The sequence below is a fragment of the Saccharopolyspora endophytica genome, from assembly GCF_018070075.1.
In the GTDB taxonomy this organism is placed as follows: domain Bacteria; phylum Actinomycetota; class Actinomycetes; order Mycobacteriales; family Pseudonocardiaceae; genus Saccharopolyspora; species Saccharopolyspora endophytica.
Window position 1 is genome coordinate 1 of sequence record NZ_JAGPXE010000011.1, and the last position, 57,671, is coordinate 57,671.

The 57,671-nt window shown below is 69.5% G+C and carries 47 protein-coding genes and 2 pseudogenes (1 of these 49 running past the window's edge); 17 read left to right on the forward strand and 32 right to left on the reverse strand.

Annotated features, from left to right (window positions below):
• Positions 1-245: 245 nt before the first annotated feature.
• Positions 246-1,841, reverse strand: coding sequence for an alkaline phosphatase D family protein (locus KBO27_RS23470; protein WP_210972057.1), 1,596 nt, complete (start codon positions 1,839-1,841; stop codon positions 246-248).
• A gap of 284 nt (positions 1,842-2,125) precedes the next feature.
• On the opposite strand from KBO27_RS23470, the gene KBO27_RS23475 reads away from it, so the two are divergent.
• From KBO27_RS23475 to KBO27_RS23485, 3 genes are all read left to right on the forward strand, one after another.
• A complete protein-coding gene (locus tag KBO27_RS23475; protein WP_210972058.1) occupies positions 2,126-2,791 on the forward strand; it encodes a GntR family transcriptional regulator in 666 nt (221 codons plus the stop codon).
• Positions 2,788-3,951 (forward strand): MFS transporter, encoded by a 1,164-nt coding sequence (locus KBO27_RS23480; RefSeq protein WP_210972059.1) that lies wholly within the window; start codon positions 2,788-2,790, stop codon positions 3,949-3,951. Before KBO27_RS23475 ends, KBO27_RS23480 begins: the two co-directional genes overlap by 4 nt.
• 125 nt (positions 3,952-4,076) lie before the next feature.
• Complete coding sequence (locus KBO27_RS23485) at positions 4,077-5,339, forward strand: phosphodiester glycosidase family protein (protein ID WP_210972060.1); 1,263 nt, start codon at positions 4,077-4,079, stop codon at positions 5,337-5,339.
• 71 nt (positions 5,340-5,410) lie between these two features.
• Here the strand turns inward: KBO27_RS23485 and dnaE are convergent, their stop codons facing one another.
• From dnaE to KBO27_RS23500, 3 genes are all read right to left on the reverse strand, one after another.
• On the reverse strand, positions 5,411-9,001 hold the full coding sequence (gene dnaE, locus KBO27_RS23490; RefSeq protein WP_210972061.1) for a DNA polymerase III subunit alpha: 3,591 nt from the start codon (positions 8,999-9,001) through the stop codon (positions 5,411-5,413).
• Positions 9,002-9,174: 173 nt separating this feature from the next.
• Complete coding sequence (locus tag KBO27_RS23495) at positions 9,175-9,648, reverse strand: STAS domain-containing protein (protein ID WP_210972062.1); 474 nt, start codon at positions 9,646-9,648, stop codon at positions 9,175-9,177.
• 143 nt (positions 9,649-9,791) lie between these two features.
• The gene (locus KBO27_RS23500; protein ID WP_210972063.1) at positions 9,792-10,364 is read right to left on the reverse strand and encodes a GNAT family N-acetyltransferase; all 573 of its coding nucleotides are present in this window, start codon (positions 10,362-10,364) and stop codon (positions 9,792-9,794) included.
• Positions 10,365-10,561: 197 nt separating this feature from the next.
• On the opposite strand from KBO27_RS23500, the gene KBO27_RS23505 reads away from it, so the two are divergent.
• The 6 genes from KBO27_RS23505 (at position 10,562) to KBO27_RS23530 (ending at position 16,954) form a co-directional block, all read left to right on the forward strand.
• Entirely contained in the window at positions 10,562-11,044 is a 483-nt protein-coding gene (locus KBO27_RS23505) for a DUF5994 family protein (protein ID WP_210972064.1), read from the forward strand.
• 165 nt (positions 11,045-11,209) lie between these two features.
• Positions 11,210-12,403 carry a DUF418 domain-containing protein gene (locus tag KBO27_RS23510; protein WP_307870571.1) on the forward strand — a complete coding sequence of 398 codons (1,194 nt, stop codon included), beginning with the start codon at positions 11,210-11,212 and terminating at the stop codon, positions 12,401-12,403.
• Between the two features lie 188 nt (positions 12,404-12,591).
• Positions 12,592-13,923 carry an aminotransferase class I/II-fold pyridoxal phosphate-dependent enzyme gene (locus tag KBO27_RS23515; protein WP_210972065.1) on the forward strand — a complete coding sequence of 444 codons (1,332 nt, stop codon included), beginning with the start codon at positions 12,592-12,594 and terminating at the stop codon, positions 13,921-13,923.
• Between the two features lie 50 nt (positions 13,924-13,973).
• Entirely contained in the window at positions 13,974-14,861 is an 888-nt protein-coding gene (locus tag KBO27_RS23520) for a dihydrodipicolinate synthase family protein (protein WP_210972066.1), read from the forward strand.
• Between the two features lie 17 nt (positions 14,862-14,878).
• Positions 14,879-16,069, forward strand: a complete 1,191-nt coding sequence (locus KBO27_RS23525; protein WP_210972067.1) for an MFS transporter — start codon at positions 14,879-14,881, stop codon at positions 16,067-16,069.
• A gap of 87 nt (positions 16,070-16,156) precedes the next feature.
• Positions 16,157-16,954 carry an SAM-dependent methyltransferase gene (locus KBO27_RS23530; RefSeq protein ID WP_210972068.1) on the forward strand — a complete coding sequence of 266 codons (798 nt, stop codon included), beginning with the start codon at positions 16,157-16,159 and terminating at the stop codon, positions 16,952-16,954.
• 69 nt (positions 16,955-17,023) lie between these two features.
• On the opposite strand, the gene KBO27_RS23535 is transcribed toward KBO27_RS23530, so the two are convergent.
• The 6 genes from KBO27_RS23535 to KBO27_RS23560 all read right to left on the reverse strand — a co-directional run bounded on the left by KBO27_RS23535 (position 17,024) and on the right by KBO27_RS23560 (position 25,158).
• A complete protein-coding gene (locus tag KBO27_RS23535) occupies positions 17,024-18,286 on the reverse strand; it encodes an MFS transporter (RefSeq protein ID WP_210972069.1) in 1,263 nt (420 codons plus the stop codon).
• 40 nt (positions 18,287-18,326) lie between these two features.
• Positions 18,327-18,911 (reverse strand): DUF5825 family protein, encoded by a 585-nt coding sequence (locus KBO27_RS23540; protein ID WP_210972070.1) that lies wholly within the window; start codon positions 18,909-18,911, stop codon positions 18,327-18,329.
• A gap of 4 nt (positions 18,912-18,915) precedes the next feature.
• Positions 18,916-20,733, reverse strand: a complete 1,818-nt coding sequence (locus KBO27_RS23545; RefSeq protein WP_210972071.1) for a RiPP maturation radical SAM C-methyltransferase — start codon at positions 20,731-20,733, stop codon at positions 18,916-18,918.
• A 569-nt stretch (positions 20,734-21,302) separates the two neighbouring features.
• Entirely contained in the window at positions 21,303-22,220 is a 918-nt protein-coding gene (locus KBO27_RS23550; RefSeq protein ID WP_210972072.1) for an alpha/beta hydrolase, read from the reverse strand.
• Between the two features lie 77 nt (positions 22,221-22,297).
• Positions 22,298-24,220 carry an FAD-dependent monooxygenase gene (locus KBO27_RS23555; RefSeq protein WP_210972073.1) on the reverse strand — a complete coding sequence of 641 codons (1,923 nt, stop codon included), beginning with the start codon at positions 24,218-24,220 and terminating at the stop codon, positions 22,298-22,300.
• A gap of 176 nt (positions 24,221-24,396) precedes the next feature.
• Positions 24,397-25,158 carry an IclR family transcriptional regulator gene (locus KBO27_RS23560; RefSeq protein ID WP_246537892.1) on the reverse strand — a complete coding sequence of 254 codons (762 nt, stop codon included), beginning with the start codon at positions 25,156-25,158 and terminating at the stop codon, positions 24,397-24,399.
• 257 nt (positions 25,159-25,415) lie between these two features.
• On the opposite strand from KBO27_RS23560, the gene KBO27_RS23565 reads away from it, so the two are divergent.
• Genes KBO27_RS23565 through KBO27_RS23575 form a run of 3 tightly spaced genes read left to right on the forward strand, consistent with a single transcriptional unit; the run spans position 25,416 to position 29,740 of the window.
• On the forward strand, positions 25,416-26,228 hold the full coding sequence (locus KBO27_RS23565; protein WP_210972074.1) for an SDR family NAD(P)-dependent oxidoreductase: 813 nt from the start codon (positions 25,416-25,418) through the stop codon (positions 26,226-26,228).
• Between the two features lie 46 nt (positions 26,229-26,274).
• Entirely contained in the window at positions 26,275-27,483 is a 1,209-nt protein-coding gene (locus tag KBO27_RS23570; RefSeq protein ID WP_210972075.1) for a serine hydrolase domain-containing protein, read from the forward strand.
• Positions 27,484-27,490: 7 nt separating this feature from the next.
• Positions 27,491-29,740, forward strand: a complete 2,250-nt coding sequence (locus KBO27_RS23575; RefSeq protein WP_210972076.1) for a cytochrome P450 — start codon at positions 27,491-27,493, stop codon at positions 29,738-29,740.
• 27 nt (positions 29,741-29,767) lie between these two features.
• On the opposite strand, the gene KBO27_RS23580 is transcribed toward KBO27_RS23575, so the two are convergent.
• Positions 29,768-30,349: a TetR/AcrR family transcriptional regulator gene (locus KBO27_RS23580; RefSeq protein ID WP_210972077.1), complete on the reverse strand. Its 582-nt coding sequence runs from the start codon at positions 30,347-30,349 to the stop codon at positions 29,768-29,770.
• Positions 30,350-30,576: 227 nt separating this feature from the next.
• On the opposite strand from KBO27_RS23580, the gene KBO27_RS23585 reads away from it, so the two are divergent.
• Both KBO27_RS23585 and KBO27_RS23590 read left to right on the forward strand, forming a co-directional pair.
• On the forward strand, positions 30,577-31,302 hold the full coding sequence (locus KBO27_RS23585) for an NmrA family NAD(P)-binding protein (RefSeq protein WP_210972078.1): 726 nt from the start codon (positions 30,577-30,579) through the stop codon (positions 31,300-31,302).
• Between the two features lie 11 nt (positions 31,303-31,313).
• Positions 31,314-31,916, forward strand: a complete 603-nt coding sequence (locus KBO27_RS23590) for a nuclear transport factor 2 family protein (RefSeq protein ID WP_210972079.1) — start codon at positions 31,314-31,316, stop codon at positions 31,914-31,916.
• On the opposite strand, the gene KBO27_RS34945 is transcribed toward KBO27_RS23590, so the two are convergent.
• From KBO27_RS34945 to KBO27_RS23620, 8 genes and pseudogenes are all read right to left on the reverse strand, one after another.
• Positions 31,913-32,086 (reverse strand): DUF8730 family Cys-rich protein, encoded by a 174-nt coding sequence (locus KBO27_RS34945; protein ID WP_503454126.1) that lies wholly within the window; start codon positions 32,084-32,086, stop codon positions 31,913-31,915. The two genes, KBO27_RS23590 and KBO27_RS34945, sit on opposite strands and share 4 nt — an antisense overlap.
• Positions 32,087-32,131: 45 nt before the next feature.
• Complete coding sequence (locus KBO27_RS23595; protein ID WP_210972239.1) at positions 32,132-32,914, reverse strand: sulfite exporter TauE/SafE family protein; 783 nt, start codon at positions 32,912-32,914, stop codon at positions 32,132-32,134.
• Positions 32,915-32,985: 71 nt separating this feature from the next.
• A complete protein-coding gene (locus KBO27_RS34825) occupies positions 32,986-33,240 on the reverse strand; it encodes a YgaP family membrane protein (protein WP_372448874.1) in 255 nt (84 codons plus the stop codon).
• 99 nt (positions 33,241-33,339) lie between these two features.
• Positions 33,340-33,575: pseudogene (locus KBO27_RS34830) on the reverse strand (rhodanese-like domain-containing protein); the annotation flags it as partial.
• A gap of 37 nt (positions 33,576-33,612) precedes the next feature.
• A complete protein-coding gene (locus KBO27_RS23605) occupies positions 33,613-35,040 on the reverse strand; it encodes an MBL fold metallo-hydrolase (protein ID WP_307870573.1) in 1,428 nt (475 codons plus the stop codon).
• A 131-nt stretch (positions 35,041-35,171) separates the two neighbouring features.
• Complete coding sequence (locus KBO27_RS23610; protein ID WP_443706189.1) at positions 35,172-35,441, reverse strand: metal-sensitive transcriptional regulator; 270 nt, start codon at positions 35,439-35,441, stop codon at positions 35,172-35,174.
• Between the two features lie 113 nt (positions 35,442-35,554).
• The gene (locus KBO27_RS23615; RefSeq protein ID WP_210972081.1) at positions 35,555-36,622 is read right to left on the reverse strand and encodes an LLM class flavin-dependent oxidoreductase; all 1,068 of its coding nucleotides are present in this window, start codon (positions 36,620-36,622) and stop codon (positions 35,555-35,557) included.
• A 98-nt stretch (positions 36,623-36,720) separates the two neighbouring features.
• Positions 36,721-37,359 carry an isochorismatase family protein gene (locus KBO27_RS23620; RefSeq protein ID WP_210972082.1) on the reverse strand — a complete coding sequence of 213 codons (639 nt, stop codon included), beginning with the start codon at positions 37,357-37,359 and terminating at the stop codon, positions 36,721-36,723.
• 132 nt (positions 37,360-37,491) lie between these two features.
• Between KBO27_RS23620 and KBO27_RS23625 the strand changes: the two genes are divergently transcribed.
• Positions 37,492-38,442: a GlxA family transcriptional regulator gene (locus KBO27_RS23625; RefSeq protein WP_210972083.1), complete on the forward strand. Its 951-nt coding sequence runs from the start codon at positions 37,492-37,494 to the stop codon at positions 38,440-38,442.
• A gap of 45 nt (positions 38,443-38,487) precedes the next feature.
• Here the strand turns inward: KBO27_RS23625 and KBO27_RS23630 are convergent, their stop codons facing one another.
• Positions 38,488-38,667: a hypothetical protein gene (locus KBO27_RS23630; protein WP_210972084.1), complete on the reverse strand. Its 180-nt coding sequence runs from the start codon at positions 38,665-38,667 to the stop codon at positions 38,488-38,490.
• Positions 38,668-38,683: 16 nt separating this feature from the next.
• Between KBO27_RS23630 and KBO27_RS23635 the strand changes: the two genes are divergently transcribed.
• On the forward strand, positions 38,684-38,857 hold the full coding sequence (locus KBO27_RS23635; RefSeq protein ID WP_210972085.1) for a hypothetical protein: 174 nt from the start codon (positions 38,684-38,686) through the stop codon (positions 38,855-38,857).
• A gap of 11 nt (positions 38,858-38,868) precedes the next feature.
• Here the strand turns inward: KBO27_RS23635 and KBO27_RS23640 are convergent.
• Positions 38,869-39,159 (reverse strand): annotated as a pseudogene (locus tag KBO27_RS23640) (VOC family protein); the annotation flags it as partial.
• A 291-nt stretch (positions 39,160-39,450) separates the two neighbouring features.
• Between KBO27_RS23640 and dctA the strand changes: the two are divergent.
• Positions 39,451-40,824 carry a C4-dicarboxylate transporter DctA gene (dctA, locus tag KBO27_RS23645; RefSeq protein WP_307870574.1) on the forward strand — a complete coding sequence of 458 codons (1,374 nt, stop codon included), beginning with the start codon at positions 39,451-39,453 and terminating at the stop codon, positions 40,822-40,824.
• Between the two features lie 86 nt (positions 40,825-40,910).
• Here dctA and KBO27_RS23650 read toward each other — a convergent pair whose 3' ends face one another.
• The 11 genes from KBO27_RS23650 to KBO27_RS23695 all read right to left on the reverse strand — a co-directional run.
• Positions 40,911-42,692, reverse strand: a complete 1,782-nt coding sequence (locus tag KBO27_RS23650) for a CocE/NonD family hydrolase (RefSeq protein ID WP_210972087.1) — start codon at positions 42,690-42,692, stop codon at positions 40,911-40,913.
• Positions 42,693-42,910: 218 nt separating this feature from the next.
• The gene (locus KBO27_RS23655) at positions 42,911-43,186 is read right to left on the reverse strand and encodes a YggT family protein (protein ID WP_132678301.1); all 276 of its coding nucleotides are present in this window, start codon (positions 43,184-43,186) and stop codon (positions 42,911-42,913) included.
• A 114-nt stretch (positions 43,187-43,300) separates the two neighbouring features.
• Entirely contained in the window at positions 43,301-44,764 is a 1,464-nt protein-coding gene (locus KBO27_RS23660) for a bifunctional metallophosphatase/5'-nucleotidase (RefSeq protein ID WP_210972088.1), read from the reverse strand.
• Between the two features lie 180 nt (positions 44,765-44,944).
• Positions 44,945-46,390: a sodium:solute symporter family protein gene (locus KBO27_RS23665; RefSeq protein WP_246537897.1), complete on the reverse strand. Its 1,446-nt coding sequence runs from the start codon at positions 46,388-46,390 to the stop codon at positions 44,945-44,947.
• A gap of 351 nt (positions 46,391-46,741) precedes the next feature.
• Positions 46,742-48,829, reverse strand: a complete 2,088-nt coding sequence (locus KBO27_RS23670) for a glycoside hydrolase family 3 protein (protein WP_210972090.1) — start codon at positions 48,827-48,829, stop codon at positions 46,742-46,744.
• A gap of 270 nt (positions 48,830-49,099) precedes the next feature.
• Complete coding sequence (locus KBO27_RS34835; protein ID WP_372448872.1) at positions 49,100-49,996, reverse strand: SLC13 family permease; 897 nt, start codon at positions 49,994-49,996, stop codon at positions 49,100-49,102.
• A complete protein-coding gene (locus KBO27_RS34840; protein ID WP_372448873.1) occupies positions 49,987-50,685 on the reverse strand; it encodes an SLC13 family permease in 699 nt (232 codons plus the stop codon). The genes KBO27_RS34835 and KBO27_RS34840 overlap by 10 nt, the downstream gene beginning before the upstream one ends.
• Positions 50,686-51,025: 340 nt before the next feature.
• Positions 51,026-54,247 carry an acetyl-CoA carboxylase family protein gene (locus KBO27_RS23680; RefSeq protein WP_210972241.1) on the reverse strand — a complete coding sequence of 1,074 codons (3,222 nt, stop codon included), beginning with the start codon at positions 54,245-54,247 and terminating at the stop codon, positions 51,026-51,028.
• Between the two features lie 18 nt (positions 54,248-54,265).
• Positions 54,266-55,966, reverse strand: coding sequence for an AMP-binding protein (locus tag KBO27_RS23685; RefSeq protein WP_210972091.1), 1,701 nt, complete (start codon positions 55,964-55,966; stop codon positions 54,266-54,268).
• Between the two features lie 9 nt (positions 55,967-55,975).
• Positions 55,976-56,614, reverse strand: a complete 639-nt coding sequence (locus tag KBO27_RS23690; protein WP_307870575.1) for a TetR/AcrR family transcriptional regulator — start codon at positions 56,612-56,614, stop codon at positions 55,976-55,978.
• A 219-nt stretch (positions 56,615-56,833) separates the two neighbouring features.
• On the reverse strand, positions 56,834-57,671 hold the 3' portion of the coding sequence (locus KBO27_RS23695) for an NAD(P)/FAD-dependent oxidoreductase (protein ID WP_210972093.1). The gene runs 308 nt beyond the window's last position; the window shows 838 of its 1,146 coding nt (coding positions 309-1,146); its start codon lies off the right edge, out of view; its stop codon occupies positions 56,834-56,836.

A 57,671-nucleotide genomic window follows, 5' to 3' on the forward strand; every position in this document is an offset into this window, starting at 1 on the left:
AACCCCGGCAGATCATGGTCGTGCCCGAACTCCCCAAGACCCGCTCCGGCAAGATCATGCGCCGCCTCCTGCGCGACGTCGCCGAAAACCGCGAAGTCGGCGACGTCTCCACACTCGCCGACTCCTCCGTCATGGACCTCATCTCCAAGAACCTCCACACCGGAGACTGACCCCGCCACAGCGAAACCCCGCCGGTGGACCGCGTTCTCAGCGCGTCCCACCGGCGGGGTTCGGCTCCAGGAGCGTCAGCCCTTCTGCACGCCGGGCTTCTCGTTCTCCACGACGTAGGTGGCGCGGGTTTCGATCGGCGCGCCCTCCTCCGTCACGTACGGGACGACGCGGAAGTCGCTGCGCCACTGGTGCTGGTCGACGCTGACCCGGACGTAGCCGCGCTGCGAGTTGATGAACTTCATGTGCGGGTTGGCGGCGAGGAGCCGCTCGGTCTCCTCGGTCGTGTCCCCGCCGTCGCCGCCGCTGGAGATCGAGGTGCCGACGAACTCGCCGGCCACCACGGGCGAGTCCGGGTCGGTGAAGTCGCGCTTGAGGTCCCACGCGTAGTTCTGGTGCCGGTCGCCGGTGATGACCACGAGGTTGCGCACCCCGCGGTCCTGGGCGGCGGCCAGCAGCCGGTCGCGCTCGGCGACGTAGCCGTCCCAGGGGTCCATGAACACGTCGACCGCTTCGCCCGCGTCGCGGTCGGTCTGTCCCATCGGTGCCTGGTTGCCCAGCACCTGCCACTGGGCCTTCGAGCCGGAGAACCCGTCGAGCACCCAATCCCGCTGCGCCGTGCCGAGGATCGTGCGGTCCGGGTTGAAGCGGTCGTCGCAGGAGGCCGACGAACCGTCGCCGCAGGGCTGGTCGTCGCGGTACTGCCGGGTGTCGATCATGGTGAAGTCGGCGAGGGTGCCGTAGGACAGGCGGCGGTGCAGCCGCAGGTCCGGGCCGTCGGGCGTCTGGGCCTGCCGCAGCGGCATGTTCTCGTACATGGCCTGGAACGCGGCGGCCCTGCGCTTCCGGAACACCGCCGGGTCCTGGTCCGGCTCGTCGTCGACCTGCGAGAGGTCACCCGCCCAGTTGTTCTCGACCTCGTGGTCGTCCATCGTCATGATCCACGGGAAGCGCGCGTGCGCCCGCTGCAGCGGCGCCTCGGCCTTGTAGAGCCCGTACTGCAGGCGGTAGCGGGCGAGGTCGAAGGTCTCGGAGTGGAACTTCGGGTCGGTGGTGACGCCGCGCTTGTTGTCCTCCACGCCGTACTCGTAGATGTAGTCGCCGAGGTGGACCACGAGGTCGAGGTCCTCCTCCGCCATGTGGTCGTAGGCGGTGAAGTAGCCGTCCTGCCACGCCTGGCACGAGGCGAACGCGAAGTTCAGCGCGCTCGGCGCAGCCGTGAGCGCCGGTGTTGTCCTGGTCCGGCCCGCCATCGAGATCTCGCCACCGGCGCGGAAGCGGTAGAAGTACTCCCGGTCGGGTTCGAGCCCGGTGATCTCGGGGTGCACCGAGTGCCCGAGCTCGGGGCTCGCCACGACGCTGTCCCGGCGGACGACCTCGGCGAACTTCTCGTCGGTGGCGACCTCGTACTCCACCCGGACCGGCTCCGGCGCCATGCCGCCGCTGCCGTCCTCGGCGAACGGGTCGGTGGCCAGTCGCGTCCACAGCACCACCCCGTCCGGCAGCGGGTCGCCCGAGGCCACCCCCAGCGTGAACGGGTTCCCCGCGCGCAGCGGGGACGCGAACGAGCTCGCCGTGCTCCACGTCCCGGTGCCGAGGAGCACGGCCGCGGCCCCGGCCGTGCCGTAGCCGAGGAAACGACGTCGGGAAACGTTCCGCGCACGCGAGCCCATGAGATCTCCACAGGTAGACGACCGACCAACGGTGAGATCGTTGAGCGTAAACATGTCCGCAGCCAATCGTGTGGGTTTCTCACGAATTAACACCCGCCGAGATCAGGACCCCGTCCGCGCTGATCGTTATAACCTCTCTCCTCCTGGAGACGTCTTGTTGATCGCGATCAGACCGCGATCCGGCCCTCCGACCGCGTCTTCGCTTGTGAAATAGCCCATCCCGCTGACGACGAGAATCCGCACGGCCGACTTGTAGGCTATAAGCGAGCCAGGAGGTCACCGAGATGTCAGAACCCGCAGCGCCGCTGACGACCAAGAGCGACGTCGCCTACGACAAGGTGCGGGAGAAGATACTCTCCGGCGACCTCCCACCCGGATCGGTGATCAACCAGGCCACGCTCGCGCGCGCCATCGGCATCAGCACCACCCCGCTCCGCGAAGCGCTGCGCCGGCTCAAGGCCGAAGGCCTGGTCGAGCTCGGCGCGCACCGCGACGCCAAGGTCACCGAGCTCAGGGCCGAGGAGAACCGCGATCTGCTGGAGATGCGCCACTCCCTCGACCCCCTGGCCGCCTCGCTGGCCGCGCAGCGGCGCACCAAGGACGACATCGCCGCGATCCGCGCGTCCCTGGACGGGTTGCGCGCGATGCCCTCGAACCCGGACTGCGAACAGCTGCTGCACCACCGCCGCTACCACCGCGCGCTCTACCGCGCCTCGCACAACGAGCTGCTCATCGACGCGCTGGAAGGCCTGTGGGACAAGGCGGACCGCTACCGCAGGTTCGCCCTGGAGGTCGACCGCGGGCCGGAGGCGCGCGCCAAGAAGGACGAGGAGCACCGGATGCTGGCCGAGACCATCATCGCCGGTGACTCCGAGGCAGCCGCAGCCGTGATGACCGAGCACATCGACACCAGCCTCGCGGCCCGAGCGAGCCACCGCCTGCACCGATGATCAACGCGAACCGCCAGGTCTGGGCGCTGCTCGGCCACGCCACGCTCACCCAGCTCATCACCTTCGTCCTGCGTCCCGCCACCACCTACCGAGCGCTCGAACTCGGCGTTCCGGCGTCGTGGCTCGGCGTGCTCTCCGGCAGCTTCGCCCTCGTCCCGCTCGTGCTGGCGCTGCCGGCCGGGCACATCGTCGACCGGCTCGGCGAACGACGGGTGATGTTCGCCGGCAGCCTGCTGATGTGCGCCGCGGGCACCGTGCTGCTCGCGCTCGGCCACACCGTGCCCGGCCTCGTCGCCGGCAGCGTCGTGCTCGGCACCGCGCACCTGGGAGCGATCGTCGGTCAGCAGGCGCTGGTGGCCAACAGCACGACGACGAGCCGGATGGACTCCGCGTTCGGCTACTACACCTTCGCCGCCTCGCTCGGCCAGGCCGCCGGACCGCTGATGATCGTGGCTTTCGGTGGGACGCAGGCCATCCCGGACACCACACCGATCTTCCAGGCCGGCATCGTCGTCGCGATCGCGCTGTTCGCCCTGACCTTCGCCATCGAGAGCACCAGAACCGAACGCGGCCCGGCCACCACCGAGAACGTCGGCGTGCGCCAACTGCTCCGGCTGCCGGGACTGGCCGGAGCGCTGCTGACGGCGTGCGCGGTGCTCGCCGCGGTCGACATCTCCCTGGTCTACCTGCCCGCGCTCGGAGCCGAACGCGGGATCGCCTCGTCGCTGATCGGCACGCTGCTGGTGCTGCGCGCCGCCTCGTCGATGGCCTCGCGGTTCTTCCTCGGACGGCTCTCGGAGGCGATCGGGCGCCGCCGCCTGCTGATCCTGAGCATCTTCGGCGCCGCCGCCGGCATCACCGTCGCCGCCGCCCCCGTGCCGGTGTGGCTGCTGCTGCTCGCGGTCACCGTCGCCGGTTTCGGGCTCGGCGTCGGACAGCCGCTGACGATGTCCTGGCTCGCCGAATCCGCCCCACCGGGCGCTCGCGGCCGCGCGATGTCGTTGCGGCTCACCGGAAACCGCGCGGGCCAGGTCATCATCCCCGGAGCCATCGGGATGGTCGCGGCCGGACTCGGAGCCGCAGGTGTTCTCTGGGTGACCGCCGCCGGACTCGCCCTCACCGGCGTCCTCGCCCGAAACCTCCCGGTCAACCGCCCCTGAACAGCCGCCGGCTCGGTCTGATCCGCAGCGGCGGAACGCGGTGCCACGCCCGCGTCATGAACACTTCACCGGCTGGTCAACCGCAGGAACCCGAGAACGTTCCGCGCGCCGTCGAGCCTGGGCCCATGACCCCGACAACGCGACGCACGCGCCGATCGCCCGCTCTCGCGGCGGGACTCGCGATCGCGGCCGTCCTCCCCTTCCTCCCGACGAGCAGCGCCGACGCCGAGGGCGACCGGCTCCCGCTCGGCGACCCCGACCTGGCGGAGACGCGGTCGACGCATGCGCTCGCCGAGGGCGTCGAGCTGACGCGGATCGTCCGAGGAACCGAGCCCGCCCCGCCCGACCAGATCAACACCACCACCCGCGGTCCCTGGGTGGTCAACGTGCTCGCCATCGATCCCGCCCAGGCCAAGGGCCACGTCGAAGCGACCTACGGCCCCGATCTCGCACCGGTCGAGAAGACCACCGACCTGGTGCGCCACTCGGGCGCCTTGGCCGGGGTCAACGCCTCCTTCTTCACCTTCTCCGCGAATCCGCAGTACCCCGGTGACCCGGTCGGCCTGGGCGTCTACGGCGGCAAGCTGCTCAGCGAACCGACCACCACCGAGGCCGAAGCCGACCTCATCGTCGACAGCAACAGCGACGAGGTCCTCATGGGCCGCACCACCTGGTCCGGGTCGGTGCGCAACCGCCAGACCGAGGCCACCACGCCGCTCGAACACCTCAACCACCCGCCGGTGATCCCGGCCGAGTGCGCCGAGCTGCCCGACCAGACGCAGTGCGCGCAGCCGGGCGACGTGGTCCTGTTCAACCCCGAGTTCGGCCCCACCCCGTCCGGGCACGGCACCGAAGTGGTGCTGGACCAGCGCGGATGCGTCGTGCGCACCTCCCCGGCACGCGGCACGACCCTCGCACCCGACCAGACCTCGCTGCAGGCGACCGGGCGGGACGCGGCAGCGCTGCTGGCCCTCACCGCGCGGGGTTGCCTCGACACGTCCTCGACCTTGACCGACGAGAACGGCGACCAAATCGACCTGCGACCGGGCCTGTTCGGCGTCAACGGCCGCTACCGGCTGATGACCGGCGGCGAGGTGGTCGTGCCGCCGGGCTCCGGTGACTTCTTCGCGCGCAACCCGCGCACCATCGCCGGAACCACCCCGGACGGCACGATCCTGCTGGCCACCATCGACGGGAGGCAGACCACCAGCGTCGGCACCACGATGGACGAGACCGCCGCCGTCGCCCAGGCGCTGGGCCTGACCGACGCGGTCAACCTCGACGGCGGTGGCTCCACCACCATGTCGGTCGACGGCACCCTCACCAACAAGCCCAGCGGCAGCGAGGAGCGCGCCGTCGGCGACGCACTCGTCTACGTCGAGGACTAGGACGCCGAGAGGAGTTGCCCGTCGGGACGGGCAACTCCTCTCGGCACGTCCTCAGCGGCCGGAACAGCCGGTCAGCGCCCGGCGCGCTCCACCGCGATGCCGCGCACGGACTTGAGCTCCGAGACCAGCTCGGTGCACACGTTGACCGGCCACTCCGGCAGCTCCAGCCGCGTCTTGCCGAGGTGCACGTGCACGGGCGTGGTCCCCTTGTGCGCGGTCAACGTCTGCTTGAGCTCGCTGATCACCTCGGCGTTGAGCTTGCGGGAGTCCGCCTTGAGCACCAGGGGCGGTTCGCTGCCCGGATCGGTCTCGGCCGCGGTGATGTCGATCGGGACCGCGTCGGAGGCGAACACGCTGATCTCTCCCTCGCGCTCGTTGACCCGGCCCTTGACCGCCAGCGCGTTGTCCTCGACCAGGCAGTCGGCGAACATCTCGTAGGACTTCGGGAAGAACAGCACCTCGATGCTGGCTTCGAAGTCCTCCAGCGTGACGATGGCCCAGGGCTGACCGTTCTTGTTCAGCCGCCGCTGGATGCCGGAGATCATGCCGGCGATCTTGGGCTGCTGCTCCTTGCTGCCGTACCCGCTGGGTTCGCGCTCGCCGCCGACGAGCTCGGCGATGCTGGTGTCCTGGTACGGCGCCAGCAGCCGCTCGGCACCGTCGAGCGGGTGCGCGGAGACGTACAGCCCCAGCATCTCGCGCTCGTAGGCCAGCAGCTGCTTGCGCGGCCACTCCTCGTCGGTGAACTGCAGGTGCGCCAACGGCGAGGTGTCCTCGCTGGGACCGGAGTCATCGCCCCCGAACAGGTCGAACTGGCCCATCGCCTGCTGGCGCTTGAGCCCGATCACCGCATCGACCCCGGCCTCGTGGTGGGCGTTGAGCGACATCCGCGTGTGCTGGAGCGAGTCGAACGCACCGGCCTTGATCAGCGACTCGATGACCCGCTTGTTGCACGCGGTGATCTCGATCTTGTCGAGGAAGTCCGAGAACGACGAGAACTTCCCCTTCTCCTCGCGGGAGGCGATGACCGACTCGACCACGTTGGCGCCGACGTTGCGGATCGCGCCCATGCCGAAGCGGATGCGCCCCTCGACCGCGGTGTGCTCGGTCATGGACTCGTTCACGTCCGGCGGCAGCACCTGGATGCTCATGCGCCGGCACTCCGACAGGTAGACGGCCGTCTTGTCCTTGTTGTTGCTGTTGGCGGTCAGCAACGCGGCCATGTACTCGGCCGGGTAGTGGGCCTTGAGGTAGGCGGTCCAGTAGGTCACCAGCCCGTAGGCGGCGGCGTGGGACTTGTTGAACGCGTACCCGGCGAAGGGGAGGACGGTCGCCCACAGCTGGTCGATCGCGGCCTTGGAGTAGCCGCGCTCCTTCATACCGGCCTCGAACCGGGCGAACTGCTCGTCCATCACCTCCTTCTTCTTCTTGCCCATCGCGCGTCGGAGCAGGTCGGCTTGTCCGAGCGTGTACCCGGCGACCTTCTGGGCGATCGCCATGATCTGCTCCTGGTAGACGATCAGACCGTAGGTCTCGCCCAGGATGTCCTTCAGCGGTTCGTCGAGCTCCGGGTGGATCGGCTCGACCGGCTTCTTGCCGTTCTTGCGGTCGGCGTAGTCCAGGTGCGCGTTGACGTCCATCGGACCCGGCCGGTACAGCGCCACGCACGCGACGATGTCGCCGAACCGGGTCGGCTGCATGCGCTTGAGCAGCGACTGCATGCCGCCACCTTCGAGCTGGAACACTCCCAGGCTCTCGCCCCGCCCCAGCATCTCGTAGGTCGCGTCGTCGTCCAGCGGGATGTCGAGGGGTTCGACCTCGGTGGCGTGGTTGGTCTTCACCATCCGCACGGTGTCGTCGATCGTGGTCATGTTGACCAGGCCCAGGATGTCGATCTTGAGCAGGCCGACGTCCTCGCACTGCGGACCGTCCCAGCCGGTGATGATCTCGCCGTCGTCGCGCTTCCACAGCGGCAGCACGTCGAGCAGCGGCTCGCGCGAGATGATGTGCGCGCAGGCGTGCACGCCCGCGTTGCGGATCAGGCCCTCCAGCCCGCGCGCGGTGTCGAAGATCTTGCCGATCTGCGGATCGGTCTCGATCAGGGAGCGGACCTCGGCGGCTTCCGGGTAGCGCTCGTGGTCGGGGTCGACGATCCCCGACAGCGGGATGTCCTTGGCCGCGATCGGCGCGGGCAGCGCCTTGGAGAACTGGTCGGCCAGCTGGAAACCCGCCTGCCCCATGTGCACCCGAGCGGCGTCCTTGAACGCGGCCTTGGTCTTAATCGTGCCGTAGGTGATGACCTTGGCGAAGAACTCCTCGCCGTACTTCTCCTTGGCGTACTGGATGACCCGCTCGCGCTGGCGCTCGTCGAAGTCGATGTCGATGTCGGGCGGCGAGTCGCGCTCGGGGTTGAGGAACCGCTCGAACAGCAGCCCGTGCTGGAGCGGATCGATGTCGATGATGTGCAGCACGTACGACAGCAGCGCGCCCGCCGCCGAACCACGGCCCGGCCCCACCCGGATGCCGTTGTTCTTGGCCCACCGGATCATGTCGCCGACCACCAGGAAGTACGAGCTGTACCCCTTCTCGGTGATGACCTTGAGCTCCCACTCGAGCTGGTCGCGGTACTCCTGGGTGAACGCGCCGTCCTTGAAACGACTCGGGATGAACGACTCGACCTCGTCGCGCAGCATCTCCACGTCGGTGCGGCCGGCCTCGACCTTCGCCTGCGGCATCCGGTTGTGCGCGGCGAACGCCTCCTCGTAGCCCTCCACCATCTCGGTGATCAGCAGCGTGCTGTCGGCAGCGCCCGGGACCTCGGTGTCCCAGTACTCGCGCATCTCCTCCGAGCTCTTGATGTGGTAGCCGTCGCCGTTGAACTTGAACCGGTCGGTGTCGGCGATCATGGAGCGCGTCTGCAGGCACAGCAGCGCGTCGTGGTGCCCGGCCTGGTCGTTGGTCACGTAGTGGCTGTCGTTGGTCGCCACGGTCCGCAGGTCCAGCTGCTGGGCGATGTCGAGCAGCTCACCGCGGATGTTGCGCTCCATCTGGATGCCGTGGTCCATGACCTCGATGAAGAACCGGTCGGCCCCGAAGATGTCCTTGTAGTCCGAGGCGGCCTGCAGCGCCTCCTGCTTCTGGCCCAGCCGCAGCCGGGTCAGGATCTCCCCCGCCAGGCACCCGGAGGTGGCGATGATGCCCTCGGCGTGCTCGGCGATCAGCTCCTTGTCCATCCGCGGCTTGCGGAAGAACCCCTCCATGCTGGCCAGCGACGACAGCCGGAACAGGTTGCGCAGGCCGGTGGAGTTCTGGGCGAGCATCGTCATGTGCGTGTAGGCACCGGCGCCGGAGACGTCGCCGCTCTCGCCGTACTCGTCGACCTCCTTCTTCCCGGTTCGCGCCCGCGCGCCCCAGAACACCGGCTTCTTGTGGAACCGGCTCTCCGGAGCGATGTAGGCCTCGATGCCGATGATCGGCGTCACCCCGGCCTTGACGGCCTTCTTGTAGAAGGAGTGAGCGCCGTACATGTTGCCGTGGTCGGTCATCGCCACCGCGGGCTGTTCGAGCCGAGCGACCTCGGCGAACAGCGCATCGTGCTTGGCAGCACCGTCGAGCATCGAGAACTCGGTGTGCACGTGCAGGTGAACGAACTGATCAGACACGCGGGCGTCTCCGGCTGTGAATCGAGGGCTGGACGGAGAAGAACTCTATCCGCCCGACGCGACTCGCCCTCACATCACCACACCTCGTGTTGCCATCCAGGCACGATGCTCCTGACCAGGCCGTTCACGCATTTCCCCACGTCCGCGCGTGTTGCGCGAGTCACCGGATCCAGTTACGCGGTGAGCATCCGGGCGGGCTCGCGCTCACGCACGGCGGCCGTGATCGTCGTGCAGGAAGCCAGCTGAGGTGCACGGTGCAGCGCCACATCCGGGCTGCCGGCGCGCACGGCCCGCTCGACGGCCGGTTGACCGGCGATCAGGACGATCCGCAGCCCTCGATGGGGCGCGTAGGTGTTCGCCGCGGAGAGCAGCTCCAGCCCGGCGACGCCGAGGAAGGTGACCGCCGTGAAGTCGAGGACGATCGACGAGTGTTCGCCCTGCAGCGCGGGCCAGAGCAGACCCGCCAGCTCGGCGGCGTTGCTGGAATCGATGTCACCCGCTGCGGTCCGCACCGTCAGATCCGCGCGCGGGCGGGTCAGCTGCAGGCGCAAGCCGGGCGTCCGGGACATCTCGGCGGTAGGAACGGTGCCTCGTTCGTCGAAGGTGACCAGCGCCGCGTCCTGGACGCGGGTTCGTGCTGCGGTCATGTGCTGCTCCCGAAGGTCGAGGAACCGGCCGGGCAGGCGTGGTCGTGGGGCGAATCGACGAGGGGAGTAACCGCGAAACTCCGACGCTGCGTCGCCTGAACCGTGATTCCTCTGCTCAACCGGCAAGTCCCATGATACGCCGCTCATTCGGGTTCGAAGCCCGGCGGAAGTGCGCCCGGTCGCGCCTGATCGAGGTCCGCGGGCCGGAGGCGGTACAGCTGCATGGGCTGCCCGAAGTACTTGGCGGTTTCGCCCACCCACTCCATGCCGTTGCGTCGGATCGCCGACACCGCGCGCGCGTTCTCCGGCCGGACGACGGCGTAGAGCTCATCGGCGTCGTGGCTGAAGGCCCACCGCGCCATCGCGTAGGTCGCCTCGCTGGCGTAGCCCTGCTTCCACGCCGCGGGGTGCAGCTGCCACCCCAGTTCGAGGTCCTCGCCGCCCGGAGGCAGCGGCAGCAGCGTCCCACCACCGATCACCGCGGCGTCCTCGCGTCGCTCGACGCACCACCGGCCGGTGGGAGGTTCCGCGCGCAGGTCCTCGACGATCCACTGCCGCAGCAGCACCCGCATCGCCGCCAGGTCCGGAACTCGGTCCATGATCGGGCTCAACCAGCGGGCGACCTCGGCGTGCCCGAAGACCTCGAAGGCCGCGGGCACGTCCTCCAACTCCCAGCTCCGCAGGACCAACCGGTCCGTGACCAGGCGTTCAGCCATGTCGCCAGCCTACGCCGCACCTGTCGACCGGCAGGCTTGGCGAACCCGCCGGAACCGGTGCCTTGATCAGGCGAAAACCCTGATCAAGGATATCCGGCGTAGGCTGGGATCAACGAGGTTCTCGGCAACGTGAGCGGTCCAGCGCGCAGTCCCGGGGGTCAGAACCGGTCGTTCACCGACCGGAAAGGAGTTCCACCATGGGACCCGACCTACACCCGGGAAGCGCAACGCGCCTCACCCTCAAGCCCGCAACCGGCTCGCGGGGGTTCGTCGACGGCGCCTGGTGGCCGCGTTCGACGAACCCGACGACGGAGTTCACGTCGCTGCTCACCGCGCTCATGGCCACCTCGGGGCCGATGACCCGGCTCGCCTACAACCTGACCGCGTGGGACCCGGCCCCCAGGAAGCTCCGCGTCCAGGGGCACCAGGTGCGCCTCGAAGGCTTCCGCACGCTCGACCGGCGCACGATCGGCCTGACGGATTCGAGCGGGCACCACGTGGTGCTTCTGCTCATCCCCGCCGACACGACCGAACTTCGCGGGAACGCGGCGCTGGCGAGGGCGGCCGAGCGCCACAACGTCGCCTCCCCCACCGAGCTGCTGGCCGACGACCCGATGCCGATCGAGGAGTCATCCGAAGCCCGTTGGGAGACCGAAGGCGGTCACCTCCTCCCGGCCTGACGGATCAACGCACTCCCGGATGTCCGTCCACATGAGACGCCGTGGGCGGAGTTCCTGCGGCGCCGGGTCGTCCAGGAGTAGTAGGGCGGAACTGTCCCAAAGTGCTAGCTGATCCGGCCTCGCGGTCGATCCGCAGCACCGGCGGCGAGTGCGACGGTCGTGCACGTGAATTCGACGACGCAGATCATCACCAGCCAACAAGACCCTCCGAAGCGGGCGAACCAGGTCAGGCTGGTGGGCCTGGACGTGGCGCGGGGGCTCGCGGTGTTCGGCATGTTCGCCGCGCACGTCATGCCACCCACCGCCTGGCCGTCCGCACTCGCGGCCGGCCGCGCGGCGGCGCTGTTCGCGGTGCTCGCCGGGGTGTCGATCGCGCTGCTCAGCGGCGGATCTCAGCCCTTCGACGGGACTCGGATGCGCAGCTCCCGGGTGCGCATCGCCCTCCGCGCGGTCCTGCTGTTCCTGCTCGGCACGGCTCTGACCACGCTTCAGGTGCCCGCGATGGTGATCCTGGCGTTCTACGGGGTGCTGTTCCTGCTCTCGATCCCGCTGCTGCGGCTGCGCGCGGGTGCGCTGGCGATCCTGGCCGCGGTGCTCGCGATCGGCGCACCGCTGCTGTCGTTCGCGCTGCGCAGCGGCATGGAGATCAACCAGCTCGGATACGCACCGAACTTCGGCGACTTCGGTTCGGCGGACGGGCTGTGGACCGTCTTCCACGGTCTGCTGCTCACCGGCGCGTACCCGGTGCTGACCTGGCTGCCGTTCCTGCTCATCGGCATGGCGCTGGGCAGGCTCGACCTGCTCGCGGTGCGCGGCGAGCTGATCGCCTCGGGCGTGGGACTGGGAATCCTCGGCTACGGCGGCTCGTGGGTCGCGATGAACGTCCTCGGCGGCGAGGAGAGCCTGCTCTCGACGCTGCCGGACGGGCTCCCGCCGGAGATCCTCGACGCGGTCCTGTCGTCCAGCCTGGGGACGGCACCGACCACCTCCGCGGCCTGGCTGCTCACCGCCTCCGCGCACAGCGGCACCCCGTTCGAGATCATCGGTGCCGGCGGGGTCGCCATCGCGGTGATCGGGCTGTGCCTGTTCGGTCAGCGACTGCGCCGGCTGCTGCTGCCGATCTCGTCGGTCGGGGCGCTCGCACTGACCTCCTACGCCGGCCACCTGCTCGTCCTGAAGGCCTTCGGACCCGAGCAGCTGGGACGGATGAGCGCCGAGAACCCCTACCTCCCCTGGCTGGTCCTGATCGCCGCGACGATGCTGATCACGACCGCCTGGCGAGTGCTGCTGCACCGCGGCCCGCTGGAATGGGCGCTCCACCACGCCTCCACGGCCCCCACCCGCCTGCTCACGCGCTGAACGCCACCACGAACACCGGCCGGGGCCGCGGGATTCACCTCCCAGACCCCGGCCTGGTCGCGTGTTCGGCGGATTGATTTCATTCTTCACTGAAGCAATAGCTGCGGCGGATGGGGTCATTCCGACGATCCAGTGAGGCGGGCCACTCGTGTTGGCTTTTATGTCCTAGGACATTTACCGTCGGCGGGGTGGCGCGACGAGGACATCCCGAGGCGATCTCCGGATCCAGTGCTGCGGAGATCGTCGAGTCGATCCGCAGGTTGATCGACTCCGGTGGTCTGGCGCAGGGTGCTGCCCTGCCGCCGATCCGCGGGCTCGCCACCGAGTTGGGGGTCAACCGCAACACGGTCGCGTCCGCCTACGCGCAGTTGGCCGCGGCGGGGCTGGTCGAGACGCGGCGTCGCGGTGGAACCGTCGTGCTCGGGGTTCCCGCGCTGGACGGCGAGGGGCGCAGCGCCTCCCGCGAGCTGATCAACCTCTCCGACGGCAATCCGGCGGTCGAGTTCCTGCCCGACCCGCGGACGGCCTTCGGAGCCGGGTACGAGCCCGCGCTGTACGGGCATCCGCCGATCAACGAGCGCCTGGCGGCGTGGGTCGATTCGGAGATGGCTCCCGACGTCGGGTCCGTTCCACGCGGGCTCGTGCTCACCCACGGCGCGGCCGACGCGGTGGAGCGCCTGCTCGGCGCGCACCTCACCCGCGGTGATGCGGTGGCCGTCGAAGATCCGTGCTTCCTGTCGAGCATCGGCACGATGCGGCTCAACGGCTACCGGAGCATCCCGGTACCCGTGGACGCGGACGGGATGACGCCGGACGGGCTGTCCCGGGCGTTGGAAGCCGGTGTTCGGGCCGTCGTGTGCACGCCGCGGGCGCACAACCCGACCGGCGCGAGCCTCACCGGCGCACGCGCCGAGGAGTTGCGGGAACTGCTGGCCCGGTACCCCGAGGTGCTGGTCATCGAGGACGACCACTTCTCCGCGATCTCGGCCCGGCCCTACCACCGCATCACCCCGGCGAGCGCGCCGCGCTGGGCGCTGGTGCGGTCGATGTCGAAGTTCCTCGGACCGGACCTGCGGCTGGCGTTCGTGCTGTCCGATGAGGACAGTGCTGCGCAGTTGAGCGCGCGGCTGAGCTCGACGGCGGGCTGGATCAGCCACGCCCTGCAGCACATCGTGGCAACGATGCTGCACGACGAGGGAACCGCCCGGCTGCTGCGGCGCGCCCGCGACTCCTACGCCGAGCGCCTGCGCTCGCTGACCGGCGCGTTGCACGAGCACGGCATCTCCCTGCCACCGGACCGCGACGGGCTCAACGCCTGGATTCCGGTGGGACGAGGGGAAAAGCGGCTGATCGACGCGCTGGCCCTGCGCGGCTGGGCGGTGCGCGGCGGCTCCGACTTCGCGGTCACCGAACGCGGCGCGGGAGCGCTGCGGGTGACCACCTCGAACATCGGCCCGCAGCAAGCGGAGGCGTTCGCCGCCGACCTCGCCGCGGTCCTGGGCCCGAAGAGGCGAACCTGAACGGTCCGCTCCGGACGCCACGAACACCCGCCTGACCCCACGGAGGATCCATGTTCACCGGTCTCAGCGCGTTCCCACTCACGCCCGTCACCGACCGCGGCATCGACGAGGAGGTGTTCGCCGGACTCGTCGAGCGGCTGTCCGCCGCGGGCGTTGACTCGATCACCGCGCTCGGCTCCACCGGCTCGTACCCGTACCTGGACCGCGCCGAGCGCGCTCGCGCGGCGCGGCTGGCCGTCGAGCACTCCGGAACGACACCGGTGATCGTCGGCATCGGGTCGGTGCGCACCCGCGACGTCCTCGAGCTCGCCGAGGACGCCCAGGAGGCGGGCGCTTCCGGCGTGCTGCTGGCGCCGGTGTCCTACCAGGCGCTCACCGAGGACGAGGTGTTCGGGCTCTACGAGGACGTCACCGCCGAGCTGTCGGTTCCGCTGGCGGTCTACGACAACCCCGGAACCACGCACTTCACCTTCACCGACGACCTCTACGCCCGCATCGCCGCACTGCCCCACGTCGCCTCCATCAAGATTCCCGGGGTACCGGCCGACCCCGGAGCGGCCGCGGACCGCGTCTCCGCTCTCCGCGCGCTGCTGCCGTCGGTGACGATCGGCGTCAGCGGAGATCCGCTGGCCGCAACAGGTCTCAACGCCGGGTGCCACGCCTGGTACTCCGTCGTGGCCGGGACGCTGCCCGAACCCGCCTTGGCGATCACCCGCGCGGCCGAGGCCGGCGACGCGAACTCCGCGGACGCGGAATCCCAGCGGCTGCAACCGCTCTGGGAGCTGTTCGGCCGCCACGGCAGCCTCCGCGTGGTCTCGGCGATCGCCGAGATCCTCGGTCTCGTGGGACATCCCAACCTGCCGCGCCCGCTGCGCGAACTGCCCGGCGACGATCGCGCCGCGGTCGCCCGGGTCGTCCAGCAACTCGACCTCCGCTGAGGGTGGCTCGGGAGGCGATGACCGAGGCGAGCACGACCACGCGCAGCGCGCTGCTGCGGTACGTCCTGGCCGCGACGCTGGCGCGCACGGCCGACGGAGGCGCGGTCGTGGCCATCGTCCTGCTCGTCACCACCAGCGGAGATCCGGGCTGGCTGGCCGGTGCGCTCGGCGCCTGCATCACCGCACCGCACCTGCTCGGCCCCTTCGTCGCCCGCAGCCTCGACACGGCACGCGACGGACGTCGCGTCATCGCGCTGGCGAGCGTGGTCCACGGTGCCGCGCTCGCCGCGGCGGTCCTGCTCCACCCCGTGGCGCACGCGATCGTGCCCGCGGTCCTGCTCATCGCCTCCGGTCTGCTCGGCCCGCTGCTGACCGGAGGCATCAGCAGCCGGCTGCCCGCCATCGCCGGTCCCAGCCGCACCAGCCAACGCCGGGCGCAGGGGTGGGACGTCGCCACCTACGGCATCGGCGGAACCGTCGGGCCGAGCGTCGTGGCAGCGGTCTCCGCGTGGTCCTCACCGCTGACCGCCGCTCTGGTGCTGGCCGCCGGAACCTCGATCGCCGCGGCTTTCGTGATGCTGCTGCCGCCCGCACCACCGGCGGCCGACGCCCGGGACGTGCCGCGTCCGGCGCGCACGCTGGCGGTGATGCTCTCCACCGGCCCGCTGCGCCGGACCCTCTACCTGACCATGATCGTCGCGTTCAGCGTGGCGGCCCTGCCCATCACCGCGGTCGCGAGCACCGGCCTGCTCGGCACCGACGCCGCGGCCGCCGGAATCCTCACCGCCGCTTACGGATCGGGCAACCTCGCCGGATCCGTCGGGGTCATGGTCCGCCCGCTCGAAGGCAACGCGGACCGGCTCATGACCCGGCTGGCCGTCGTCGTGGCCCTCACCCTCGTCGCGGTCGTCCTCGCCCCCTCCTTCGTCCTCGCCACCGCGGCCTACGCGGCCGCCGGCATCGCCAACGCCTACTTCTTCGCAGCGACCCTCGCGGCCCGCAACGAGTTCGCCCCTCCCGAGATGCGCGGCCAGGTCTTCGTCTGGACCGGCGCGCTCAAGATCACCGCCGGGTCCGCGGGCACAGCGCTCGCCGGAACCATCATGGGCCCCGCCGTCCAGCTGCCCCTCGCTCTCGCCATCGCACTGACCACCGCAGCAGCCCTGGTCTCGACGACCGAGCGCAGCTGGGCACGATCGATCCGGTAGGCGCCGACACCTCCGGAACCCTGGATCTTCGCGAGGCCGGAGTGGCATACTCCGCTCCCCGCCGGGAACCGATCGAGGGGAAGAGCGGTGGAAGAAGTTCCGAGTTGGGTTCCTTCGCAGATCGACTGGAACCAGCCGAGCGTGGCGCGGATCTACGACTACGCCCTCGGTGGGGCGCACAACTTCGAAGCCGACCGACGGGCTCAGGACGCGACGCTCGAAGTCTTCCCGTACCTCAACGACGCGGCCAAGGCCAACCGCGCCTTCCTCCACCGCGCGCTCCGATTCTGCCTCGACCAGGGCATCCGGCAGTTCTTGGACCTCGGCTCCGGAATCCCGACGGTCGGCAACGTCCACGAGGTGGTCCAGGAGGTCGACCCCGAATCCCGCGTCGTCTACGTCGACCACGATCCCGTCGCCGTGACGCACGCCCGCAGCATGCTCACGGCCAACCCGCGCGTCGTCATCCTCGGCGAGGACATCCGCGCCCCGCACAAGATCCTCGAACACCCCGACACGCGGCGGCTCATCGACTTCCAGCAGCCCACGGCCCTGCTGATGGTCGGCATGCTCCACTACGTCAACGACGCGGCCTCACCCCGACGCCTGCTGCGCGAGTACCGGGCCGGCATGGCTCCCGGCTCGTACCTGATCGCCTCGCACCTCACCAGCGACCTGCCCGAGATGCGAGCCGCGGCACCGTTCTTCGACGACAGCCGAAACCCGATGACGCTCCGCAGCAAATCCGAGATCGAGGACCTGCTCGCTGACTTCGACCTCATCGACCCGGGCGTCGTCTACACCGTCGAGTGGCGGCCGGACACTCCCCCGGGCGACCACCCGGAACGCTCCGCCTGCTACGCCGCAGTAGCCCGCCAAGGCTGACCGCCGTCAGGTCGCCTCAGACTCCGAACCGTGCGTGTGGCGGCCGCATGCCGTTGCTCACGCAAGCCTCTAGCCCGGCGACGACTCGACGACCTCTTCTACCTCGGCGCGGCCCATTGCCTGAGCAACCCCGAGCAGTCTCGGAGCAGAGAGCAGGGCGATCGCCATGACTACGACGGCCGCACCGATGATGACCGCACGCAGCGAGGTCATCGCGGCGACGGGGCCCGCGAGTGCCGCACCCAGCGGCATCAGCCCCCACGCCAGTACCCGGTGCGCACTGGTCACTCGCCCCATCAGAGGTGGTGGTGTGAGTCGTTGGCGATTGGCCGAGGAAAGCACGTTCCACGCGCCAGCGCCGACGCCCATGACCAGGTACGCCACCCAGGCCGCCCACTGCGATCTGCCGACACCCAACGTCGCGATGCCGACGGCCAGGACGAAGAGAGCGCAGATCATCACTCTTCCACTGCCCCATCGCAGCGCCAGCTTGGAGGCGAGCGGCGCCGCAGCGAGGGCTCCAACGGCTGTGCACACGAGCAAGGTAGCGACCGATGCCACCGGAAGATGCAGCGATTCGATCGCATAGAGGAACGCCACGGCGTTGACGCCGCTAGTCAAGAACGCGGTCAGCCCTACGACGCCGACCACCACCCGCAGTGTGCGCTGCCGCACGAGAAACCGCAGGCCTTCGAGGACCTCAGTGCGCAGCGCTGTGGTCTCCCGCTTCGCCGGTCGTTCGACGCGAACGCTCACGGTCGCCGCCAGGAGCCCCGCGACGACGAACGTGACTCCAACCGCCAGAAAGCAGAATTCCGGTTTCCACGCGAACAACCCTGCTGCGGCCAAGGGACCCGCGATTTCCACCCCCGCAGTCTCTGCACTCACCACGCGGCCGTTGGCGCGCTCCAGTTCGGACCGACCGGCCAACGCCACCAACAGTTTCTGCCCGGCCGAGTCCGCGAAGGTTTCCGCGCTGCTCAACATGAAGGCGGACACCGCCAAGACGGCGACGTTCGCGCTCCCCAACATGATCAACACGCCCAAGGACAACGTCAGGCCGCTACGGACCACGAGACTGACGATCAGGGTTGTCCGCGGAGACCACCGATCGACAAGCGCCCCAGCGAGCAGGGCCACGACCAACCAGGGCAACACCGACGCGACCGCCACGATCGACACCGACAGCGGATCGCGAGTGCTCACCGCGGTGAACAACGGCAACGCTGCCGTGAGAACCCCGTCTCCGATCGACGAAGCACCCCATGACGCAAGGAGAACCCGGAACGCACGGCTCCGAAGGCCTGTCGCCGACGCACCCACTTCGCTCATGCCTCGTTCCCCTTCCACTGGCCCACGCTGTTCACCGCGCTCACATAGCCATTGCCGGTACCGGCCAACGGCGAAGGCGCGCCGGGGCCCACCACGCGAGTTCTCCGGCCCGGACTACCAGGTCGTGTTCGATGAAGAGGGCGACCGCAACGGGGTCACACTCGTTCGGGCTCAATCCCGCGGCGAGTTGATGCACGACGCCTTGCAGGAAAGGCTCATCGATCGTGTAGCAGTCGAGCACGCCGGATCGACGATCACGGACTTGGATGAACCCAGGCCCCTGCCGGAGAACACATTTCCCGGGGTGGTACGCGGTGGACCACTCCTCCAGCTCCGCGCCCGTTCCGGCAGGTGGAGGTAGATGCGCGAACGACTTCCACTCGGCTGGTACCTCCGCAGCCGTCCAGTCGACCAGCACTCCCCAAGCCTCCAGTTCGCGAATCAGATCGAGAGGTGGGCGCGCCGAGTCGTCGGTCAGGCAGATCGGTTCCGTGAACACGACTCGACGGATGCCGGCCCTGAACAGCGCCTCCGCCTGCGCGGGAGCCTTGGTTGACACTCGTTCGCACACCACAGGTTCCTGGGCGAGGCGGCCTCGATGATGCAAGTAGGCTTCGATCTCCACGTCTTCACCCGACCCTCAACTGCCGCTGATTGTTGGCTTCGGGGACGACGTGCACGTAGTGGCCTCCATCGGTGAAGACCAGCCCGGCTGCCTGCCAAGACATCAACGTGTCCTGGATTCCCGAGCCGAAGCGCTTCTGGAGTGTTGACAACCCTCTCGGACGATCAAGCATCTCGAACAAAGCCATATCGGTGCCGGCAAGCACGTGTTCGCGCTGGCCGAACCCGGGGCGATCGTCCACGATCACGGTCTCGGCATCCATCCGCACCAAATCCAGGTCGCTTCCCCGATGCGCAGCCCGCCAGGCAGCCGAAGCATCCAACAACCGCTTCTCGGTATCGGCCCCGATGCCTGCGGGCTTGCTGGTGAACAGATAGGCGATATCGGCCAGCTCTTCAGAAGGCAGATCGTAGTTGCGGGCGTATTGGGGATCAGGGCTGCGCTCCGAGAAGCCCAGCTCTAAACGATCGAAATACGGGCTGAAGCGCTCCAGCGCGATGCGGTCCGCACCGTCCATCGGCGGAAGATGATGCAACGCGGCCATTTGATCGATCACTGGGATGTAGTCCGAATCCAACTCGCCAGGAAACCCGTACAGGTAGTTCCACATCACGGTGAGGCCCAACGAGCTAGCATCCCGGAGAAAACGCACGTTCTGGCAACCGCTCACCCCCTTGTCCATGAGCCTGAGGACTCGAGTGCTGAGATTCTCGATGCCGGGCTGCACCTGGACGACTCCGGAGTCCACCAACAGGCGCATCTGATCGAATCGGAGGTTCGACTTGACCTCGCATTGAATCCGCAGGTCGCATCCGGATTCGACGAATTCCGGCAGGACCGTGTTGAGGTAGCTCATGTCGAGGATGTTGTCCACGAGGTACACATCGAGCACCTGATGCTGAGCCGCGAGCTCGAACAACTCATCGCGGAACCGTTGGGGACTCTTGCTTCGAAACTCCATGAAGGCCCCGTTAAGACCGCAGAACGTGCAGTGGTGCTTTTCTCCCCACCAACAACCGCGGGATCCCTCGACGACCAACTTGGGCTCCACCTCGGTGGATGCAGAACAGGAAGCGTGCCGCTCGAAGTAGTCACCGAAGTCGGGTGACACTATGCGCCCCGGCGGCAACGGGGCGGCGCTCGGCGCGTTCGCGCTAGCCTCCGACTTGTGGCGCCAGCACAACCCGGGGATCTCCTGCAAACCACCCCCGGAAGCGAGCCCGTCGAGCAGCGCGGGGAACACAGCCTCGCCTTCCCCGCGGACCACGAAGTCGACGAACTCGAAGTTCCGATGCCAGGCCGCCCCCTGCGGCCCCTCGCAGTTCGCCCCACCCAGCACCGTCCGCAACGCAGGATCGATGCTTTTCAACTCACGAGCCAGGGCAAGCGAGGCCGCATTTTGCTGGAACGTCGTGGTGAGGCCAACTAGCGCGCCGGCTGAATCCGCCAGCTTCTTGGCATACATCGAGATCCAGTCCGGCACGAGCTCGTGCAGTTGAACGCACAGCCGGAGCAATGCCTCGTCGATGTCTCCGCGATGCGCCGCGTAAAACTCCTCGACGCGCCAGGACCGATCGTCATAAAGCGCAGAGGTGAAGATCCAGTCGCCACAGCCCTGGAAGTAGCTGTCAAGACTGAAGAAGTCGTATTCACGCAGGCCGGCGCCGAACTCGCCGTGCATCCAATCGAAGAAGTCGAGGTTCGCATCCACCATGGCGACCCGATGATCCCCGCCGCGTTCGGCAGCCGCTTTGAGGATTCCACATGCCAGTGACGGGTACGCGACCGACGCCCACGGCATGTTGACCAACGTCACGTCCACTCGATCACACCTCCGAATCGGCAAAGGCGGGGTGGAGCGACGAGGCATGCGCGCATCCCCCAGCCGCCCCACCTTTCCGCTACTTGGAGATCCGCACGCCTGTGGTGCCGCCGCCGATCGCGTGCGGGGAGTTGTGCACCGTCTTCTTCTTCATTTTCTCACCCCCTCAATAATTCGATCTTGGGCCGCAGGCATCGACTACCAAGCGGCCAAGCATGAGAGCTGGGGAGATGGACCAGTTGCGAGATTCGCGACTCTACCAAGGAGCACAGTCGACCCAAATCCCAAAATGCCCGATTCCCCAAGCGCGCCCGAACTTGTTTTTCACTCATTTCCCAAAATGCCGAATCCCGTATCAAACATGCAGATCAAATTCGCTTGAATTGCACCACGCCACCCGAAAAGAGCAGCATCACACCGAAAGGATTGAACGCTCAACGTCCGATTTGCACGTGCTCGACACCGATCTCGCACCCGCCAGTACCCCGTCTCACCCCTCAAGCAGGTGGATCACCTTTCGGGATTCAACGAGGTGAGGGCGCTATCGAGTGTCGCGACCTCGTCGCTGATCAGGTCGCCGGGTGCAGGGCTCGGCGGAGGGCGTCGCGGGTTTCGGTGGTTTGGCGTTGGGACACCGCTGCGCCCGTGAGCACCGCCGAGCGGTGAAACGTGCCGGGGAACAGGTGCAGCTCGACCGGCACGCCCGCGCGCAGCAGGCCGGAGGCGTAGGCCAGGCCCTCGTCGCGCAGCGGGTCGTTCTCGTACACCGACACGTACGCGGCCGGCAGCCCGGACAGGTCGTCCGCGCGGGCCGGAGCCGCGTAGGCGGGAACGTCCCCGTTCCACCCGCGCAGGTAGTGCCGCCAGCTCAGCACCGCGTCGGCGTGGTTCCACAGCGGTGTCTCGTCGAACGTGCGTGCCGAGAACGTCTCGACGCGGTCGTCGACCTCCGGGGCGTCGAGCACCTGGAAGCGCACCGGAGGTCCGCCCCGGTCCCGGACCAGCAACGTCAGGGCTGCGGCGAGCCCGCCACCCGCGCTCATCCCGTACACCGCGATGCGCGTGGTGTCCACGCCGAGCGACCCGGACTCCGACGTGGTCCAGCCGAGCACGGCCTCGCAGTCCCACAACGCCGCCGGGTACGGATGCTCGGGCGCCAAGCGGTAGTCGACCGCGACGACGACCGCGGGCAGGTGCGAGCACAGGTCCACCGCCTGCGCGGTCAGGGAATCCACGCCGCCCATCACGAACCCGCCCCCGTGCAGCAGGAGCACGGCAGGTAGCGGGTCGGGCACGTCGGACGGGCGGAAGACGCGGACCGGCACACCTCCCCCAACCTCGTGATCGGTCGCGGTGACCTCGCCGGGAACCTCCTGCGGAGCGTTCGCGGCGAGGTCCGCCATCCGCGTTCGAGCGCCGTCGAGGTCGTGGATGTGCAGGTCGGGCAACGCGGGCACGGCTGCGGCCAGTTCGGGATCGAGATGCACGGTTCGCCCCCCAGTGGTGCGCGATGGCGCCACGGTCCCACCGAACCAACCCGACCCGCCACCGCTGCCCGCGCGTTCTAGCTCCTGCCGGAGGCCGTGGAGGTTCCGACCTCGACGAGGACTCCGCCGAGGAAGTCGACGAGCTCGTCGTGGGCGTCGAGCGGGAGCACGTGGGCGACGTACTGGTCCGGCCGGACCACCACGAGGGCGCCGCGTTCCCTGTCCAGACCGCGCAGGTCGAAGATGTCGGCGTCCGGGTCCGGGCAGAAGGCCTTCTCGTGGTCGACGAGCGCGAACGGTCCCTTGCGCGGCAGGAGCACCGGCGGCAGGTCCTCGACCGTGATGTCGCGATGTCCCTGCTGCAGCACGGCCCGGACGTCGATCACCGAGTCGGGGTCGGCACCGGGCGGGGTGAACCGGGCGATCGGCGAACCCCCGGAGGCCAGGAACCGGGCCAGATCCCCCAGCCGGGAATCGGCGCTGCCCGGGTGCGCGCGGTCGGCGAACGCGTAGAGCCGCCAGGCGCCGTCGGCCCGGGCGGCGTGTCCGAGATGCACCGGCTTCGCGTCGGCCAGGCGGATCACCGGCGCCGAGTGGAACCGCATCCCCAGCGGGAACCCGTCGGCCAGGTCCTGATGAGGTGATGCGGAGGTGATCAGGGAGGGCTGGTAGCGCACGGCGACCCCGGCGGTGAACCGGCCCTGCTCGCGGAAGTAGTGCTGGAACTTCTCCGGGTCCGCACGGCCCTCGTCACCGTCCGAGCGGGCGCTGAACAGGGCGGCGAACTCGCGGTCGAAGTCGATGAGCTGCTGGGCGACCGCCTGCCGCTCCTCGGAGTAGGTGCGCAGCAGCTCGGGCCGCGACGTGCCGCGCAGCACCGCGCCCAGCTTCCACCCGAGGTTCCAGGCGTCGGCCATCGAGACGTTCATGCCCTGCCCGGCCTTCGCGCTGTGGGTGTGGCAGGCGTCGCCGGCGATGAACACCCTCGGCTCGCGCGCTCCGGACTCGTCGGCGTCGTCGAAGCGGTCGCAGAGGCGCTGGCCGATCTCGTAGACCGCCCACCAGCCGACGTGCTTCACGTCGATCGAGTACGGGTGCAGGATCCGGTTGGCGACCGCGGCGAGCTTCTCCGGCGTCGCGCTGCGGTCGCGCAGCATCTCGGCGTCGCGGTCGTTGTCGAGTTCGATGTAGAGCCGCACCAGGTATCCGCCCTCGCGCGGGATGATCAGGATGCTGCCCTGCTCGGAGTGGATGGCCGACTTGAGCCGGATGTCGGGGAAATCGGTGACGGCCAGGACGTCGAGCACGCCCCACGAGCTGTTGGTCGCATCGCCCTCCAGTCGGCGGCCGATGGCTTCCCGGGTTCCGCTGCGCGAACCGTCGCAGCCCACCACGTACTTGGCCCGGATCGTCGAGGTTTCGCCCGTGGGCTCGAAGTTCTCGACGTGCTGCAGCGTGACCGCGACCGGGTGCTCGCCGTCGGGGTCGACCCGGACGTCGGTGGCGTGCAAGCCGTAGAACGGCTCGGCTCGGCTGGCCGAGCGGCGCATGTGGTCGCGCAGGTAGGCCAGCATCCGGGCCTGGTTGACGATCATGTGCGGCATCTCGGAGATGCCCTCCTCCACGTCGTCGACGCGCCCGGCGCGCACGATCGAGCCGCTGCCATCGGGGTCCGGCCGCCAGAAGCTCACCTCGTTGACCTGGTAGCCCTCGTGGATGAGCTGGTCGGCGAGCCCGAACGCCTCGAACATCTCCACCGTGCGGCAGGCGACGCCGTCGGCCTGGCCGACTTCCAGCGGTCCGTCCCGCCGGTCGACGATCACCGTGCGCAGCTCCGGGAACCGGGCCAGCTGGGCCGCCAGGACCAGACCGGCCGGGCCGCAGCCGATGATCACCACGTCGGCGGTGTCCGGCAGGCCGGGAGGCCGCTCCGCGACGGACGGGTGGGGCTCGTCCACGAACGGGTCGCCGGGCTTGTAGCCGTCAAGGTAGAACTGCACTGGTCTGAACTCCTCTTCGCATCTGCGGGCCGGTCTTGGATCGCCCGCTGAGCTCCGCCCGGACACCGGGTAGCGCGTTCCACCCTGCGACGGTCCTCGGCTGAGGAACAGGTAGTTCTGCTATGAAGAATTCGTCCGGTTCCGCGAGCGTTCCGCCGGCAAGGAACCGGAAGTGGTCATTCCGAGTGCAGGTCGTTCTCCAGCGCGCTCGCAGCCGAGGCGAGGACGGCGACGATCGGGCGCAGCCGCCCTCGGTCGTAGCGCACGCTGGGCATCGACACCGACAGCCCCGCGATCGCCGCGCCCTCCGCGGATCGGACCGGCACGCCGATGGCGACGACGCCGCGCTCCGAACGCCCTTGGTTCAGCGCGAACCCGTTGCGCCGGACCTTCGCCAGCTCCCGGCGCAGCTGGTCCATGTCGGGCACCTCGGCCTGAGCCGCTCCGGCGTAGGTGGAGTCGAGCTCTTCGCCGGTGAGCTCGGAGAGCAGCAGCAGGCCGGCGGTGGTCTGGTGGGCTGGGAAGACCATGCCCTCCCGGGATCCCACCCGCAACGCCTGCCGGCACTCGGCGCAGGCGATGAACCGGGTGGTGCTCCCGGTGCGCACCGTCAGGTTGACCGACTCCCCCAGCTCGTCGACGAGCCTGTCCAGGTGGGGCAGGGCGGCCTGCCGCAGCCGGGAGGCCGTCGAGCGCGAATGCGAGGCGAGCTCCAGGACGGGACCCGCGCGGTAGACCTTGGTGTCGTCCTGCGCGGCGAAATCCCGGTAGACGAGCATCGCGAGCAGCCGGTGGGCGGTCGACCGCGCGACACCCAGGCGCTCAGCCGCGTCGGCGACGCTCAGACCGCCTTCGAGCTGCAGGATCGTCGCGAGCCGCAACGCGTGATCAACGCTGGCGATGGCGTACGCCGGGGGTTGCTTCATCTCCGTGGCCATCAGCCCTCCGAGCCTCCGAGTTCGATTCTGCTGTGCAGAATACTTGGTTCCGGTTTTGCGTGACCAACCCACCGCAGGCAGGCCGCTCCACCCCAAAGCGCCTTCCCCCCAACGAGAAAACCAACCTGGACAGCCTGTCCAAAATATCGCCGCGCAAACCTGGACAGGTTGTCCAAGTCTTTGCGATGCTGGCCCGAACCCACCCGAAGTGAGGCAGCGCATCGGCAGAGCTGCCTCCGCACGACAGGGAGAACCGGATGAGAGTGGATGGCGCCATCGCAGTCGTCACGGGAGCCGCTTCAGGGATGGGCCTGGCCACCGCCAAGGCCCTGACCGACGCCGGCGCGACCGTCTACGGCATCGACCTGCGTCGAGAAGCCCTGGACGAGGAGTTCGCCCAGCTCCCCCGCGCCCGCGGATTCGCGCTGGACGTGTCCGACTCGACCGCGATCAACGAGGTCTTCGGCCAGGTCGGGACCGACCACGGCAAGCTCGACGTCCTGGTCAACGCCGCCGGCGTGTCCACCCCCGGCGGGGCGCAGCAGGCGTGGGTCGACGGCATCAACGACCGGATGGTCAACGCGGCCAAGACCGGCGAAACGTTCCACCCCGAATTCCTGGGCGGGATCACCGATGCGGACTTCGACCGCGTGGTCGCCATCAACCTCAACGGCACCTTCTACACGATCCGCGCCGCCGTGGACCTGCTCAAGAAGGCCGGCGGGGGTTCGATCGTCAACTTCGCCTCGGTGGCGGGGCTCATCGGCCTGCCGATGCCCGCCTACTACCCGGCGTCCAAGGCCGCGATCGTCGGGCTGACCAAGGCGGTGGCCGCTGAGTTGGCGCCGTTCGACATCCGCGTCAACGCCCTGGCCCCGGCCGGCGTCAACACCGCGATGCTCAGCGCCTCCGGCGACGACCACGTCCAGGCGCTGCTGGCGCTGCAGCCGCTCAAGCGCGTCGCGGAACCCGACGAGGTCGGCCGCACCGTCCTGTTCCTGGCCTCCGACGCGGGCAAGCACTTCACCGGCCAGACGCTCTCGCCCTCCGGCGGCGCTCTCATGGCCTGAGCAGCCCGCCCGACCACTCCTGCCCCGCAGCACGAACGGAAGAACAGTGCCCGAGAACCACGAACGCCAGGTGACCATCACCGACGTCCCCGGTCTGGAACGCCGATTCCTCGAAGTCCTGGACGAGGCCATCCGCGGCGACATCGCGCGCGGCGACTACCACGGCGCCAACATCATCGTCGCCCGGCACGGCCAGATCGCCTTGCGCGGTGCCTACGGATCGTCCGATGCGGACACCGGCCGACCGACCGCGACCGACGACGTCTACCGCGTCCTGTCGATGTCCAAAGGCTTCACCAACGCGCTGGTGTTCCGCGCCCTCAGCGAGGGCCGGCTCATGCTCTCCACCCGCGTCGTCGACCTCATCCCCGAGTTCTTCGGACCCGAGCCGTTCCGGGCCGCCCGCAAGGACCGGATCAACGTCGCGCACCTGCTGACCCACCGCGCCGGCATGCCCGCCACGCCGAACCCCGGCCTGGGCCCGGAAGGGTTCGCGGTGCTCGCCGACGTCATCGACGCCCTCGGCACCGTCGACGTGGTGCACGAGCCGGGCACCCACCTGCACTACTCCCCCGCCATCAACCACGCGCTGCTGGGCGAGATGGTCCGCCGCGCCCACGGTGCCGCGTCCTTCCGCGATCTCGTGCACGAGCAGGTCTTCCGGCCGATCGGCATGCAGCACACCCGCTTCGGGCTCCCGCCCGAGTGGCGGGACCGCGCCGTTGCGCTCAAGGTGGTCGCGGCCAACGATTCCTGGCTCAAGCCCGACGACATCGAGTGCCTCAACGACGCCATCGATCGCCCGGACGCCGAAATGCCCTGGGTCGGTGCCGTTTCCACGATCGACGACGTCTTCGCCTTCACCGAGGTGCTGCGCAACCGGGGCCGCACCGCCGAGGGCGAGCAGATCATCGGCGAGTCGGTGCTGGACTTCGCCACCACCAACCAGACCGGCGACGACATCAACGACCTCTACGGCATGGTCGCCGAAGCTCGCAGGTGGGACGTGCCGCCCGGCAACATGGGACTCGGCATGGCCCTTGCCGGAACCGGTTCGCACGCCCGCTTCTTCGGCCCGTTCGTGTCCCCGCGCACCTTCGGTTCCTACGGCGCCGGTTCCTCGCTGCTGTGGGTCGACCCGGTCTCGGACGTCTCGTTCTGCTTCCTGTCCTCCGGCGTGATGGACGAGGGCGACAACGTCGCGCGCTTCCAGAAGCTGTCCTCGATCGCCGCGTCCGCGGTCCGCTCCAGGTGAGGTGCCGATGACCACTCAGCACGACGCGACCGGAGGATGCCCGGTCGCCCACGGATTCGACGTCATGTCCGAGGCGTACTACCGCGACCCCGCGCTGCACCTGGCCGCAGCCCGCGAGGATGCCCCGGTGTTCTGGTACGAGCCGCTGCACGGCTGGGTCGTCACCCGGCGCGAGGACGCGCTGCGCGTCCTCGGCGACTGGAAGGCGTTCTCCTCGGAGGCCAACACGGCGGCACGGGTTCCGGAGAAGTACCACGACACGTACCCGCCGGAGCTGATCTCCAGCATGATCGTCGGGCAGGACCCACCGCGGCACACCGAAACCCGCAAGATCGCCCAGCGCGGTTTCCTCAAGGACCGCATGGAACGGCTCCAGCCCGAGATCGAAGCCCGCGCCCACCGGATCATCGACCGGTTCGAGAACAGCGGTTCCGGCAACATCGTCGAGGACTACTGCCTGGAGCTGACCACGCAGACGATCATGGCCCTGCTCGACCTCGGCTACGACCAGGAGCAGATGCTGCGCCAGGTGCGCGACGACCTGTTCTCCGTGCTCTCCAGCGCGCACGCCGACATCACCGAGGAAGCCAGGCTGGAGATCTGGGACCGGTTCGTGGCCGCCAACCTGGAGCTGCGGGAGATCATCGAGACGCGGCGCGGTTCGAAGGCCGACGACCTCATCTCGGTGCTGGCCTCGGCCCGCGACGACGACGGCTCCTGGGCCCTGGACACCGCCCGCATCGGCCTGCACGTCGCCGAACTCGCCGCCGCGGGCACCGACACCACGGCCCAGGCGATGGCCAACGCGATCCTGTTCCTCTCCCGCTCCCCCGAAACCCTGCAGGAGGCGATCGCCGAACCCGAGCTGTGGCAGCGGGTGTTCGAGGAGACCGTGCGCCGTCGGCCGTCGTCGACGTTCACCTCCCGCCGCGCCACCTCCGACGTCGAGATCAGCGGGGTCCGCATCGCCGCGGGCGAGATGATCCACGTGGCGCTGAGCAGCGCGAACACCGATCCCTCGCACCACGACCGGCCGTTCGAGTTCGACATCCACCGGCCCGAGCCCACCGATCACCTGGCGTTCTCCACCGGGCGGCACACCTGCCTGGGCAACCCGCTGGCCAGGGTTCAGGGGCCCACCGGGCTCAAGGCGCTCTTCCAGCGCCTGCCGTCGCTGCGACCCGACGAGCCCGTCGAGCTCGACTTCCGACCGACCGCGCTGGTCCCGATCAGGCGGAGCCTGCGGGTCAGCTGGGACACCGCCGACGTCCAGCGCTCCAAGGAACGCACCGTGCGCACCCTCAACCTGGAGGTGCTCGAACGCGCGGAGGTCTCGGACGGCGTCGTCGCCCTGACGCTGGGACATCCGGACGGCGGTGAGCTGCCGCGCTGGAAGGCCGGAGCCCACATCGACGTGCACCTCCCGGGCGCGGAGGAGCCGCTGGTGCGCCAGTACTCCCTGTCCTCCGATCCCGATCGGCGCACCGCGTACCGCATCGGGGTGCTGCGGGAACCCGACGGCCGCGGCGGCTCGGCGGCCGTGCACGACACGCTGATGCCCGGCTCAGCGGTCACGGTGTCCTGGCCGCGCAACAACTTCCGGCTGGCACCGGCGTCGCGGTACGTGTTCGTCGCCGGGGGCATCGGCATCACCCCGGTCCTGCCGATGATCGCCGAGGCCGAGCGGGCCGGGATCGAGTGGGAGCTGGTCTACGGCGGGCGCAGCCGCACCTCGATGGCGTTCCTCGACGAACTGGCCGCCCACGACCGCCGGGTCACGCTGGTGCCGCAGGACGAGTGCGGGCTGATCGACGTGCCCGGACTGCTCGGCACGGCCCGCGACGACTGCCTGGTCTACGCCTGCGGCCCGGAACCGCTGCTGCGCGCCGTCGAGGAGGCCATGAGCGACTGGCCGAAGGACTCCCTGCGCCTGGAGCGGTTCGCCCCGAAGGTGGTCGAGCGCACCGAACCGGACTCACCGTTCCAGGTGGAGCTCGCCGAGTCCGGGACGGTCGTCGACGTCGGCGCCGACGAGACGATCCTGGATGCCCTCGAACGGTCGGGGCTGCCCGCGATCTCCTCGTGCAAGACCGGCACCTGCGGCACGTGCGAGACCCGGATCGTCGCCGGCCGCGCGGACCACCGGGACTCGATCCTCACGGCCTCCGAGCAGGAGGCCGACGAGACCATGATGATCTGCGTCTCGCGCGCCGCGGACGGATGCGCTCGGATCGTGCTGGACCGGTGCAGTCAGTGAGAACCGCGAATTCCCCTCCGCGGCGGCTCATTCGTCGAACAGGCGGGACCACTGCGCGGCCAGCGCGGTCAGGACTCGATCCTCGTGATCGCCGCGACGCCGTATGTAGAGGAAGTAGAAGTTGCGCTCCAGGCTCATCATGAGCGTCACCATGTGCGCCTCCCGGTCCCACCGCTCCTCCTCGGAGGCGCAATCCCGGTAGAGCACGACCTGCGCCCGGCACATGCGGTGGATCAAACCCAGCCACTCGTCCAAGATGTCCGGTTCATCACCCATCGCCTGGGCGATCGCGTTGAACTCGGCCGCGTACCGGAACCACATCTGCCGAGCCCGGTCGACCCACTCCCGCATCGTCTCGGGCGAGTGGTCCGGCAGCGCGTCCAGCGCGGTGTAGAGCTCCTCCACCTCCGGCTCCAACTCCCGCATCCTGGTCATGACCAGCTGCGACTTGGTGTTGAAGTACAGGTAGAGGTTGGCCCTGCTGCCCCCTGCGGCGTGAGCGATCTGCGCCATCGAGGTCTGCGCGTAGCCCTGCTCGTGGAACAGCTGCAGCGCCACCTCCACGAAACGCCGTCGCGTGGCGACGCTCCGCGCAGTGCGGTCGGTCATGCCGCAGCCTCGTTCCTCAACTCGGGACACCTCGATCGACCTCGCCATTTTGCCCTACCCGACCACTCTCCCCACCCACCCGGTCCGCGCCGTGCCCCTCGAACACCACCTGGTGATCGCCGCTGCGCACTACGCTCGTGCTGTGCGGTGCCGTGCTCGTGGCGGCTACATCGGCCGGTCTCACGGGTGTTGCCGCGCCGTTTCGACGACTTCGCCGAGGGAGCAGCATGTCTGCATATCCCGCACCTGTCCTGGTCACCGGCGCCACCGGCAGGCAGGGTGGCGCGACCGCGCGTGCTCTGCTCGCCGCAGGCGTGCGCGTCCGAGCCCTCGTGCGCGATCCGGCGACCGACCGAGCCCAGGCCGTGGCGGCGCTCGAAGCCGAACCGGTCACCGGTGATCCTCACGACCGCCACGACCAGGTCCGCGCAGCCGGATTCCGCCGCTGGACGCTGCTCAAGCCGGTCTTCTCCATGGAGAACTTCCTCCCCTCCATGGCCTACCTGTTCCCGCGCGGAATCGAGGGCGGCCTGGTCACCCTCCTGCGCCCCCACACGCCGATACCCCTGGTCGCGGTGGACGACATCGGCAGAGCGGCGGCCGCCGCCATCGCAGAGCCGGAGCGATTCGACGGGGTCGAGCTGGAACTGGCCAGCGACCACCTGCCGATGACGGAGGTCGCCGAGGTCCTCTCCTGCGTGTTGGGACGGCAGCTGTCCGCCCCGGACGTGACAGAGGAGGAGGCCTTCGCCGCAGGCATGCCGGCGATGGGCGCCTCGCACGAGTGGCTCAACGCGGCAGGCCAGCCCGGCAGCCCGCAGTTCGCGAGGGACCTCGGAATCCTGCTCACCAGCTATGAAGAATGGGCCCACCAGCACATGCGCGACCCGAACGGGCACGGCTCCGGTTTCCCCGCGAACGGCACGAAACGCTCGGGCGTTCGCCACGTTTGAGAGGAGAAGGCGTGGACCTCCAGAGCTCCGCGGACGCCGCAGCCGTCGAGGCCGCTGTGGCCGCGTTCGCCGAAGGTTGGCAGGCCCCTCACCCCCACGCGTGGGACGATCTGCTCGCCGACGAGGTGACGCTGGTCCAGCCCTTGCTCCGGAACCGCGTGGGTCGGCACGCTCTGGCGGAGGAGTACGGGCGGCTGATCGAGCTGACCCCGGACCTGAAGGGCGAGGTGACCCGGTGGGCCGCCGACGGACGCGCGGTGCGCATCAGCTTGCTCCTCACCGGGACCCTAGGCCGATCACCCCTGCACCTCCAGGTCACCGATCAGCTCACGCTCGACGACGATGGCCTCATCAGCTACCGACGCGCGACGTTCAACCCGCTCCCCGCGGTAGCGCTGCTCGCTCGCCAGCCGGTGATGTGGAAGCACTGGTGGAGTTCCGGGGTCGGGCCGGTGCTGATCCGGCGCAAGTTCCTGCCGCACGATCTCGAACGTCTCCCGACCGCCGCCCTCCTGCGGGCACTGGCTCTGGTCGGGTTGTTCCTGGCGGCCTCGGCCTGGCTAACCCGTTTCATGTCCGACGGGCCACGCGCCACATCCCGCGAGCGGGGCTAGCTGCGGCCGAAGATCTTTCGGAGGATTCTGCTCGCGCCTCCGGTCTTCGGCGTGCAGTGGCACCGCTGGGACTTCGGCACTCCACCGAGCACCTGCTCCACGTGCTGGCCGCACCCGGCGTAGGTCGGTTTGCCGCAGGTGCGGCACTCGACACGACGACACATGGTCATCACTTCCTTTTCCTCGATGCCCCCGCTCTTCGGAGCAGGCGTTTCTCAGCCCAAGGCCGAGGGGTTGACGATCGCCGCAGCCGCGACGAACGCGGCGACGGCGAGGACGACGAAGGCGAACCAGCGACGCACCGTGGAAGCGTTGAGCCTCGTGGCTAGCCGGGCCGCCACGAGCGAGACCACCAGCGCCGACGCGGCGAACACCAGCAGGACCCGGTGATCGATGCTGTCGACCGCGTCCGCGTGGGCGGAGAGCCCGGCCACCGAGTTGATCAGGACGACCACCAGGGACGTTGCGACCGCTTGCTGGGCACCCAGACCCAGCAGCAGAGTCAGCACGGGAACGACGACGAAACCGCCTCCGACGCCGAACATCCCGGTCAGCAAACCCACGACCGCTCCGGCGAGCACTGACTTCGGCAGGCAGGAACGCCAGTTCACGCGACCGTCCCGGGCCCGGCAGGCACCGGAGTGGTTCTCGCCGCCGCGCAGCATCTGGACCGCGACGACGACCATCAGCGCCGCGAAGGCCAGGAGCAGCCAGCGCTGCGGGAAGAGCCTGCCGAGCGCGGCACCGCCGAACGCGGCGGGCACCCCGGCCGCACCGAAGACCAGCGCCACCGGCCACCGCACCGACGCGCGTCGCTCACGCGGCAGCAGGCTGCCCAGCGAGGACAGCGCGATCACCGCCAGCGAGGTCGGAATGGCGGTCTGCAGGGGTTCTCCGACGCCGTAGACCAGGGCTGGCACGGCGAGGATCGAACCTCCCGCCCCGAGCAATCCGAGCACCAACCCGATCGCGGCACCGAACACCACCGCCAAGAACAACGAAACCACCTGTCCCAGCGGCGGACTCCTCGCGCCACCGCCGTCGTCGAAGCCGTGAACGTGCCGCGAGATCAGCCCGCAGCACGGCCTCCTGTCCCCTCGCCACCGGTCAGGGCCACGAGGAGGGCTCGACCACCGGAATCGGAGGCGCGGTTGTGGGGCAGCAGCCCGAGCACTCGGGACATGGCGCAGGTGTTGGTCACCGCGGCGAAGGTCAGGCCCGCGCCGACGAACCCGGCGATCCACTTCAGCGGCTCGTAGGCCGTGCTGGCCACCACGCCGATGAAAACGAGCAGTCCCGCGGTCAGCCGCACTTGGCGTTCCATGGCCCAGGTGCCACGGCCGTAGTTGAGCTCACCTCCGTGCTGCTGCCAGCCGGCGATGCCGCCACGAAGCACGCTGAGACGGTCCAGGCCGACGGAATCCAAGAGGGCGCCGGCCTGCTCGGCACGAGCACCTGAGGCGCACACCAGCACGATCGGGTCGCCGTGTTCAGCGGTGAGCTCATCGTGGTGTTCCCGCAGCAAGTTCAGCGGCACGTTGCAGGACCCGGGATGTGCGAGGAGGCGAACTCACCAGGGGTTCGCACGTCGATCAGACGGGCCTGCGGGTCGGCCTCGCGCAATTCGCGAACCTCGGCGGTATCGAGGGTCTTGGGCATATGCGTGTTCCCTACGCTTTCGTTCCGGATCCGCGGGTCAGCTCTGGTCGGTCATCGGAACGCCCGCCTCGGCCGCGGCGCCGAAGAAGTCGTCGACGAGCACGACCGGGAGGTCGTGGGCTTCCAGCAGAGAAGCCGCAGCGGTGGCGCGGTAGCCGCTGCCGCAGTGCACCCAGACGGCACCTGCCGGGATCTCGCTGATCCGATCCTTGAGCTCGTAGAGCGGGATGTGCACCGCCCCGGTGACGTGCGAGGCGGCGAACTCGTTGTTGGTGCGCACGTCGAGCACCACCTCCGGCGCGGGCTTCCCGTCGGCCTTGCCGTCCAGAGCAGCGGCCAGGTCCGCGAAGGTCGCGGTCGTGGTGCTGCGCAGTTGACCTGGATCGGCGGCGAGCTGCTCGGGGCTGCCCACCGCCGCTGCGGCGAACTTGTCGATGCCGATCCGGGCGAGCTCCCGCTGCGCTTCGGCGACCTGCTCGCGGGACTCGCCGACGAGCGTGATCGGGGCGCCCCAGTCGATCATCCAGCCCAGCCAGGTCACCATCGGACCGTCCAGTCCGAGGCTGACCGTGCCCGCGAGGTGCGAGACGACGAAGGCCTTGCGGGAGCGCAGGTCCACCACCCATTCGCCGTGGTGCAGGCGGCGCCGAAGCTCGTCCGGTTCGGCGCGCGCCGGCTCCCGCAGGTCGAGCGGTTCGGGTCCGGCTGCGTTCTGGGCACCCATGTGCGCGTAGTAGGCCGGGTAGGCGTCCAGTCCGGCCAGCGTCTGCTCGACGAAGTCGCCCTCGGCCAGCACCAGGGCAGGGTTGCTGCGCTTCTGCTCGCCCAAGGTCGCCGCATCACCGGATGCCTGCGTGGCCGAGCAGAAGCTCCCGAAGCCGTGGGTGGGCCAGATCTGCGCCCCATCGGGCAGGACCGCCGCGAGCTTGCGAGCGGAAGCGTGCTGGTGACGCGCCAGCTCCTCGCTGTGCTGCTCACCCAGCAGGTCGGTGCGCCCGGTCGTGCCGAACAGCAGCGAACCGCCGGTGAACACACCAACCGGACCTTCCTCACCCTCCAAGGCGTAGGACAGGTGGTGGAAGGTGTGCCCGGGCGTGGCCATCGCCCGCAGTTGCATCCGCGGTGACAGCTCCACGACGTCCCCGTCGGACAGCGGCCGCCGTTCGAACGGCACCTCGTCGGCCGCTGCGACCCCGTACTCGGCACCGGTCAACCGGGCCAGCTCCAGGCCACCGGAGACGTAGTCGTTGTGCACGTGGGTCTCCACGACCAGCGCGATGCGGACGCCGAGCCGCCCGGCCGCGGCGATCACCCGATCGACGTCGCGCTGCGGATCGACCACCACGGCCACCTCGCCGTCGGTGGCCAGGTAGCTGCGATCGCCCAGCGAGGACGTCTCGATCACCTCGACCGCCAGGCCACCGGCCACGCGGTCCTCCTGATTCAGCGCGTTCGTCTCCGTCACCGCCATGCACCCTTTCGATCTCGTAACCGACGTCGGCCCGCGGCACCGACCCCGGAGGCATGTTCACGTTCGATACCCAGGGGGGTATGCATGAATCACACGACCCCCGATTTCAGCGAAGATGGGCGAGCTCAGGCGAGCGCCAAGAACAACCGCTCGAGCTCCTGCTCCGTCATGGGCGGCTCGTCCCCGTCGTCGCGCGCCTGCTGGCAGTAGCGCATCCCGCTGGCCACCACCTTGAAGCCGGCACGGTCCAGCGCACGCGAAACAGCCGCGAGCTGGGTGAGCACCTCAGCGCAGTCGCGCCCCTCCTCCATGGCCTCGATCACGCCGTTGAGCTGACCGCGCGCCCGGCGCAACCGGGTCAGCGCATCCCCCACCATCTCAGGCTTCATCTCCACGACCACCATCTCCTTTCGCTCCCCTCACCCTACCTTACCCCTGGGGGTATCCGATCGACGTGACGACGGCGTCGCGGAGACCGGGCGCGCGGAACCGCGGACGATCGGTCGGCTCAGTGCGAGGGCAGGCCGTAGTGGTCGGCGAGCAGTTCCACCGTGCGCGCCTGGACCTGGCGGGAGTGGCCCATGACCACGAGCATCACCTCGTCGACGCCGGTGCGGGCGTGGAGTCGTTCGAGGCCCGCTGCCACCTCCGAGCCGGTGCCGTGGAGGTAGTGGTCGACGTAGGTCTCGAGGACCTGCTGCTCCTGCGGGCTCGCGGGGTAGGCCTCGACCTCCTCCGGCGGGAGCAGGCTGTAGGGCTTGCGCTGGAACATCCGCAACATGGCCATGGCCGAGGTCGCCGCCTGGCGCCGGGCCTCCGCGGGGTCGTCGTGCGCGACCGCGCCGACGCTGACGAGGCTGTACGGCTCGGCGAGGACCTCCGAGGGGTGGAAGTTCTCCCGGTACAACCGCAGGGCCGATTCCACATCGGACTCGCCGAACTGCAGGGCGAAGGCGTACGGGCGGCCGAGCCGACCCGCGAGGCGAGCAGAGTACGGTGACGAGCCGAGAATCCAGGTGTCGGGCGCGTTCCCGGCGCGCGGCACGCGGTTCTGGTCGTCCTGCCACGGCCCTGGGACCGCGTGGATCTCCTGGTAGGGGTGGCCGTCCGGGAAGTCGTCGCCGAGGAACCCGAGCAGCTCCAGCACCTGCTGCGGGAACCCGTCGTTGGCGTCCTGGTGACGGCGCAGCGCCGAGGCGGTCGCGATGTCCGTGCCGGGTGCGCGCCCGAGCCCCAGGTCGATCCGCCCCGGGGCGAGCGCGCCCAGCATCCCGAACTGCTCGGCGATCACCAGCGGCGGGTGGTTGGGCAGCATGATCCCGCCCGCACCCAGCCGGATCCGGTCGGTCTCACCGGTCAGGCGCGCCAGCATCAGCTGCGGCGAGGACGTCGCCGCGCCCGGCATCGCGTGGTGCTCGGACATCCAGAACCGTTGATAACCCCGCCGTTCCGCCAGCTGGGCCAGCGCGATGACCTCGCAGAGGGCTTCCTCGGCGGTCTGACCGACGGCGGTGTGGGCGTTGTCGAGCACGGAGAGGGCGAAGGGTGCGGTGCCCGAAGGCGACGCGGGGATCACGAGCTTCCTCAATTCTCACAGCGGGTTGTTCATTCGTGGGCCGAGCAGCCCACCGCGTCCGGCTCGGCGGCCGAGCCGGACGCGGCGGGTGTGGGGGTTCAGGCGGCGGTGGCCTGCCGGGCGCCCTCGATGGCCGAGCTGCCCAGGTCGCTCTTCGGCAGGGGCTGCTGCGCCTCGACGGCCCGGGTCCACGCCTCCGTCGACGCGACGGCCGCCCAGTTCGAGTTGAGCAGCGTCATCAGCGTCGCGTGCACCGTCTTGGCGTCGGCGACACCGGCGTCGTTGGCGAGGTTGATCGCACCGGTCGCGTCCTCGAGCACCTCGGTGGCGAAGCCCAGGCCTTCGGCCTCGACCGCGGAGGCGAGCACGCAGTTGTTGGTCATGTAGCCGACCAGGGTCACGGTGTCGACGCCCTGCTCGCGCAACCAGTCGGCGACGTCCGTGCCGGAGTAGATCGAGCTGCGGTCCTTCACGACCTGCTTCCAGCCGTCGGTGCGACGGCCGGCGATCTCCGGGTGGAGCTGGAAGTCCGGCTGGGTCGGGTTGAACAGGGGCGCTTCCTCGCCCATGGTGTGCTGGACCGCGATGACGGGGATCCCGGCGGCGTTGGCGGCATCGATCGCCCGCGCGACGCGGGGCAGGGACTCCGAGTGCGGCGGGTGCTGGATCTCCAACGGGCCGTCGAAGTAGACCTGCTGGACGTCGATGACGACGAGCGCGCGTCGAGGGCTGTTCACGAGGTTCTCCTTGGTGGTCGCCGATGCGCCGCTGTGGCGCCTCGACACCCATCGTGCCCGCGTTCTCGCGACGCGACGAGTGGCGTGAATGACGATGTACGATGGATTCGCGCCACGATGAGAGGAGGACGGATGCGCGTCGGGATCTACGCGTTCAACGACGTCACGATGTTCCACCTCGCCGTGCCCCAGATGGTCTTCGACGAGGTCACCCGGCAGGGCTTGGGGGCGTGGGAGACGTTCCTGTTCAGCGATCGCCCGGGCACCGTCCGCACCGCCGAGGGCTACCGCATCGGGGGCATCTCCGGGATCGCGGACGCTCGCGAGGCCGACGTCCTGGTGATCCCGTCGTGGTTCATCGACGGACGGCCCGCCAGCACCGCCGTGCGCACGGCGCTGACCAGCGCGCACGGCAGCGGCGCGACGGTCGTCGGGCTCTGCCTGGGCGCGATCCCCGTCGTCGACGCCGGCCTGCTCGACGGACGCGCGGCCGTCACCCACTGGCAGGCCTTCGAGCTCCTGAGCCAGCGGCACCCCGAACTCGACCTCGACGACTCCGTGCTCTACATCGACCACGGCGACGTCCTCACCTCCGCGGGCACCGCCTCAGGACTCGACGCGTGCCTGCACCTGGTCCGCTCGCGCCTCGGCGCGACGGCGGCCAACAAGGTCGCGCGCAGCCTGGTCATCGCACCGCACCGGGAGGGCGGCCAGGCCCAGTACATCGAGCGCCCGATGCCCCCGCGCTCGGAGGACGACGCGATCTCCCGCGCGATGGAGTGGGCCGAGCAGCGCCTGGCCGAACCGCTGCCCGTCGAGCGACTGGCCGCCACCGCCCACATGAGCACCCGGACGTTCGTCCGCGCGTTCCGCTCGGCGACCGGAACGACCCCGGCCGGGTGGGTCCGCGCACGCCGACTCGACGAGGCCCGCCGACTGCTGGAGTCCAGCGACCGCTCCGTCGATCAGATCGCCGAGGACTGCGGGTTCGGCAGCGCCGTGACGATGCGCCAGAACTTCTCGGCCGCGTTCAAGGTCTCCCCCTCGCAGTACCGCCGACGCTTCCACGCGGACGCGCACTGACGGGAGGTCCGCCGGTGTGCGTTCACACGCCGGCGAACCTCCGAGTCAGCTCTGCGGCTGGTGGGCGACGGCGCGGTTCTCGGCCGCGTCGTGCTCGGCTTCGATCCGTTCGAGCTCGGCCGCTCCGGCGCGCAAGACCGAGTTGGCCCTGTCGGCGTCGAAGTCCTTCTCCCACTTGCCGATGACGATGGCGGCGACGGCGTTGCCGAGGACGTTGATGAACACGCGCCCCTCGTTGAGGATGCGATCGATCCCGACGATCCAGCAAGGCGACGTCGCCTACGTCGAGCTCCACGAGCGGAGCCTCTCCGGAGCGCTGCTGCCCGGATCCCGGCCGGCCCAGCACGAACTCGCCGCCGAACTGGACATGAGCCTCACCCGCTGCGGGAAGCGGTGCGCAGGCTCAGCGAGCTGACGCGCGGCCGGCTAGGAACCTGACCCGGCCGGAGGGTCGGCGAAGATCCCTTCGAGCATGCCTGTGGCCTGGCCGACCTCGATGAGGTAGCCGTCGGGATCACGCATGTAGCAGCGGATCTCGGCTTTGCGGTCGATCGGCTCGGTGAGGAACTCGGCGCCCTTCTCCCGCGCCTGCGCGTAGAACGCGGCGATGTCGGCCACGCGCACGTTCAAGAACGCCGACACGGTGCCGGTCTTCTCCGGCGGCTGCAGCCCCTTCGACTCGGGCTCTGGCCATGTCGCGATCAAATGGACTGACGCATCAGTGCATTGAAGCGCTGATCAAGCGACGACGTGTCATACGAAGGCATTTCGCCAACGCCTTGGGTTAGACGGACGATGTTGTTCCAGGCTTCCGAGGGGTCGACGCCGAGCCCGGCACACCGCCAGCGCCGACCAACCGAGGTCGCCGTAGAAGCAGGGTCATTTCAACATTTTGTTGAGAAAATGGGCGCTTTCGTTCAGGAAACGATTCTTGACGCGGGTGACGGCGGGACTCACACTTCAGATCACCCTTCTGAAAGTATATTTCCACATCACGAAAGAGGGATCGTGTCTGCTGCGTCAGCGCAAGGAGCGCGAAGTCCGGTTCGAAGCGTTCTGTCATCCCTGTTCGTCCAGGTCCTCATCGCCGCCGTCCTCGGCGTCCTCGTCGGCCACCTCTGGCCGGGTTTCGGCGAATCGCTGAAGCCGGTCGGTGACGGGTTCATCCGCCTGATCAAGATGGTCATCGCCCCGCTGATCTTCTGCGTGGTGGTCGTCGGCATCGCCAAGGCCGGCGACATGCGCTCGGTGGGGCGCATCGGGCTCAAGGCCCTGATCTACTTCGAAATCGTCACCACGGCCGCGCTCGCGCTCGGCCTCATCGCGGGCAACGTCGTCCAGCCCGGCGCGGGCCTCAACGTCGACCCCAGCACCCTCGACACCTCCGGCGTGGAGGCCAAGACCGAGGGCGAGCAGATGCCCGGGGCCGCCGACTTCGTGCTGCACATGATCCCCGAGAGCGCCGTCGGAGCCTTCGCCGACAACGAGCTGCTGCAGGTCCTGCTGCTGGCCGTGCTGTTCGCCGCAGGACTGCTGCACGTGGGCATCGACCGGGCCCCGCAGGTGTTCCACTTCATCGAGCAGGCCGGCGAGATCATCTTCAAGATCATCGGTTACGTGATGCGGCTGGCACCGATCGCCGTCTTCGGCTCGATGGCCTACCTGATCGGCCAGTACGGCCTGTCCTCGCTGTCGACCTACGCCAAGCTCATCGCCGCCTGCTACGGCGCGGCGGCGCTGTTCATCATCGTGCTCGGCGTGCTCATGCGCGTGTTCACCGGACTGAGCCTGATCCGGTTCGTGCGGTTCGCGCGGGAGGAGTTCGCGCTGGCCATCGGCACGGCGTCCAGCGAGTGCGTGATGCCGCGCATGATGGAGAAGCTGGAACGCGCCGGATGCCGGAAGGAGGCCGTCGGCCTCGTCGTGCCCACCGGCTACTCGTTCAACCTCGACGGCGCGTCGATCTACCTGTCGCTGGCGACGCTGTTCATGGCCCAGGCCGTGGGAGTGGAGCTCACCATCGGGCAGCAGATCACCGTGATCCTCGTGCTCATCCTCACCTCCAAGGGCATGGCGGGCGTGCCGGGCTCGGCGTTCATCGCCCTGTCGGCGACCGCCTCGGCCGTGGGCGTGATCCCGGTCGCGGCCGTCGCGCTGATCCTCGGTGCCGACCGGATCATGGACACGATGCGCGTGGTCACCAACCTCCTCGGCAACTGCGTGGCCACGTTCATCGTGTCCAAGTGGGACGGTGCCCTGGACCCGGCGCAGGCGCGCGAGGTCCTCGCCACTCCCGAAGCCTCGGCCAAGGCGCTGCTGTCCGAGCGCACCGAGACCGAACAGGCTGCGGCGCAAGACGACGAGCGTGAACTGACCAAGTGAACCGGTGCCCCGGGCTTCGGTTCCGGGGCGAGAACGGCGGCGGGGCGACTCGAAGTTCGAGTCGCCCCGCCGTCGTCTTCCTGCGGTCAGTTCCCGCCGACCGGTTCGACGTAGCCGCCGGTGAACACCGAGTCCGGCGGCGGATCCGCCAGCGGTCCCGGGAGGGTGAAGTCGACGGCTCCACCCACAGCATCGGCCGGGGCGGCGGCCCGCTGCTGTTCGAGGTACCCGGCGAGCTGCACGCCCGGGGCGCCCTGGACCGTCATCGTCCGGCGGTGTTCGAGGAACGGCAGGTCCACCGAGCCGCCGCGGACCGTCACGGTCTGGCCGCTGGGTGCGGCCATGGGCCACCAGTCCTGGTTGTTGTCGGTGACGCGCACGCCGATGCGGTGACCGGCAGGCAGCTTCCAGTCGGCACCCCAGAGGCGCAGCGGGACGGTCGACTCACCGGGCTCCCGCACCAGGTGGCCCTGGCGCGTGATCAGCGGGCCGGTGCCGTCCGGGCCGAGGTCGTAGACGTCGACCACCACGTTGGCGTTGGGCATCGACGTCGTCACGTCGACCGAGGCCGCCGGCGAGCCCGAGAGGTGCACGTCGTGCGGCAGCGGGTTCGACACGGTCCACACGCCCGAGGTCACGGCCGGGTCGGAGGGCTGACCGGACGAGGAGTTCGCCGCGGTCGAAACGGATTGGGCGTGGTCGACGTAGGTGCCGCTGTTCAACGGAGTCCGGAACTCGCGCATGTCCGCCGCAGGCCAGCGGGCCTCCGAACGCCACACCCCGTCGTTGGTCTGCACCGCGTGCGGCGGGTCCGGGACGGTCGGCGCCTGGTCCTTGAGGAAGCGGTCGTAGAAGCGCATGACCTCCTCGAACCAGCCCTGACGGCCCATCTTGAGGCGACCTGCCTCGTCGACGTCGTTGCCGCGCACGTGCTCCCACGGGCCCAGCCAGCTCCGCTCGTAACCCGGGTGGTTGTCCAGGTACTCCTGCATCCCGTCGGCGACCGTGTTGTTCTCGGTCAGGCCCTGGGTGAGGAACAGCGGCACGTTCGAGCCCACGGCACCGGGGATCAGGTTGCGCTCCTGCCAGAACGCCGAGTCGTGCCGGTCGTTCCCCGCCTGCTGCGCGAAGTTCTGGGCGAGGCAGACCGGATCGTTGAGGCTCTGGAGGTTGTACTGAGGAGCGTCGGTGATCGGACCCGGTGTGGCGGCGATGCCGTCGTAGAGGGCGGGCGTGGCGACCGAGTTCAGCCGGCGCATCCCGTCGCCGTAGAGGTACCGGTAGTCGTCGTACACCGGTTCCTGGCTGACCACCGCGGCCAGACCCGGAGGCCGTTCGTTGACCCCGATCAGCCCGGTCAACCCGTCGTAGGACTTGCCGTACATGCCGACCCGGCCCGTCGACCACGGCTGGCTCGCCGCCCACTGCACGGCGTTGACCACGTCCGCCTTCTCCCCCGGCCCGGACCAGTCCAGACAGCCGGTGGAGCCGCCGAAGCCGCGCAGGTCCACCATGACGAACGTGTAGCCCTTCTCCAGCAGCCCGGAACCCTCGACGAAGTCCTGGAACCGCTCCGAAGGGCCGTCGTTGGGCCCGATCGGGTCGTACGGCGTGCCTTCGACCGCACCGGCGGGACCGGTCTGACCGGAGTGGTTGAAGTACGGCCCGATCGAGACGATCACCGGCGTCTTGTCGGTGGGCTTGGCGCCCTTGGGCCGCAGGACGTCCGCGTGCAGCGTCGCCTCGCCCGCGCTCGACGGGGACGAGATCCACGCCTCGCTCCACTCCGCATCCGGGTACGGCACACCCGACGCCTGCGCCGGCGGCACCGCCGGCACCATCACCCCCGCGATCGCCGCTGCGCCCACCGCAGCGAGCCTTCTCGACCTGCGCACTGGCATCCTGAGACCACCCTTCCCGCACCGGGACGACCTCGACCGACGAGTGGCGCACCGCGAACGCGGCCCGGCACCCGTCGGGAGGCTAGGCGCTCGAACAGGTGGGGCGAGGAAACTTGCTCACACCGTTACGGCAGGCGGAATCCCCCGGTCCGGATCACCGGCGCAGCGGCCCCAGGTCCCCGCGGCTACAGGTTGAAGGCGACGGAACGCAGGATCAGCACGACGACGAACACGGCCGTGAACGCGAGGTCGATCGAGATCTCGCCGGCCCGCACCGGCCGCAGCACCCGTCGCACCGGCGCGATCACCGGCTCGGTGGCGGTGTGGGTCAGCGCCCGAGCCCGCCTCACCCAGTGCGGCCCCTCGGCAGCCGCCCGCGCCCAGTCCAGCACCAGCCGCGCGACCAGCACCAACAGGAACGCCGTCAAGGCGTACCCCAGCAAAGTCCCGACGGCGCTCATGACCAACTCCCACGTGTTTCCCGGTTAGGCTTCACACCCGTACCAACGATTCACCCCGCCCGGAAGTGCCCCTCGGGCCGCCCGTCTCCCCCGGTGTTCCCGCGCGGTCTCGTGTCAGCCGTTGATCACCACACGAGGTTCGGTCACCGGCGACAGCGTGGCTCTGGCCTTGATCAGGGCGACCAGGGCCTCGGCGTCGACGATTCCGGCAGGTGTGCGCACCGCGGCGGTGGCGAAGGCCGGGATTTGCTGGACGTTGAAGTTCGTGATCGCGAGCGAGTAGGTGGCGTTCGGGTCGACCGGCTCGCCGCTCTCCAAGCGGAGCTCGGAGATGCGAGCGCCTGCTGGAGCGCTCGGGGTGTAGTGGAAGGTGAAGCCCGACGGCCGGGCCTGATCACCGCCCTCCGACTGCTCGATGCCCTCCTCGAGCTGAGCTCCGGTGACCTCGATGACCGAGACCTGGTTGCCGAACGGCAGCACCGAGTAGGCGTCACGCAACCGGACCTCGGGCCCGGGGATGTCCGCCCGTGCGCCGCCGCTGTTCATCCAGCCCAGATCGGCCGCTCCCCACGCCCGGAACGCGTCGGCGGCCAGGTAGCGGGTGTTCTCGCGGTCCAGCGGGGCGGTGGTCGTGGCGATCTGCTCGCCGAGCTTGCGCTCCAGGTCGGCGACGTAGAAGTCCTCGAACTCCTGCATCGCCGGATCGGGCGCGACCGTCTCGTCGACGTCGAGGACCTCGTGGTCGAGGCGCACCCCGTCGTTGCCGGCAGTCATGTCGAGGCGGACGACACTACCCATGTTCCCCTCCGGGGCGAGCACGAGTCGGCCGTCGTGGCGGACCGTGATCTCGGAGGCGCTGTCGTAGCTGTTCTCCTCGCGGAATGCCGCGGAGATCTCGGGCACCTCGTCGAGCAGCCGCTGGTTGGCATCGCGACTGATCTGGGTGACGGCCACGATGACGTCGACGTCCTGCTCCTGGAGCCGGCGCACCGCGTCCTGCGCCGCCGGCACGGGGTCGACATCGGTCAAGGTACCGGCCGTGGTGGTGTTGCCCATGTCCTCGGTGAGCCCGATGTAGCCCACGTTCACGTCGCCCACGCGCTGGGTGCGCGTCCGCGCTTGCGGGAGGAAGGGTTTGCCGTCGCTGCGAACGATGTTGGTCGACACCCACGGGAAATCGGACGCCTTGACCAGTTCCTCGGTGTTGGCGACGCCGAAGTCGAAATCGTGCTGGCCGAAGTTGGCCACCTGCACGCCCATCCGGTTGAACGCCTCGACGAGGGGAAAGCCGTGGTAGACACCGCCGAACAGCGTGCCGCCCGCCAGATCGCCTCCGAAAACCGCGGCCGATCCCTGGTGTTCGGCCCGCTGGGCGTCCAGCACCGAGGAAACCCGGGCCACGCCACCGCGCCAGCCGTCGTCCTGCAGCACCGGCGACACGTCGTGCGCGTCCTGGAAGTACAGCAGCGACCCATGCCGTTCCGGTGGCGCACCGTGCGCCGGGGTGGTCACCGCCACCAGCGCCAATGACGCTCCGACCGCGACGACCACCCGCTGTGCGACGAATCTGACGTTCATGCCCCTGTTTCTAGCCCCGGACGCCGTCTGGTGGACCACGTCCACGTGAACACCGGGAAGGACCGGACAAATGGTTCGGTCCGGACATCCGGAGCCGGTAGTGACAGCGGAGTGCGGGTGCTGCCGGGCCACCGGCCCTGGCACCACCCGCACTCGTCACGAGGAACCGGCCGTCGGCTCTCAGGCCCGCGACGGTTCCGCCGGGTCCGCGTCACGCGCGAGCTTCTCCGTGATCTCCTCGGCCGCCGCGGGCGCGTCCCGGAGAACGGCGCCGATGCCGACGAACAGCACGAGCGACACGAGCACGGGAGTGACCACCGTGATCGCGTCGTTGAGGTGCCACGCGTACTTGGTCAGCGCGTAGGAGAGGAGCCCGCCGCCCCACGAGATCAGCGCCGTGGTCGGCCCGACGTGGCGGAACGGGCGCAGCATGCCGAGCATCATCGGGATGGAGATCGGTCCGATCAGCGCCCCCACCCAGGTCACGATGATCGAGAGCACGCCGCCCAGATTCTCCGCGTTGATCGCGATGATCACGCTCAGGAGCACGAAGATCACGGTCAGGTAGCGTCCTGTCCGCAACGCCTGCTGGTCGGTGAAGTTCTTGGCGCGCTTCCAGACGTTGGGCAGCACGTCGCGGGTCATGACCGCGGAGATGGCGTTGGCGTCGGACGCGGCCATGGCCATGGTGTGCGAGAAGACTCCCACCAGCACCAGTCCCAGCAACCCCGCAGGCAGGAAGTCCAGGGCCATCTGGGCGTAGACGTCCTGCGACTTCTCGACCTCCACCAGCAGAGGTGCGGCGAACATCGGCAGCATCAGGACGATGGGCCACACGAGGTACAGGAAGCTCGACAGCAGAGCGGTGTTGCGCGCCTGGGTGGAGCTCGGCGTCGCGAGGTAGCGCTGCGCGAGGTTCCACATGCCGCCGTTGTACTCGAAGGTCTTGACGAGGATGTAGACGATGACGAAGTACATCGGGTACTCGCTCGTCGTCGGGTCGGTGTGCCCCTCGGGCAACGCGCCCCAGAAGTCCAGGTAGTTCAAACCCCGGGCGGACAAGGCGGATCCGACGGCCACGAGCATGGCGAACGCGGCCAGGCCCTGGATCACGAACTGCCCGAGTTCGGTGAGCGCGTCGGCCCACAGACCACCCGCGGTGCAGTACAGCAAGGTCACGCCCGCCGTGATGATCACGCCCCACACCAGGGGAACGCCCACGAACTTGTCCAGCAGCAGTGCGACCGCCGACCACTTCGCGGCCACGTCGAAGATCTTGAGCAGGGACCCGCTCCACGCCAGCACCTGCTGGGTGGGCACGTTGAACCGGGCCGCCAGGTACTCCAGCGGGGACGCGATGTCGTAGCGGGATCGCAGCCGGTTCCACTTCGGTGCGAACAGGAACGCGCCGATGCCGGTGGCGACCGCGAGCGGGAACATGAACACCACGTAGGAGACGATCCCCTGGTCGTAGGCGACCCCGGCGTAGGCGACGAAGACCACCGCGCTGTAGCCGGACATGTGATGCGAGATGCCGGCCAGCCACCACGGCATCTTCCCGCCGGCGGTGAAGTAATCAGCGGCGTTGGAGACCTGGCGGTGCGCCCACACACCGATCGCGATCATCACGACGAAATATCCTGCTATGACCACCCAGTCCAACAGGTGCATATCGGGTCTTCCTTCCCTGTGCCGGCGGGATCAGCTCTCCACCGGCGGTCACATCGTTGTGCGGAAGCCACTTCCGCCGCGGATCGGTGCGCAGGCCCGGCGGAGGAACGTCCACTTCCCGCGGCGTCTTGCGGCCGTGCGCGTGGTCGTTGCGTCCTCCTCGAACCGCAGGCCGCAGCATCCTGACTTCGCAACCCCTTCGGCAACGAGTTGCCACCAGTTGCCTTCGATCTCCCGTCGGTTACCTCGACGGGCCGGTCGCGGATGCGTTGCGACCGACCCGTCGGCTTGCCTGCCGCCGTTCCCTCAGCGCTCGTAGGACAGGCCGAATCCGAACCGGTAGGCGTTGCCCGCGTCGTTGACGTAGGCGTAGCCCGGTTCGTCGTACCCGGGGACGTCCGGAGCGTTGCGGTTCACCGCTTCCAGGCTCGCCGGTAGCGTGACCGGCAACGTGCCGGTCGGGTTCACCTCGCCCCGGATGACGTCGACGACCGCCTCGGGCTTGGCGTCGAACATCGCGAGCATCGCGTCCGCACCAGGTTCGACCGCGCCGACCAGCCACGGGTTGGTCATGTTGATCCCCACGACGTTCTTGTCGACCTGGGACTGGATCTGTTGGATCCGCGCCACGTCGATGCCCGTGCGCTCACCGAGCTCGACCGACAACCCGTCCCCGGAGTCGTCGCGAAGTTCCAAGCTCGGCACGACCGCGAGGAAGGCGTGCGTGGCCTCTTCCGGACGCGGGACCACGGTGATCGACGGGTCGTGCTCCTGGATCCTCTCGGCCAGAGCCGCGCTCTGCTCAGCCGCACCGTCCTTGGCGAAAACCTCGACGTAGAGCTTCACCTGTCCGACCTCGGCGTCGGTGATCGGGAGCGTGCGCTGGTCGTTGCGCATCAGGACGACGGATTTGCGGTGCGCCTCGTCCGCCCTGGCCTGCGACCTCGGATCGTCAGCGATCTGCTGGGCCCGCTGCGGGTCCCGGTAGGGGTCTTCGAACAAGCCGAGGTCGAACATCTCCCGGAGCAGGAACCTCACCGAGCGGTCCAGGTCGCTCTCCCGGACCAGTCCGTCGCGCACCGCCTGCAGGAGATGGCTGGGATCGGCTTCCCCGGAGAACAGGTTCGTGCCCGCGTCGATGCCCTTGGCGAACCGCTCCGGACGGCTGAGGTCCTCGACGCCCCACGGCATCGCGGTGGTGATGCTCGTATCGCTGTTGACGTATCCGGAGAACCCCATCGTGTCGCGCAGCAGTCCCTGCAGAACGGGCTTGTTGTAGGCGAACCCGACCTCCTCGAACTGCTGCTGCGGCGAGAACCACAGGTGACGCGGCAGCTGCTGCGCGCTGCCGTCGTTCCGGGGCTTGGAGTAGTACGGCATGATCGAGGTCGTACCGGCATCGAGCGCGGCTTGGAACGGCGGCAGGTGGTACCGCTCGAGACTGCCCTCGGTCGGGTAGAACTGGTCCTGTCCCCAGGAGTAGTGCGGGTCCTGGCCGTCCTTGCGCGCTCCGCCGCCGGGAAAGTGCTTCGTGGTCAGCGAAACGCTCTCCGAGGAGAGCCGCTCGCCCTGGAAACCGCGCACCACCGCGCCGATCATGTCGGCGGCGAGCTCGGGGTGCTCGCCGAAGGTGCCGCTCGCGCGGGTCCAGCGGGGCTCGGTGGCGGTGTCGGCCATGTACATGTAGCCCTTGTGGATCCCGGCCGCACGCCACTCCTTCGCCGCGATGCCACCGAACTCCTCGACCAGACCGGGGTCGCGCGTCGCCGCCAAGCCCAGCTCGCCAGGCCACGTCGAGAACTTCCCGCTCGCCTCCGCGACACCGAACCGGCCACCGGAGAGGTGATTTCGAGGATTGGAGGTCATCACCACCGGGATCCCGAGACGAGTTCCCTCGGCGATCTCCTGCAACGCGTTCGTCCACTTCGCGAGGTCGGCGGGTTCGGGGTTGTCGCGGACGATGAAGTGCCGCAGGTTGCGCTCACCGATGCCCGCGGTGGCCCCCGACGAGCTCAGCACCGGCTGGTCGAAGGGCTTTCCGTCCCAGCTGTTGGTGGTGTCCCACTCGTCCTGCTCGCAGACGAGCTCTCGACCGCCCCCGTCGCCGCAGCGCGAGCTCGATCCCATGTAGTGCGAGGAGATCAGCATCATGCCCGCCTTCTCCTCGACGGTCATGCGGGCCGACAGGTCCTGGGCGCGCACCTCAGCGGGCAGGCGCCAGTCCTCGTACGCGTCGAGCGCGCCGCTGCCGTTCAGGTCGCGGAACCGGTCTCCGCCGACCTCGATCACGTTCTTCACCCGGGCCTCGACAACCGGTTCGTCCTCACCGGGCTGCGTTCCCGGCGGCGCTGCCGCCGACGTCCCCGCGAACAGGAAGACGGTGGGGATTGCCACGGCGACGACAGCGCCTCGACGTCTCCGACGCCTGGGCCAAAGGCTCATCTGGCGTTCTCCTTTGAACGTGCGAAGCTGAACGCCCGCCCGTCGGAGCAGTGCCCGAAAGCACAGGCGCAGACGGCGGCTGATCAGCTCGAGCCGATCCACCATCGCCGGGTCGCCGGGTGCGCTCAACGAGTTGCCAGCAGTTGCCCGGCGTTCGTCAGGGATCGGCGATCAGATCCGAAGACCGGTGTCTCCCTGGAAGTGCCGGCCCGCGCGCCGCCGTCAGAGGGCGGAGGCGAACACCAGGGGTACCAGCGTGTACATGACCAGCATGATGAGCAGCAGGGAGAGCGCGTTGAGCCAGACGCCGGCGCGGGCCATCTGCTTGATGGAGACCTCGCCGGAGCCGAAGGCCACGGCGTTCGACGGGGTCGCCACCGGCAGCATGTAGGCCGAGCACACCGCCAAGGTCACCGCGATGGTCATGAACAGCGGGTCCAGGCCGAGTCCCACGGCCACGGCACCGAAGATCGGGAAGAACGCGGCCGCGGTGGCCGTGTTCGACGTGAGCTCGGTCAGCGCGAGGCTGACGACGACGACAACGAGCAGCACCAGCCAGGACGGCACGCCGACCAGCCCGCCGACCTGCCCGCCGAGCCACTCGCTGAAGCCGGTGGCCGTGAACATCGCCGACAGCGACAAGCCGCCACCGAACAGCAGCAACAGGCCCCAGGGGATCTCCTTGGCCGCGGACCAGCGCAGGAGCGGCGTGCCGTCGCGGTTCACCGAGCGCTTCTCCGCGGGCACCAGGAAGCAGGCGATGGCGGCGGCCATGGCGACCTGGGTGTCGGAGATCGTGCCGAGGAACGGCAGGGCCTTGTCCACGGCCGGGATGTCGGCGATGAAGGGCACGAAGACCCAGAAGAAGATCGCGAACAGGAAGATCGTGCCCACGCGGCGTTCCGGCGTGGTCATGCGTCCGAGCTTCGCCAGTTCGGACCGGATCATCTCGGCACCGCCGGGGATTTCGTCGACCTCCGCGCGGAAGACCAGCTTGGTCAGCACGAGCCAGGCCACGGCGAGCATGACGACGGCCCACGGCACGCCCACCAGCATCCAGTGGCCGAACTGCAGGTCGAAGTCGTGGGCCTTGCCGAGGTAGGCCTTCATCAGGGCCATCGGGGCTGCCCGATCAGGGTCGCGGTGGAGCCGATCGTCACGCCGTAGGCGACGCCCAGCAGCATCGACGCGGCGAACTTCGTGCCCGCGGCCTGCTCGTCCACCGATCGCACCAGCTGCAGGATGGATACCGCGATGGGCACCATGATCACGGCCGTCGCCGTGTTGGAAACCCAAGCCGAGATGAAGGCGGACGCGGCCATCAGGCCGAACACGATCTGGGCGGGCCGGGTTCCGACGGCCCGGATCGTCAGCAACGCCACCCGCAGGTGCAGGTTGGCCTTCTCCGTGGCCAGACCGAGGATGACACCGCCCATCACGAGGAAGACGACCGAGTCCGCGTAGGGAGCTGCGACCTCCTTCATGCTGCCCATGCCGAACATCGGGAACAGGACCAGGGGCAGCAGCGAGGTCACCGGGATGGGCGCCGCCTCGGTCATCCACCAGATCGCCATCCAGAGCGCGCACCCTGCCACCGCGCGCCCCTCGAAGGACAACGAGGACGGCAGGACCAGAGCCAGCACCAGGCCGGCCACCGGCCCCAGGGCCAAGAGCCACCAGCGGCGCTGCCCACCGGGGTCGAGAGCGTCGCCCTTCTGCTCCGCGGCCGAGGGGGCGGAGTTCTCCGCGGTCTCGGGTCCTGCGGCCGATGACGGCGAGTCCGACGCTCCGCTCAGCGGGTTGCTCATTGCACTGCCCTCGAATCCACGCTGGAAGTGACCGGATTTCAGTGGAAATCCGGGTCCCGATCTCCACTGAGATCCCGGTCCCTGACCGCGGTGAGACGGGGAGACGTTGCTGAGACCACGGGAATCTGAGATCTACCGAACCGTAAGCGGCTGAATCACAGAGGTGAAATACATGTTTCCGCGGGATTGATACATGCGGTGTCTCAATAGGTCGGAGTCGATCTTCCCGAAGACCGGGGTGTTCCGCGTGCAACGGCGACCGGGTGTTGCGCACGACCATCAGCTGGACGTCGGTGTCACCGGCCTGTTGCGCGGATCGCGAGGGCAACGCCTCTCAGGTTCAGGCTCGGGGTCGGAGCGTGCTGATCCAGCGGCGGGTGTCGGCGGGGTCGATGACGTCGTCGAGCTCGAAGGTGGTGGCCGCGCGCAGCGCGCGCCCTCGCTCGTAGGCCTCGGCCACCAGGCCGTCGTAGAGCTGCCGGCGCGCGGCCTCGTCGGGTGCGGCCGCGAGTTCCTTGCTGTAGCCCAGCCGGACCGAGCCCTCCAAACCCATACCGCCGATCTCACCGGCCGGCCACGCAACGGTGAACTGCGGAGCCCGGAACGAACCACCGGTCATCGCCATCGCACCCAGGCCGTAGCCCTTGCGGAGCACGACCGCGCCGAAGGGCACCGTCAGCCGGGCGCCGAGCACGAACAGCTCGCCGAAGCGCTTCACCGTCGCGTCCTTCTCCGCCTCCGGCCCGACCATGAATCCCGGTGTGTCGCACAGGGAGACGATCGGCAGCCCGCCCGATTCGCAGAGCGCCAGGAAGTCGCCCAGCTTGTCGGCGGCCTCGGCGTCGATGGCGCCGCCCAGGTGGTGACTGCTGTTGGCCACCAGGCCGTGCGCGACACCCTCCACCCGGACCAACGCCGTCACGATGCCCACGCCGTAGTCCGGGCGCAGCTCCAGCACCGAGCCCACGTCGACGATGGCATCGATGGCCTTGCGAACGTCGTACGCGCGCAACCGGTTCTCGGGCACCACGTGCCGGGCCAGGCGCGGATCGGGCGCCCCCCACTCGACGCCCTCTCCCGGGGACAGCGGGCTCTGGAAGTACGACAGGTACCGGCGCGCCAGCTCAACGGCGTGCTCGTCGTCCCTGGCGACCAGGTCCACGACGCCGTTGCGGCGCTGCACGTCGATGGGGCCGATGTCCTCGGGCCGGTACTCCCCCAGCCCACCGCCGGAGATCATCGCGGGGCCGCCCATGCCGATGTTCGCGTCGGGGGTGGCGATCACGACGTCGCAGGCACCGGCGAGGGCGGCGTTCCCCGCGAAGCAGCGCCCGGAGACGATCGCCACCGTCGGCGCACCGCCGCGCAGCGAACCCAGCAGGCGGAACGTCGGAACGTCCAGTCCCGCAACGAGATCCACGTCGGTGTCACCGGGTCGGCCACCACCGCCCTCGGCGAACAGCACCACGGGCACCTTCCGGTCCCGGGCCACGCAGAGGATCCGGTCGGTCTTGGCGTGGTTGCGCATGCCCTGTGTCCCGGCGAGCACCGTGTAGTCGTAGGAGATCACCACGGTCTCAGCCGCCGCCCGGCCGAAGCGCTGCGCGCCGATGGTGGCGACGCCTCCGACCAGCCCGTCGGCCGGGGTGTTGGTGATCAGGTCCTGTTCGGACCGTCGGCTGCGCTGGGCCGCGAGGACCAGCGACCCGTACTCGACGAAGCTGCCCGGATCCACCAGGTCGCCGATGTTCTCGCGCGCGGTCCGGCGACCCAGCCGGTGGCGCTTGGCCACCGCTTCGGGACGAGCCGAGTCCTGGGTGATGGCCTGCCGCTCGCGCAGCTCGTCGAGGTCCGGACGGGAGGCGTCCAGGTCGAGCTCGAAGGCGGATTCGGCCTCCACCTCGTCGGTCCGCGCGAACACCACGAGCGGATCGCCGGGTGCCACCGTGCGGCCCGGCGGCACGAGTGCGCGCACCACGCGCGCCGCGTGATCGGCGGACAGGACGTGCTCCATCTTCATGGCCTCCAGCACCGCCAGCTGACCGCGCGCGGGGACCTCGTCGCCTGCAGCGGCGGCCGAGACGACGGTGCCCGCCATCGGAGCGCGCACGACCTCCTCCCCCGGGAGCACTTCCAACGCGGTACCGGATGAGGGCGTGGCGGTGCCGGAGCCCGCCCCGGCCACCAGTCGTTCGACGTGCTCCGCCAGGAACGCGGTGCTCACGGGACCTGCGCGCAGCTCGTCGTCGGCGAGCAGGGCGCGCAGGAAGGGGATGTTCGTGGCCGCACCCTCGATCGCGAACTCGCCCAGGGCCGCGTCGAGCTTGGCGAGGGCGGTGGCGCGGGTTCCCGCGCGCACGATCACCTTGGCCAGCAGGGAGTCGTACCGCGGGCTCACCACCAGGCCCGGCAGACCGAAGGTGTCCACGCGGACACCCGGCCCGGTGGGCGGGGTGAACGTCGTGAGCGTGCCCGCGGTCGGCGTCGCGCCGCCGTCGGCGGTCATCGTCTCCAGGTTCACCCGGGCCTGCACCGCCGTGCCGGCAGTCGTCGTGGGTTCGCCGCGCACGCCGGACGCGTCGGCCACCACGCCGTCCGGGAGCGCGAGCTCGTGCAGCCCGGCTCCGTCGGCGAGGGCGAGCTGCGCGGCCACCAGGTCCACGCCGGTGATCTCCTCGGTGATGGTGTGCTCCACCTGGATTCGGGGGTTCACCTCCAGGAACGCGAACTCCTCGCCCCGCACCAGGAACTCCACCGTCGCCAGGCCGCGGTAGCCGAGGCTCGCGCACAGCCGCGCCGCGACCTCGTGCGCACCGCGACGCACCCCGGGCTCCAGCCCGGCCGCGGGGGCGATCTCCAGCAGCTTCTGGTGCCGCCGTTGCAGGCTGCAATCCCGGTCACCGAGCGCCAGGGCTGCCGTGCCGTCGGCGACCACTTGGACCTCGACGTGCCGGGCACCGTCGAACAGGGCCTCCGCGAACACCTCCCGGTTCCCGAAGCCCAGCTCGGCCTCGTCCGCGCACGCCCGGTACGCCTCGCCCACCGCGGCGGCGTCGCGAACCACCCGCATGCCACGACCGCCGCCACCGGCCAGCGCCTTGATCATGATGCCGCCCGGGTTCTCGGCGAGGAACGCGCGCACCTCGTCGGCCGTGGCGGAACCCGCGGTGGCGGGCAGCACGGGTGCGCCGACCGCCACCGCGGCGGCGCGGGCCGACACCTTGTCCCCCAGGGTTTCCAGGACCGCCGGGTCCGGTCCCGCGAAGGCGACGTTCGCCGCCGCGCAGGCTCGCGCGAATTCCGCGTTCTCCGAGAGGAATCCGTACCCGGGGTGCACCGCGTCGGCACCGGACCGCGACGCTGCGGCGAGCACCGCCGCCTGATCGAGGTAGGCGGCCGGACCGGCTCCGACCAGCGGCAACGCCTCGTCGGCGGCGTGCACGTGCGGCGTGCCCGCGTCGTCCTCCGCGTACAGGGCGACGGTGCCGACCCGCATCTCGCGGGCGGTGCGCACGACACGCAGCGCGATCTCACCGCGATTGGCGATCAGGAGCTTCTTCATCGTCACGTACCCCTCCGTCTACGCGCGGTCACCGGCGGACAGCTCTGCGGCGCGGTCGAGCAGGTCGCCCTTGCGCACCTTGCCCGTGGCCGTCATCGGCAGCTGATCGACGACGACGACATCGGGCACCTTGTAGCCGGCCATGTTGTCCTTCGCCCACGCGCGCAGGTCCTCGCTCGGGGTGCTGCCGTCCATCACCACGAAGGCCACCGCCACTTGGCCTTTCGCGCGGTCGGGCCGGGGAACCACCGAGACCGAGCGGATCGCCGGGTGCAGGCGCAGCAGGGCTTCGACCTCGGACGGGAACACGCTCATCCCGTTGGTCTTGATCATCTCCTTGGCGCGCGCCAGGTAGTGCAGGGCTCCCCACTCGTCGAGCCGCCCCACGTCGCCGGTGTGCAGCCAGCCGTCGCGGATCGTCTCCGCGGTCGCGTCGGGGCGACCGTAGTAGCCGGTCAGGATCGACGGGCTGCGCACGATGATCTCCCCCGATGTGCCCACCGGCACCGGATCACCGGAGTCGTCGACGATCAGGACGTCGGTCCCCGGAACGGGCAGCCCGCAGAACACCGGGTCGGCGTGCAGGTCCCGGTCGCCGTCCTGGAACCCGAGCGTGAAGGTGTCGGCTGTGTGCGTCTCGGTCATGCCGTACGACGCCTCCCGCAGGACGCTGCCCGTGGCCTCCCGCCACCGCGCCCGGACCTCCGGGGTCAGCTTCAGCACGAACGAGACGGCCAGCGCGTTGCGCAGCGACGACACCCGCGAGCCCTCGAAACCCGGCCCGTCCATCAGCTCCACGTAGTTGTCGACCGTGGCGACCAGGTCGGTCACGCCGTGCCGCTCGATCAGGGCGACGGCCGCGGCCGGGTCCCAGCGCGTCATCAGGACGACCTGCTGGCCGTTCACCAGCGGTTTGAGGACGCCGAAGTCCTCGCCGGCGATCCAGAACACGGGCAGGAAGTTCAGCGACACGACACCGGGATCGCCCACCTGCGTCCCGCCGGCCACGCTGGCCGTCGTCGCCGTGTAGACCATGTGGCGCTGGGTGTGCTCGCAGCCCTTCGGCAGCCCGGTCGTCCCGCCGGTGTAGTTGAGCGCCGCCAGCGCGTCGGGGTCGCTCGGCCGCGGCTCAGCGGGCGCCGAGGCGCTGATCTCGGCCCAGTCCGAGCGCTCGGCGGTGAGCTCGAACGGCACCGGCACGTCGGGTTCGGCGGTGAGCAGGTCGGCGAGACCGGTGTAGGCCACGTGCCGCACGGGCCCGTCGGCGCGCACCGATTCGACGAGGTCGGCGAACGAGTCCTGCGCCAGCAGCACCGTCACCCCGGCGTCCTCCAGCTCGTACCGCAGCTCGTGACCCCGGAACATGGGGTTGATCGGCACGTGCACCGCACCCGCCTTGAGAACGCCCACCATCGCGATGAGGAACTGGGGGCAGTTGCTCAGGAACGCGCCGACCCGATCCCCGGGCGCCACACCGCGTTCGCCGAGCCAGCCGGCGACACGATCGCTCAGCTCGTCGTACTCGGCGTAGGTGATGTCGCGGCCGTAGAACGAGATCGCGACGGTGTCCGGGCGGGTCCGGGCCCAGTGCCGGAGGTGTTCGGGCAGACCCGGCACCTCGACCGGGTTCACGACGGTGCCCGGCACCTGGTCCGGCCAGTTGACTTCCTGCAGGCGGCGGACCTCGGCCAGGGCTTCCTCACGGCGGGACGACGGCATTCGAGCCTCCTACGGTTCGGGCCGCGAGTCGGCGACGACGCCGACGGCGCGCTCGGTGAGCCGGATGTGATCGTTGATGAACTGCTCGCGGTCCTCGTCGGGAGCGTGGCCGAGGCGGGCGGCGCCGCGGACGATCGCATCGCTCAGCATCGACACCAGCCGCGGCGGCGCCACGCAGGGATCGATCGTGGCCGGGTCGAGCCCGGACAGGTAGTTGGTGAACCGCCGCTCCAGCCGACGCCGCAGCGTGCTCCACAACGCGTCCACCTCGGGGTCGACCCCGGCGCGGCTGTCGATCTGCGCCACGAGCGACCCGTTGGCGAAGATCGCCTCCGCGAACGCGCGAGTGGTCGACCGCAGCACGGTGACCGGGGGGAGGGTCTCGATCCCGTCCAGCTGCTGGGTGGATTCGAGCTGGGCGCAGACCTGCTCGGTGACCGCGAGGAACGCCTCGTCCTTGGATCGCAAGTAGGCGTAGAACGTCGGGCGCGAGGTCTGCGCCCGGGCCGCGATCAGCTCGACCGTGGTCGCCGTGTAGCCGAGTTCGTCGAAGCAGGCGGCGGCAGCGGCGAGCAGCTCCTCGCGCCGAGGTCCCGACGTCTCCCGGCGATTGGCCCGCGCGCGCTCCTGGGCATCACTTGTCGTCACGACCCCATTGTCGTGACCTCGGTGCCGGCCTTCGGCGCGCGCCCGGCAAGCGGACATCAGGGGGTTGACAAGCCTTGTTCGGCAACGGCTTTCGAATCACCGCAGGTCGATGTGGTCAAAGCAGCCCCTCCGGAACGAGTGACAGCACGTGATCCCGACCCACACTCGTTGACGTTGACGTTGATGTCAATACACGCGACGACACCCGATATGCGCCCGTCAGGTGAGCAGGTCGCGCCGCAGCCGGGTCGCTCGCCGAGGGCTGTTCCAGGACAGAACCGCCACCGCTCGGCCCTCGTCGCGGTAGACCCCCGCGAACGCCTCGTCGGTGAAAGCCCCGGTCTCGAGCTCGAGCTCGGCTCCCGCGGTGACGTGGCCGTGGACGACGAGCTTGTTGCTGCCCTGATCGCTCCAGAAGAACGGGATCGGCGCGAAATCCTCCTCGGCGCCCAGGATGTTTCGGGCGACTACCCGCGCCTGCTCACCGGCGTTCATCCGGTGCTCGACGCGCACGCTGCGCCCGAGACCGGTGTGCCACCATCGCGCGACGTCACCGACCCCGTAGACCCCAGGCGCCGCACGGCACTTCGCATCGCACCCGAGCCCGTCGGACAGGTCGAGTCCGGCTCCTCGAAGCCAGTCGACCTGCGGGACCGAACCGATCGCGGCCACGACGACGTCCGCCCGCAACACCGCGCCGTCGTCGAGCAGCACCTCCTGCTCGCCGCGTGCGCCGGCGCGGATGTCGGTCACCCCGGCCGAATTGGTGAGCGCGACGTCGCTGCCGGTGAGCGCGCGGCTGATCACCGCGCCGATCTCAGGTCCGAGCGCGGACAGCGGAGCCGGGTCCACCCCCACCACGGCCACCTCGCACCCGGCCGCACGAGCGGCCCAGGCGAGTTCGGTGCCCATGAACCCGGTTCCGATGACGACCACGCGCCTACCCGGCCGCAGCTCCGCGGCGACCCGCCGGGCGTCGGCGATGGAGCGCAACGTCAGCGGTGCCGGTCCGGATGCGGGCAGCGGACGAGGCGCGACACCGGTGGCGACCACCAGG

What these genes read in the sequence shown, in the direction of transcription:
- KBO27_RS34840 (WP_372448873.1), bottom strand. Translation starts at nt 50,685, where the DNA reads ATGAGCAACCCGCTGAGCGGAGCGTCGGACTCGCCGTCATCGGCCGCA.
- KBO27_RS34835 (WP_372448872.1), bottom strand. Translation starts at nt 49,996, where the DNA reads ATGGCCCTGATGAAGGCCTACCTCGGCAAGGCCCACGACTTCGACCTG.
- KBO27_RS23485 (WP_210972060.1), top strand. Translation starts at nt 4,077, where the DNA reads ATGACCCCGACAACGCGACGCACGCGCCGATCGCCCGCTCTCGCGGCG.
- KBO27_RS23655 (WP_132678301.1), bottom strand. Translation starts at nt 43,186, where the DNA reads ATGAGCGCCGTCGGGACTTTGCTGGGGTACGCCTTGACGGCGTTCCTG.
- KBO27_RS23475 (WP_210972058.1), top strand. Translation starts at nt 2,126, where the DNA reads ATGTCAGAACCCGCAGCGCCGCTGACGACCAAGAGCGACGTCGCCTAC.
- KBO27_RS23520 (WP_210972066.1), top strand. Translation starts at nt 13,974, where the DNA reads ATGTTCACCGGTCTCAGCGCGTTCCCACTCACGCCCGTCACCGACCGC.
- KBO27_RS23625 (WP_210972083.1), top strand. Translation starts at nt 37,492, where the DNA reads ATGCGCGTCGGGATCTACGCGTTCAACGACGTCACGATGTTCCACCTC.
- KBO27_RS23495 (WP_210972062.1), bottom strand. Translation starts at nt 9,648, where the DNA reads ATGACCGCAGCACGAACCCGCGTCCAGGACGCGGCGCTGGTCACCTTC.
- KBO27_RS23585 (WP_210972078.1), top strand. Translation starts at nt 30,577, where the DNA reads ATGTCTGCATATCCCGCACCTGTCCTGGTCACCGGCGCCACCGGCAGG.
- KBO27_RS23535 (WP_210972069.1), bottom strand. Translation starts at nt 18,286, where the DNA reads ATGAGCGAAGTGGGTGCGTCGGCGACAGGCCTTCGGAGCCGTGCGTTC.
- KBO27_RS23665 (WP_246537897.1), bottom strand. Translation starts at nt 46,390, where the DNA reads ATGATCGCGATCGGTGTGTGGGCGCACCGCCAGGTCTCCAACGCCGCT.
- KBO27_RS23500 (WP_210972063.1), bottom strand. Translation starts at nt 10,364, where the DNA reads ATGGCTGAACGCCTGGTCACGGACCGGTTGGTCCTGCGGAGCTGGGAG.
- KBO27_RS23525 (WP_210972067.1), top strand. Translation starts at nt 14,879, where the DNA reads ATGACCGAGGCGAGCACGACCACGCGCAGCGCGCTGCTGCGGTACGTC.
- KBO27_RS34825 (WP_372448874.1), bottom strand. Translation starts at nt 33,240, where the DNA reads ATGGAACGCCAAGTGCGGCTGACCGCGGGACTGCTCGTTTTCATCGGC.
- KBO27_RS23560 (WP_246537892.1), bottom strand. Translation starts at nt 25,158, where the DNA reads ATGGCCACGGAGATGAAGCAACCCCCGGCGTACGCCATCGCCAGCGTT.
- KBO27_RS34945 (WP_503454126.1), bottom strand. Translation starts at nt 32,086, where the DNA reads ATGACCATGTGTCGTCGTGTCGAGTGCCGCACCTGCGGCAAACCGACC.
- KBO27_RS23580 (WP_210972077.1), bottom strand. Translation starts at nt 30,349, where the DNA reads ATGACCGACCGCACTGCGCGGAGCGTCGCCACGCGACGGCGTTTCGTG.
- KBO27_RS23635 (WP_210972085.1), top strand. Translation starts at nt 38,684, where the DNA reads ATGCGATCGATCCCGACGATCCAGCAAGGCGACGTCGCCTACGTCGAG.
- KBO27_RS23685 (WP_210972091.1), bottom strand. Translation starts at nt 55,966, where the DNA reads ATGCCGTCGTCCCGCCGTGAGGAAGCCCTGGCCGAGGTCCGCCGCCTG.
- KBO27_RS23680 (WP_210972241.1), bottom strand. Translation starts at nt 54,247, where the DNA reads ATGAAGAAGCTCCTGATCGCCAATCGCGGTGAGATCGCGCTGCGTGTC.
- KBO27_RS23505 (WP_210972064.1), top strand. Translation starts at nt 10,562, where the DNA reads ATGGGACCCGACCTACACCCGGGAAGCGCAACGCGCCTCACCCTCAAG.
- KBO27_RS23480 (WP_210972059.1), top strand. Translation starts at nt 2,788, where the DNA reads ATGATCAACGCGAACCGCCAGGTCTGGGCGCTGCTCGGCCACGCCACG.
- KBO27_RS23575 (WP_210972076.1), top strand. Translation starts at nt 27,491, where the DNA reads ATGACCACTCAGCACGACGCGACCGGAGGATGCCCGGTCGCCCACGGA.
- KBO27_RS23660 (WP_210972088.1), bottom strand. Translation starts at nt 44,764, where the DNA reads ATGAACGTCAGATTCGTCGCACAGCGGGTGGTCGTCGCGGTCGGAGCG.
- KBO27_RS23470 (WP_210972057.1), bottom strand. Translation starts at nt 1,841, where the DNA reads ATGGGCTCGCGTGCGCGGAACGTTTCCCGACGTCGTTTCCTCGGCTAC.
- KBO27_RS23565 (WP_210972074.1), top strand. Translation starts at nt 25,416, where the DNA reads ATGAGAGTGGATGGCGCCATCGCAGTCGTCACGGGAGCCGCTTCAGGG.